This is a genomic window from uncultured Fluviicola sp., assembly GCF_902168135.1.
Lineage (GTDB): Bacteria > Bacteroidota > Bacteroidia > Flavobacteriales_D > Crocinitomicaceae > Fluviicola.
Window position 1 is genome coordinate 1 of record NZ_CABHOL010000026.1, and the last position, 57,671, is coordinate 57,671.

At 39.8% G+C, this 57,671-nt stretch carries 47 protein-coding genes and 1 pseudogene (1 of these 48 running past the window's edge); 25 read left to right on the top strand and 23 right to left on the bottom strand.

The window, feature by feature from the left end; all coding sequences use genetic code 11:
* Positions 1 to 79: 79 nt before the first annotated feature.
* The 13 genes and pseudogenes from QZT69_RS10970 (at position 80) to QZT69_RS11035 (ending at position 15,595) form a co-directional block, all read left to right on the top strand.
* Positions 80 to 832: a nitroreductase family protein gene (locus QZT69_RS10970; RefSeq protein ID WP_294674027.1), complete on the top strand. Its 753-nt coding sequence runs from the start codon at positions 80 to 82 to the stop codon at positions 830 to 832.
* A 15-nt stretch (positions 833 to 847) separates the two neighbouring features.
* Positions 848 to 1,981 carry a polysaccharide pyruvyl transferase family protein gene (locus tag QZT69_RS10975; RefSeq protein ID WP_294674030.1) on the top strand — a complete coding sequence of 378 codons (1,134 nt, stop codon included), beginning with the start codon at positions 848 to 850 and terminating at the stop codon, positions 1,979 to 1,981.
* A gap of 21 nt (positions 1,982 to 2,002) precedes the next feature.
* Positions 2,003 to 2,995 (top strand): glycosyltransferase, encoded by a 993-nt coding sequence (locus tag QZT69_RS10980; RefSeq protein WP_294674032.1) that lies wholly within the window; start codon positions 2,003 to 2,005, stop codon positions 2,993 to 2,995.
* Positions 2,996 to 4,147, top strand: a complete 1,152-nt coding sequence (locus tag QZT69_RS10985; protein ID WP_294674034.1) for an EpsG family protein — start codon at positions 2,996 to 2,998, stop codon at positions 4,145 to 4,147.
* A 26-nt stretch (positions 4,148 to 4,173) separates the two neighbouring features.
* On the top strand, positions 4,174 to 5,241 hold the full coding sequence (locus QZT69_RS10990) for a glycosyltransferase family 4 protein (RefSeq protein ID WP_294674036.1): 1,068 nt from the start codon (positions 4,174 to 4,176) through the stop codon (positions 5,239 to 5,241).
* Positions 5,238 to 6,398 carry a hypothetical protein gene (locus QZT69_RS10995; protein WP_294674038.1) on the top strand — a complete coding sequence of 387 codons (1,161 nt, stop codon included), beginning with the start codon at positions 5,238 to 5,240 and terminating at the stop codon, positions 6,396 to 6,398. Before QZT69_RS10990 ends, QZT69_RS10995 begins: the two co-directional genes overlap by 4 nt.
* Before the next feature lie 344 nt (positions 6,399 to 6,742).
* Positions 6,743 to 6,901 (top strand): annotated as a pseudogene (locus QZT69_RS11005) (DapH/DapD/GlmU-related protein); the annotation flags it as partial.
* Positions 6,902 to 6,909: 8 nt separating this feature from the next.
* The gene (asnB, locus tag QZT69_RS11010) at positions 6,910 to 8,760 is read left to right on the top strand and encodes an asparagine synthase (glutamine-hydrolyzing) (protein WP_294674040.1); all 1,851 of its coding nucleotides are present in this window, start codon (positions 6,910 to 6,912) and stop codon (positions 8,758 to 8,760) included.
* 23 nt (positions 8,761 to 8,783) lie between these two features.
* Complete coding sequence (locus tag QZT69_RS11015) at positions 8,784 to 9,482, top strand: WecB/TagA/CpsF family glycosyltransferase (protein ID WP_294674042.1); 699 nt, start codon at positions 8,784 to 8,786, stop codon at positions 9,480 to 9,482.
* A gap of 2 nt (positions 9,483 to 9,484) precedes the next feature.
* Positions 9,485 to 10,588 (top strand): non-hydrolyzing UDP-N-acetylglucosamine 2-epimerase, encoded by a 1,104-nt coding sequence (gene wecB, locus QZT69_RS11020; RefSeq protein WP_294674043.1) that lies wholly within the window; start codon positions 9,485 to 9,487, stop codon positions 10,586 to 10,588.
* Positions 10,589 to 11,187: 599 nt separating this feature from the next.
* Positions 11,188 to 12,387, top strand: a complete 1,200-nt coding sequence (locus QZT69_RS11025) for an MraY family glycosyltransferase (protein ID WP_294674045.1) — start codon at positions 11,188 to 11,190, stop codon at positions 12,385 to 12,387.
* 14 nt (positions 12,388 to 12,401) lie between these two features.
* Positions 12,402 to 13,205, top strand: coding sequence for a polysaccharide biosynthesis/export family protein (locus QZT69_RS11030; RefSeq protein ID WP_294674047.1), 804 nt, complete (start codon positions 12,402 to 12,404; stop codon positions 13,203 to 13,205).
* Entirely contained in the window at positions 13,205 to 15,595 is a 2,391-nt protein-coding gene (locus QZT69_RS11035; RefSeq protein ID WP_294674050.1) for a tyrosine-protein kinase, read from the top strand. The genes QZT69_RS11030 and QZT69_RS11035 overlap by 1 nt, the downstream gene beginning before the upstream one ends.
* Before the next feature lie 45 nt (positions 15,596 to 15,640).
* Here QZT69_RS11035 and QZT69_RS11040 read toward each other — a convergent pair whose 3' ends face one another.
* The 3 genes from QZT69_RS11040 to rsgA all read right to left on the bottom strand — a co-directional run bounded on the left by QZT69_RS11040 (position 15,641) and on the right by rsgA (position 17,509).
* The gene (locus tag QZT69_RS11040) at positions 15,641 to 15,967 is read right to left on the bottom strand and encodes a nucleotide pyrophosphohydrolase (protein ID WP_294674054.1); all 327 of its coding nucleotides are present in this window, start codon (positions 15,965 to 15,967) and stop codon (positions 15,641 to 15,643) included.
* Positions 15,967 to 16,419 carry a D-aminoacyl-tRNA deacylase gene (gene dtd, locus QZT69_RS11045; RefSeq protein WP_294674056.1) on the bottom strand — a complete coding sequence of 151 codons (453 nt, stop codon included), beginning with the start codon at positions 16,417 to 16,419 and terminating at the stop codon, positions 15,967 to 15,969. The genes QZT69_RS11040 and dtd overlap by 1 nt, the downstream gene beginning before the upstream one ends.
* 127 nt (positions 16,420 to 16,546) lie before the next feature.
* Positions 16,547 to 17,509 carry a ribosome small subunit-dependent GTPase A gene (gene rsgA, locus QZT69_RS11050; protein ID WP_294674058.1) on the bottom strand — a complete coding sequence of 321 codons (963 nt, stop codon included), beginning with the start codon at positions 17,507 to 17,509 and terminating at the stop codon, positions 16,547 to 16,549.
* Positions 17,510 to 17,761: 252 nt separating this feature from the next.
* Between rsgA and gldA the strand changes: the two genes are divergently transcribed.
* Positions 17,762 to 18,664 (top strand): gliding motility-associated ABC transporter ATP-binding subunit GldA, encoded by a 903-nt coding sequence (gene gldA / locus QZT69_RS11055; RefSeq protein WP_294674061.1) that lies wholly within the window; start codon positions 17,762 to 17,764, stop codon positions 18,662 to 18,664.
* Positions 18,665 to 18,732: 68 nt separating this feature from the next.
* Here the strand turns inward: gldA and aqpZ are convergent, their stop codons facing one another.
* A complete protein-coding gene (aqpZ, locus tag QZT69_RS11060; RefSeq protein WP_294674063.1) occupies positions 18,733 to 19,419 on the bottom strand; it encodes an aquaporin Z in 687 nt (228 codons plus the stop codon).
* A 252-nt stretch (positions 19,420 to 19,671) separates the two neighbouring features.
* A complete protein-coding gene (locus QZT69_RS11065; RefSeq protein WP_294674065.1) occupies positions 19,672 to 20,349 on the bottom strand; it encodes a queuosine precursor transporter in 678 nt (225 codons plus the stop codon).
* 116 nt (positions 20,350 to 20,465) lie between these two features.
* Here QZT69_RS11065 and tyrS point away from each other — a divergent pair, with 116 nt between their 5' ends.
* A complete protein-coding gene (gene tyrS, locus QZT69_RS11070) occupies positions 20,466 to 21,746 on the top strand; it encodes a tyrosine--tRNA ligase (protein ID WP_294674068.1) in 1,281 nt (426 codons plus the stop codon).
* A gap of 51 nt (positions 21,747 to 21,797) precedes the next feature.
* Here the strand turns inward: tyrS and QZT69_RS11075 are convergent, their stop codons facing one another.
* Both QZT69_RS11075 and truA read right to left on the bottom strand, forming a co-directional pair.
* A complete protein-coding gene (locus tag QZT69_RS11075; RefSeq protein WP_294674069.1) occupies positions 21,798 to 24,749 on the bottom strand; it encodes a histidine kinase in 2,952 nt (983 codons plus the stop codon).
* A gap of 2 nt (positions 24,750 to 24,751) precedes the next feature.
* A complete protein-coding gene (gene truA / locus QZT69_RS11080; RefSeq protein WP_294674071.1) occupies positions 24,752 to 25,516 on the bottom strand; it encodes a tRNA pseudouridine(38-40) synthase TruA in 765 nt (254 codons plus the stop codon).
* Positions 25,517 to 25,684: 168 nt separating this feature from the next.
* On the opposite strand from truA, the gene QZT69_RS11085 reads away from it, so the two are divergent.
* Together QZT69_RS11085 and QZT69_RS11090 are read left to right on the top strand one after the other, a co-directional pair.
* Complete coding sequence (locus QZT69_RS11085) at positions 25,685 to 26,374, top strand: response regulator transcription factor (RefSeq protein ID WP_294674073.1); 690 nt, start codon at positions 25,685 to 25,687, stop codon at positions 26,372 to 26,374.
* Entirely contained in the window at positions 26,371 to 27,456 is a 1,086-nt protein-coding gene (locus QZT69_RS11090; RefSeq protein ID WP_294674075.1) for an ATP-binding protein, read from the top strand. The genes QZT69_RS11085 and QZT69_RS11090 overlap by 4 nt, the downstream gene beginning before the upstream one ends.
* Positions 27,457 to 27,514: 58 nt before the next feature.
* On the opposite strand, the gene QZT69_RS11095 is transcribed toward QZT69_RS11090, so the two are convergent.
* Together QZT69_RS11095 and QZT69_RS11100 are read right to left on the bottom strand one after the other, a co-directional pair.
* The gene (locus QZT69_RS11095) at positions 27,515 to 28,450 is read right to left on the bottom strand and encodes a glycosyltransferase (RefSeq protein ID WP_294674077.1); all 936 of its coding nucleotides are present in this window, start codon (positions 28,448 to 28,450) and stop codon (positions 27,515 to 27,517) included.
* Positions 28,451 to 28,455: 5 nt separating this feature from the next.
* The gene (locus QZT69_RS11100) at positions 28,456 to 30,444 is read right to left on the bottom strand and encodes a KUP/HAK/KT family potassium transporter (protein ID WP_294674079.1); all 1,989 of its coding nucleotides are present in this window, start codon (positions 30,442 to 30,444) and stop codon (positions 28,456 to 28,458) included.
* Positions 30,445 to 30,552: 108 nt separating this feature from the next.
* On the opposite strand from QZT69_RS11100, the gene trmB reads away from it, so the two are divergent.
* Positions 30,553 to 31,233, top strand: a complete 681-nt coding sequence (gene trmB, locus QZT69_RS11105) for a tRNA (guanosine(46)-N7)-methyltransferase TrmB (protein WP_294674081.1) — start codon at positions 30,553 to 30,555, stop codon at positions 31,231 to 31,233.
* 70 nt (positions 31,234 to 31,303) lie between these two features.
* Here the strand turns inward: trmB and clpX are convergent, their stop codons facing one another.
* From clpX to topA, 13 genes are all read right to left on the bottom strand, one after another.
* On the bottom strand, positions 31,304 to 32,524 hold the full coding sequence (gene clpX, locus QZT69_RS11110; RefSeq protein WP_294674083.1) for an ATP-dependent Clp protease ATP-binding subunit ClpX: 1,221 nt from the start codon (positions 32,522 to 32,524) through the stop codon (positions 31,304 to 31,306).
* 74 nt (positions 32,525 to 32,598) lie between these two features.
* Entirely contained in the window at positions 32,599 to 33,267 is a 669-nt protein-coding gene (gene clpP / locus QZT69_RS11115; RefSeq protein ID WP_144332731.1) for an ATP-dependent Clp endopeptidase proteolytic subunit ClpP, read from the bottom strand.
* Positions 33,268 to 33,582: 315 nt separating this feature from the next.
* On the bottom strand, positions 33,583 to 34,380 hold the full coding sequence (locus tag QZT69_RS11120) for a DUF2797 domain-containing protein (RefSeq protein ID WP_294674088.1): 798 nt from the start codon (positions 34,378 to 34,380) through the stop codon (positions 33,583 to 33,585).
* Positions 34,381 to 34,464: 84 nt separating this feature from the next.
* A complete protein-coding gene (locus QZT69_RS11125; RefSeq protein WP_294674090.1) occupies positions 34,465 to 36,399 on the bottom strand; it encodes an ABC-F family ATP-binding cassette domain-containing protein in 1,935 nt (644 codons plus the stop codon).
* A 58-nt stretch (positions 36,400 to 36,457) separates the two neighbouring features.
* On the bottom strand, positions 36,458 to 38,194 hold the full coding sequence (locus tag QZT69_RS11130; RefSeq protein ID WP_294674092.1) for a GldM family protein: 1,737 nt from the start codon (positions 38,192 to 38,194) through the stop codon (positions 36,458 to 36,460).
* A gap of 107 nt (positions 38,195 to 38,301) precedes the next feature.
* Complete coding sequence (gene gldN, locus QZT69_RS11135) at positions 38,302 to 39,300, bottom strand: gliding motility protein GldN (RefSeq protein WP_294674094.1); 999 nt, start codon at positions 39,298 to 39,300, stop codon at positions 38,302 to 38,304.
* Positions 39,301 to 39,423: 123 nt separating this feature from the next.
* On the bottom strand, positions 39,424 to 40,434 hold the full coding sequence (gene gldN, locus QZT69_RS11140) for a gliding motility protein GldN (protein WP_294674096.1): 1,011 nt from the start codon (positions 40,432 to 40,434) through the stop codon (positions 39,424 to 39,426).
* 29 nt (positions 40,435 to 40,463) lie between these two features.
* Positions 40,464 to 42,203, bottom strand: coding sequence for a GldM family protein (locus QZT69_RS11145; protein WP_294674098.1), 1,740 nt, complete (start codon positions 42,201 to 42,203; stop codon positions 40,464 to 40,466).
* Between the two features lie 63 nt (positions 42,204 to 42,266).
* Positions 42,267 to 43,091 (bottom strand): gliding motility protein GldL, encoded by an 825-nt coding sequence (gene gldL / locus QZT69_RS11150; RefSeq protein ID WP_294674100.1) that lies wholly within the window; start codon positions 43,089 to 43,091, stop codon positions 42,267 to 42,269.
* Between the two features lie 58 nt (positions 43,092 to 43,149).
* Positions 43,150 to 44,694, bottom strand: coding sequence for an SUMF1/EgtB/PvdO family nonheme iron enzyme (locus QZT69_RS11155; RefSeq protein WP_294674102.1), 1,545 nt, complete (start codon positions 44,692 to 44,694; stop codon positions 43,150 to 43,152).
* Between the two features lie 114 nt (positions 44,695 to 44,808).
* The gene (locus QZT69_RS11160) at positions 44,809 to 45,780 is read right to left on the bottom strand and encodes a type IX secretion system membrane protein PorP/SprF (protein WP_294674103.1); all 972 of its coding nucleotides are present in this window, start codon (positions 45,778 to 45,780) and stop codon (positions 44,809 to 44,811) included.
* Between the two features lie 188 nt (positions 45,781 to 45,968).
* Positions 45,969 to 47,126 (bottom strand): formimidoylglutamase, encoded by a 1,158-nt coding sequence (locus QZT69_RS11165; RefSeq protein WP_294674105.1) that lies wholly within the window; start codon positions 47,124 to 47,126, stop codon positions 45,969 to 45,971.
* A gap of 246 nt (positions 47,127 to 47,372) precedes the next feature.
* Positions 47,373 to 49,877, bottom strand: coding sequence for a type I DNA topoisomerase (gene topA / locus QZT69_RS11170; protein WP_294674106.1), 2,505 nt, complete (start codon positions 49,875 to 49,877; stop codon positions 47,373 to 47,375).
* 304 nt (positions 49,878 to 50,181) lie between these two features.
* On the opposite strand from topA, the gene miaB reads away from it, so the two are divergent.
* The 7 genes from miaB to groL all read left to right on the top strand — a co-directional run bounded on the left by miaB (position 50,182) and on the right by groL (position 57,194).
* Positions 50,182 to 51,621, top strand: coding sequence for a tRNA (N6-isopentenyl adenosine(37)-C2)-methylthiotransferase MiaB (gene miaB / locus QZT69_RS11175; RefSeq protein ID WP_294674107.1), 1,440 nt, complete (start codon positions 50,182 to 50,184; stop codon positions 51,619 to 51,621).
* Between the two features lie 6 nt (positions 51,622 to 51,627).
* Positions 51,628 to 52,890 (top strand): sigma-54-dependent Fis family transcriptional regulator, encoded by a 1,263-nt coding sequence (locus QZT69_RS11180; RefSeq protein ID WP_294674108.1) that lies wholly within the window; start codon positions 51,628 to 51,630, stop codon positions 52,888 to 52,890.
* Entirely contained in the window at positions 52,887 to 53,399 is a 513-nt protein-coding gene (gene lptE, locus QZT69_RS11185; RefSeq protein WP_294674109.1) for an LPS assembly lipoprotein LptE, read from the top strand. The genes QZT69_RS11180 and lptE overlap by 4 nt, the downstream gene beginning before the upstream one ends.
* Positions 53,399 to 54,592, top strand: coding sequence for a hypothetical protein (locus tag QZT69_RS11190; protein WP_294674110.1), 1,194 nt, complete (start codon positions 53,399 to 53,401; stop codon positions 54,590 to 54,592). Before lptE ends, QZT69_RS11190 begins: the two co-directional genes overlap by 1 nt.
* Position 54,593: 1 nt before the next feature.
* Positions 54,594 to 54,917 carry a preprotein translocase subunit SecG gene (gene secG / locus QZT69_RS11195; protein ID WP_294674111.1) on the top strand — a complete coding sequence of 108 codons (324 nt, stop codon included), beginning with the start codon at positions 54,594 to 54,596 and terminating at the stop codon, positions 54,915 to 54,917.
* A 159-nt stretch (positions 54,918 to 55,076) separates the two neighbouring features.
* Complete coding sequence (gene groES, locus QZT69_RS11200) at positions 55,077 to 55,355, top strand: co-chaperone GroES (RefSeq protein WP_294674112.1); 279 nt, start codon at positions 55,077 to 55,079, stop codon at positions 55,353 to 55,355.
* Positions 55,356 to 55,562: 207 nt separating this feature from the next.
* A complete protein-coding gene (gene groL, locus QZT69_RS11205; protein WP_294674113.1) occupies positions 55,563 to 57,194 on the top strand; it encodes a chaperonin GroEL in 1,632 nt (543 codons plus the stop codon).
* A 303-nt stretch (positions 57,195 to 57,497) separates the two neighbouring features.
* Here groL and QZT69_RS11210 read toward each other — a convergent pair whose 3' ends face one another.
* Positions 57,498 to 57,671, bottom strand: partial view of a hypothetical protein gene (locus QZT69_RS11210; RefSeq protein ID WP_294674114.1) — the 3' portion only. Its footprint extends 1,221 nt past the window's final position; the window shows 174 of its 1,395 coding nt (coding positions 1,222-1,395); the start codon falls outside the window, past its right edge — the gene reads right to left on this strand; its stop codon occupies positions 57,498 to 57,500.

Below are 57,671 nucleotides of genomic sequence, written 5' to 3' on the forward strand. Positions count from 1 at the left end.
TTCGCCTTAGTCTCGTGGGCTCGGAGATGTGTATAAGAGACAGTTGCGGTATCGTTTTGCTGAACATCGGGTTAAGCGAATGATACGTAATCTTGAGAAGATTAACTATGACTCATCAAAGAGCAGTCAGGTATCTATTTCTCTTAAAGTGCTTTCAGATTATTTCAAACTTCATTTGAATAACAATGTAAATATTGAAGATTTTTTTTCCGAAAAAATTTACAGTAGAATTCAAGAAAACCTGATAGAAGAAGAAGAAATATACAAAGTTGTCAGCAAATCTGAATATTATAAAAACGTTAATGATAATTTTTTAGATTTTTCCAATTCGAGGAAAAGTATAAGGAGTTTCTCTAAGGAATTAATTAAGATCGATATCATAAAATCAGTCGTTGATATTGCCAAAAACGCACCATCTGTATGCAATCGACAGCCAGTAAAGGTTCACTTTATACAAAATAAAAAAACAATAGATGAAATCCTTGATATTCAGGGTGGTTTAACAGGATTTAGAGATAATATTAATCAAATTATTGTTTTAACCTCGGATAGAAATTATTTTTTCTCGGTTGGAGAAAGAAATCAATTGTACATTGATGGAGGGATTTTTCTTATGAACCTATTGTATTCGCTTCATTATCACGAAATTGCTTCATGCTGCGCAAATTGGGGAAAAGAATATCAAGAAGATTTAAAAGCAGAAAAAATATTAGGTCTTAAGCCTTCTGAAAAAATAATTTGTGTAATCGCTTTGGGATATATTGAAGACACTATAAAATATACATTATCCAAACGAAGAACAGTGGATGAAATATTAACCGTCGTTAATTAATCTAACTATTAACAAATGAAAATAGGAATACTTACACAGCCCTTAATAAACAATTATGGCGGATTGCTGCAAGCCTATGCTTTACAAAGCACTTTAAAAGAAATGGGGCATGAAGTATGGATAATCAACAGGCAACCTTCAAAACCAACAATTAAACGTATTGTAAAAAATCAGGTAAAAAGAATAATCTTAAAACATCTCCTGAAACGCACCACTTTTTCATTAGATCCAAATACAAAGGAAAAAGAGATTATAGGAACTTACACCAATTATTTTAAGAGAAAACACATTCAACCAATCACGTCGGAAATCACCGATAACAAGCAATTAAATGAGATTAAAAATTTAAACTTCGACGCTATCGTTGTTGGTAGTGATCAGGTTTGGCGGCCTAAATACTCACCCAATATATTTAATTACTTCCTGGATTTTATTGAAAAGGAGGATCAAATAAAAAAAATTTCATATGCAGCATCTTTTGGTGTAGATCAATGGGAATTTACACCGGAACAAACTAGAATTTGTTCTGAGTTAGTAAAAAAATTCAATGCTGTATCTGTTCGTGAGTCGTCAGGAGTGAAGTTATGTGAAAATTATTTGAGTATTTCAGCAAGTCATGTCCTGGATCCAACATTGCTTCTAAATGCAAGTAAATACATACAAGTAACCCAAGAAGAAAATGAACCAACAAGTGAAGGGAAATTAATGACTTACATTCTTGATGAGAATACTGAAAAAGACAAATTAATCATAGATGTATCAAACTGGTTGAAAATTAAACCTTTCACTGTTATGCAAAAAGAAAAACTTACGGGGAGAAATACGATTGAAAATTCAATATTTCCTCCGGTGTCTAAATGGTTAAAAGGATTTATGGATGCAGATTTCGTAATTACTGATTCCTTTCATGGCTGTGTATTTTCAATCATTTTTAATAAACCCTTTTTAGCTGTTGGTAATAAAAACAGGGGAATTGCTCGTTTTACTTCACTATTAAAAACCTTTAATTTAGAAGACAGATTAATATTAGACAATTTTTCTTTTGATGAGAAAATGATTGATGCAAGCATAAATTGGGAGAATGTAAATAAAATTCTTGAAGAGGAGCAACAGAAATCATTTTCATTTCTAGAAAACGCATTAAAATAAAAATGAATTTTCCTTAAATGAATGGTAAGTATTATTGTAATTGGGTATAACGAGGGATCGAGATTAACAAAATGTTTAAATAGTATTTCTAATATTATTAATTCATACTCCGACCTTGATTTTGAAGTAATTTATGTCGATTCCAAATCAGAAGATAATAGTATAGAAACAGCGAAATCATTTCCATTCGTTAATAAAACATTTGTTATTACAGGTAAAAAAAATGCCGCAATTGCAAGAAATATAGGTGCCAAAGAATCATCCGGAGATATTTTATTCTTTGTTGATGGGGATATGGAATTGGATGTTGATTTTTTATCTTATGCAATAAATGATAATAAAAAAATGAATTTCAAAGTTCTTACAGGGCATTTAGATGACTATTTCTATGATTATGAGGGAAATTTTATTGGAAAATCACCAAGAACCTATTCAAAAGATATACCAAATGAAATCGAAAAATTAGATACAAATGGTGGAATATTTTTCATTGAAAGAAAAGTTTGGGATGAATTGAATGGAATGAATACAAAATTCAAAATTAATGAAGATATAGATTTTTCTATACGTCTTAAAACACTGGGCATTTGTGTACATAGATTGCCCCATTTGATTACAAAACATCATACAATTGATTATCGTAATGAAAAAAGAATGTGGAAAAACCTGATACAAGGTTATGGTTTTTACCCTGGAATATTATTTCGAAAACATTTTTTTGAATTTTATTTCATTATCCAAACAATACGCGCTCAATACACTGCTATTCTGCTTTTTTTAGCTCTTATTTTCTTTTTTATAAACTATAAGTTTTTTACCATTTTCGTTGTTCTTTATTGCTCATTTTTATTTTTGCGTGCTCTTGTTCATACGATCAAAACGAACATAAACAAATACAAATTTCAGTACTTTTTGGAACGTTCTTTTCTACAATTTTTTTTAGATCTTTCCTTTTGGATAGGTTTCTTGTTTTTTTTTCCAAATGAAAAAACTGAAAAATATATAGAAGTTTAAATGGTTCAGAGTTTCTTTGTATATGGGCTTTTGGGGTTAATGTTGTTTTTATTGGGACGTATCTCCTATTTACGTGAAAAGCAATCTATTCAACTTCATAGAAAAACCTCCTTTTGGTCTTGGGAAATATTTATTGCCCTATTCTTATTCGCTTTTGTTTCAGGAGTAAGATGGAATGTAGGCGTTGATCACTTAACTTATTTAAGTCACTATTTACGAATACAAAATGGCTTAAATCCATATTTGGATAAAGAAATTGGTTTTGAATTTATTACTAATTTATTTGCTCAATCAGGACTTCATTTTTCTTTTTACTTTGGTTTTTTCGCTTTTCTTCAGTTGTTCTTTATCTACTATGCATTTAAAGACCACCGATATTTATACCCGTTTTTAGGGATTATTATCTTATTTGGTCCCGAATATCTTAATTGGATGAATGGTATGCGACAAATGTTGTCAGCAACAATTTTTGTATTCTCTATACAATTCATTCAAAATAGACAATTCGTAAAATATGTACTTACAATTTTATTCGCTAGTTTGTTTCATACCTCAGCATTGGGACTAATTATTTTCTATTTTATTCCACAACGAGATTATTTTAAGAGTAGAATCCTGACACTTTTTTTAGTTGTTTTTTCATTAATCCTTGGAAGTATGGATTTTTGGATTGATAGTTTAAACCAATTTAGCCAATTATTCAATCTTCTTGGTTACGATTGGTATTCAGAAAACATAAATGTTTTAATTGAGAATAATCAAGTTAGTAATATAGGCCCTAGAAGATTAAGCTTAATGCTAATACCTCTATTAATTATTTGGTTTTCGCCTAAATTGAAAGTTACGTATCAAAACACTTTCTTTCTCACATATTACAATTTAGCGTTATTTGGTTTTTTACTTTATAATATAGTTGCTAATCTCAATCATGGATTAATTCGTCCAACAACTTATTTAACAATTTTCATTATTCCAGCAACCGCATATTTATTAGATTATTTAAGAACGAATATTAATAAAATGTATCCCATTTATCTTATAACTTTCTTAATAGTATTAAGCTATCTGCCATTATCCATTTTTGCAGACGAAGGAAAGGGTAAAGCAGATTATTCCAATTATAAGTTTTATTGGGATAATTATGATAAGTAGTAAGTAAAAACACAATTATTTAAGTTTTGAAAATTCTAATAAATACCCCTGATATTTCACTTCTCGGCGGAGTTGCGAATCATTACGAGGGATTACGTCCTTATTGGAAATTGAAAGTGCATTATAATTTCATTGGAGGAAGAAAAAAAATACCTGGACCTTTAATTTTACCTTTTGATTTGATTAAGTTTTTCTTCCTATGTCGTTTTGGAAATTATGACCTGGTCGTTTTAAATCCATCACTTGGAAGTACAGCCATAAAACGCGACGCACTATTTTTAAAAATTGCCTCTATTACGAAAAAAGAGACGCTTGTATTTTGGCACGGTTGGTCGCCAGAGTTGGTTGAACGAATCAACAACGACTCAAGTTGGTTTAAACGAAAATACGATTTGGCTTCCATGCACTTAGTTTTATCAGGGGCGTTCAAAAAGGATTTAATCAACTGGGGAATTAAAAGTCCCATTAAATTAACAACCACTAAAGTTGATGACAGACTAATTGCAAACTTTGAAATTCAGAAAAAGCAAGTTCCAGATTTTACCATTCTATTTTTAACACGCGTTGAAGTTTATAAGGGAATCTTCATCGTTTTGGAAGCTTGTGAGGATTTTTTAAAGCAAGGTGGTAGCTTTCGGTTAGTAATCGCAGGGGAAGGGTCACAACTAGAAGCAGCAAAGGACTATGTGAAGAAAAAGAAATTGCAAAATGTCCATTTTTTAGGTAATGTTAGTGGAGAACAATTAATTCAAGCTTTTGAAGACGCGAGTATTTATATTCTACCATCGTACAGTGAAGGAATGCCAACTTCCGTTTTGGAAGCCATGGCTTTTGGTTTACCGGTAATTACACGGCCTGTGGGGGGAATAAATGATTTTTTTGAAGAAGGTAAAATGGGGTACCTGGTTAAAAGTCTTAATTCTACTGATTTTGCTGAGAAAATTTCTTATATGTTAGAACACCCAACAATAATTAAAGAAATAGGGGAATTTAATCATTTTTATGCTAAAAAACATTTTATGGCTTCGGAGGTAGCTCTAAAAATGGAGGGATTTTTCAAAATGGTTTTACAAAAAGATTTTAAGGAGAAATGAATATAGCAAGTAACATATCTATCATCGAACATTTTTGTTTGAGAGAAGATTTATCCACTTATGATCCTTACGATATATGGAAAACTAGGATTGGAGTTAAGATTAAAATGCTTTATTTTAAAAACAAACTATTGGGACTTCTTCCTGCCGGGTGTTTTTCAGTTGCTGATTTTTATCTGCTAAATAAATCCCGTATTTTTTTTAAATCGCAAGAATACCCGATAGTTAGAGCTCAGGCAGGCATTGTTCTACTCAATTTATATCAGGTTAATTTCGACAAGAATTACTTAGACTTTGCGAAAATTCATATTGACTGGTTACTTCAAAATCATTCAAAAAACTACAGTGGACTTTGTTGGGGAACAGGTTTTAAGATTGTTATAGATGCCACCACAGTCTATAACGAAAATACACCGTTTACTACCAATACTCCTTATGTTCTTGAATTACTTGACTCCTACTACAAAATTACTCATGATGAAAAAATTTTAAATGCGATTCTTAGCATTTATGATTTTTATGAAAAAGACATTGTAGTATTGGAAGATAGTGAAAATTTTATGATTACTTCATATGGACCTTTTAAAGACAGAGTTGTGACAAATGCCGTTTCATATACCATGTTTGCATACTCTATTTTTTACCAGTATGTTGATAATAAAAAATACATTGAAACCAAAATAAAGAAATTATACAAATTCATTCAATCAGTCCAACAAGTAGATGGTAGTTGGGTGTACGCTCCGTATGATACAAATTCATTTATTGATTGTTTTCATTCTTGTTTCATTATTAAGAACATCATTAAAACGTCAAATTCTATTGATCTACAAGAATCTCAAGATGTTGTAAATAAAGGATATAATCTGATTAAGGAATCGTTTTACGATTCAAAATCAGGTTTATTCAAAAGGTTCATTGCTCAAAATAAACCTACTATGGTCAAATATGATCTTTATGATAATTCTGAAGTTTTAAATCTCGCAATATTGATGAAGGATGTAGAAATCATCAACAAATTAGAACAGACAATCCGCTTAAAATTTGTAAGAAAAAACAACGTTTTTTCAATAATTGATCTTTTTGGTAGAAGGAAAAACAAAAATACACTAAGATGGGCTGTTATGCCTTATTTAATGTCAATCAGTAGATTATGAGAAAGTTAAAATTAGTGATTTATTACATGTTGATAAGCAAATTGCCTCATTCACGATTTTTAAAGGCTGCAAATAAAATCAGGTGCTGGTATTTGTCTAACGTTCTTAAAATAACTGAAAAAGGTAGTTTAAATTTCTTTGAATATAACGTGTATATCGGAGATGCAAGCAGTTTAAAGATTGGCGCTAATTGTCAAATCAATGAAAATGTCTTTATCCAAGGAGCTAAAATAGGTTCTTTTGTTATGATTGCACCAAATGTTTCTATTTTAACTAAAGGTCATTCTTTTTTGGACACTGAAATCCCAATGGTTCAACAAGGAGATACAGAAGAATTGATTCCCGAGATTGAGAATGATGTTTGGATTGGGCGTAATGTGGTTATCATGCCAGGTGTTAAAATAGGAAAAGGATCGATTATTGGAGCAGGTGCTGTGGTAACAAAAGACGTTGAACCATATAGCATTGTCGGTGGCATTCCCGCTAAACTTTTAAGAAAACGAAAATAAATATGTGTGGAATTCTAGGTACTATAAATGTACAGATTGAGGAAACTGTTCTCTCTTTAATTAAACACCGGGGGCCGGATGATTTTGGGATTAACTCCTTTTCAGTTAATAATCATACGATCCATTTTGGACAAAGACGTTTGTCGATTATTGATCTATCACCTGCAGGACATCAGCCTATGGTTTCCGATTGTGGAAACTATGTAATCATTTTCAATGGAGAAATATATAATCATTTAGAATTGCGTGATAAGCTTCCTAAAGACATCGTTTACAAAGGCCACTCTGATACCGAAACGATTCTTTATTACCTCATCCATTTTGGAATTGATCGAATTTCGGATTTTAACGGAATTTTTGCTTTTTCATTTCTCGACAAGAAAAATGAAATAATCCATATCGGAAGGGATCCATTTGGTGTAAAGCCCCTATATTATTTTGTTGATAGAAAACAACTTGTTTTTTCGTCTGAAATCAGACCTATCAAAGTTTTATTAGAACAGAAAACTTTAAATCGACCTGCTTTAGCTAGTTTATTGAGATTGAGATACAATGCATCCCCCGACACTCTGTATACTGAAATTCAAAAGCTCAAACCTGGACATTCTATGTCTTTTGACTTGACGAAGCAAGTATTGACACCCATTGAAAAATATTTTGCACAAAAAACTCCTCCAAAGAAAATACATGACTCAAGAAACAACTTAATTCATCGGTATGGAGTCGAATTGGAAAAAGCAGTTCAGCGACAATTATTATCTGATGTGGAAGTAGGGGTCCTATTGAGTGGCGGAATTGATTCAGCTTTAGTTGCTGCATTAGCTCAAAAACATTACAAAGGAAAACTGAAAGCATTTACAATCGGTTTTGATGGAGATTTTGAAGAAGATGAAATTGTAGATGCTACAAATACAGCTAAATTATTAGGCTTGGAACACCATGTTAAAAAAATTACGTTTACTGATTTTTTACGCTTAATTCAAGAATGTTCTCGTATTGTAGAGGAGCCTTTGGCAACGACCTCCATGATTCCTATGTATTACTTGGCTCAAATGGCTTCTGAAAATGTAAAAGTCGTTTTAACTGGGCAAGGAGCTGATGAACCTTTGGGTGGGTATACCCGCTATCGTTCTGAAATCATTCGAGAAAAAATTCCGACTGTTTTTCGCGGAATAATTAAACCTGCCATAAAACTTTTAAAAGTCAAAAACGAACAACTCATTCGCGGAGCTGCAGCGATTGGGATCAATGATGAAATTCAACGATTTTTATCTGTATACGAGATTTTTTCAACTGACGAAATCCAGCAATTGATTGCAGCAAAAGATACTTTAAGCGAAAAACACATTACAGTTTTTTACAATTTGTTATCGTGTAAAGAAATAAAACATCCCGTAGAAAAAATGATGGCAATTGATACCAGAATGAATCTTGCTGATGATTTATTAAATTACACAGATAAAATTACCATGAATTTTTCCATGGAATGCCGGGTTCCGATGCTTGATATTGAACTTATCCATTTTATTGAATCTTTACCTGTTGATTTGAAACTGAATGAAAAAGGGGGGAAAATTGTTCATAAAGAATTCGCAAAAACAATTTTACCCAGCGAAATCATTAATCGTCCTAAAAAAGGTTTTCAATCACCAACTCGAAAATGGTTTCATGAAGAAATGGAAACATTAGAAAATATCTTACTTTCTGCCAACTCTGTGTTTTCAAAAGTTTTCAGTTCGAAGGCTGTAGCAGAAATACTCAAACAGCATGCCAATGGATATAATAAAGAAAAGCAAATTTTCTTGTTGTTAAGTATCTATTATTGGATGGAATCAAATCACGATTTATTTTAATTGGAAATAACTCATTATCCATTATGGAACATAAAATATTAAATGGAATACAAACTTTCGCACCCCAATCCCGAAAGGAACTTATGCAATATGCTTTTGACCAGCAAGCTATTTTAGTGGCAGTGAACGCAGAAAAAATCCTGCATGCCACAGATGAGTCCCGTACTATTATCAATCGAAATGTTGGTTATCCGGATGGTATTGGAGCTGTTTGGGCCTTAAAGAAGAAGGGATGTACGCATGTGGTAAAAATACCAGGTTGTGAATTGTGGTTGAATGTAATCAAAGAATATGAAACCAGTAAAACATTTTATTTAGTAGGAGGCTCTGAGGAAGTCATTCAGGCTACCGTTAAAAAGCTAAAAAAGGAGTTTCCAAATCTCACCATTGTCAATTTCAGAAATGGGTATTTGAAATCAGAAGAAGAACGAGAAAAATTGATTCAAGATGTTACGAAACGTAAGCCTGATGTCATTTTTGTAGCCATGGGATCACCCAAACAAGAATTACTGATGGAGGAAATGTATCGTTTTCATCCCGCTGTCTATCAAGGTTTGGGAGGAAGTTTTGATGTATATACGGGCAAAGTTAACCGCGCACCGCAATGGTGGGTAAAAAACAACCTTGAATGGGCATATCGCCTGGTTAAGCAACCTTCCCGAATCAAGAGACAAATCCACCTCATTCGCTTTTTCATTCTACTTCAATTTAATCGACTTTGAATATGCACATTACACTTATCGCCGGAGCACGGCCTAACTTTATGAAAATTGCGCCGATTATTCACGCATTACAAAAAGTACAATTGGCAGGAAGCCCACTCCAATACAGTTTAGTACATACGGGTCAGCATTATGACAAGAAAATGTCCGGACAATTTTTTGACGAATTGGGAATTCCGCAGCCAAATGCAAATCTGGAGGCAGGAGGAGGAACACAAGCCGAACAAACTGCTGCCATCATGGTCCGCTTTGAAAAACACCTTGAGACCAACCCCACAGATCTTGTTTTAGTAGTAGGAGATGTGACTTCAACTATGGCATGTGCAATAGTAGCACAAAAGTTAAAAATTAAAGTTGCTCATGTGGAGGGTGGAATCCGTTCCAATGACTGGAGTATGCCGGAAGAGATTAATCGATTGGTAACTGATGCCATTACCGATTATTTTTTCACAACCTCAGAAGTTGCAAACGAGAACCTTCGAAAATCGGGAGTTCAGGACGAAAAGATCTATTTTGTGGGGAACACAATGATCGATACATTACTCAAACAAATGCCGCGTTTCAGGAAACCCGAACTATGGAACCAGCTTAAGTTGATGGCTAAGGAATATATTGTGCTAACACTTCATCGTCCAAGTAACGTGGATGAGGAAACCAAACTGAAAGCTCTGATGAACCAAATCATTGCCAGTTCGGAAAACTGTCCGATTGTGTTCCCGGTGCATCCCAGAACTGCAAAAATGATCGAACTATTGGAAATTTCCCATCCAAGGTTACACCTGGTTGAACCAATGGGATACCTGGAATTCAATTACCTCGTGCAACATGCAAAACTTGTGATTACAGATTCCGGCGGAATTACGGAAGAAACAACAGTCATGAAAATTCCATGCATGACCTTAAGGGATACCACCGAACGACCGGAAACAGTAACTGAAGGAACCAACGAACTTGTTGGAACCGACCCGAAAGAAGTTGAAAAAATGCTGAAAAAATGTTTTTCAGGAAATTGGAAGACCGGATCAATCCCTCCCCTTTGGGATGGAAAAACAGCAGAACGAATCGTTGAAATACTAATGCAATTAAACGCCCGGTATTCGGTGTAATAGCAACTCGAATAAAGGAACAAATCATGCAAAGTGTAAAGTTGCAGGCAAAATACCTATCACATTATTAATTGAAATTAAATGTGTAAATTTGCACTGATGAATTTGGTGAAGACTCCGGGGAATTTTTCAAACCGGAAATTCGGAAACCAAATTCAAACCTGAAAATAACAAATCGGTTAAACAAACGAAGACTTGCCATTTTGGCCCCTTCGAATAAACACCTAAATATCAGTTCAATAGAAGTTTTCACCTATTGAAAACTACAACTTCCACTATAAAATGCGTAAAAGTGGCATAACAATTGTTAGCTCTGCATGCGAAGGAATATCCTTTTCAAGTGATATGCTGTACAAAGATTTTTACTGCATCATAGCAGATGCTAATATTAATACACATGATTGAAAAATACTTTGAATGAAAAATGTTTTAACCAGAAATTGAGTCGCATTGATATGTTTGGTACGAAAATCAGCGATGCAATTGTTAAAATATTAAAAAATATCACTTCACAAACAACCATAACCTGTAAAAGAATGTTTTAACCAACAGAGTGTTAAAAAATTGAATATGCATTTAAAATGAATTACCTTTCGCACATGAGTTACCCATTTATTCACGGAATAATTGCGTTTGTATTATCAGTATTGGTAACGGCATATCTGGTCCCCAAGATTATTAAAATTGTCCGTTTCAAAAAATTGATGGACTCCCCCAATGAACGCAGCTCACATTCGGTGGCTACTCCAAGTCTCGGAGGAATGGCTTTCTTCATTGTGCTCATGCTTTCCTTGTATTTCAACCATACCTATGATACCTATGGTGTCTCAACCAGTATTTATCCGGCTTTAACAATCCTTTTCTTTCTGGGACTAAAAGATGATTTGGTCATACTTTCACCATTGACAAAGCTTATCGGGCAATCTGCCGCATCTCTTTTTATACTCATGAACCCCAAATTTGCCATTCATTCGCTTCATGGTTTTTTGAATATTGATCATTTAAATCATTGGGCCGGGATCGGCGTAGGTTTTCTGATTATGCTGGCAGTTATTAACGCCTTCAATTTGATTGATGGGATTGACGGACTTGCCGCTTCCATTGGAATCATTGCGTTTTCAGGTTTTTCAGTGGTATTCTTCTTTGCAGAAAGGTATTTCTTCGGACTTACATCACTGGTAATGGTTGGCATACTGACCGGTTTTTTATTTTTTAATCTTTCAACCAGGAACAGGATATTTATGGGAGACACCGGTTCGATGCTGATCGGTTTCATGGTTGGCCTCATGTCAGTCCGTTTTCTGGCACTTGACACCGAATCATTGAACAAACTTCCTTTTAATGCCGTAGATATACCTATTGTTCTCATTTCGTTTATCATTATTCCGTTATTTGATACTGCGCGTGTCTTTACAATTAGGCTGCTGAACGGAAGGAGTCCGTTTTCAGCAGACAGGAACCATGTGCATCACATATTGATTGATGCCTTTAAAATATCCCATCGTAAAGCGAGTTTCCTTATTGCTTCGGTAAATATCTGTTGTGTTCTGATATTCTCTCTGCTATTGAAACTCACCAATACCTACTTAGCCTCTACAGTCATATTAATGTTTGCAGGACTGGCGGTTCTTTTCCTCTACAAGATTAAGCCGGTTGTTATCAAGGGACGAGTGATCTCCAGAGCTACATTAAAAAAAAAACGCAGAAAATTAAAACCTTACAGGAAATTGAAATATCAAAAAAATTCTCACAGTCAAATTAAACGTATTTACTCTTCGAAAGAGCATTTACTGAAGTAATTTGTATATTTGCTATGAATTTCTTTAATCTTACAAGGATGCCTAAAATTAGGATTCCCCTAATAATTCCCACCCTTTTTCTTATCATGCTGAGTTTTTCATGCAGGACCGTCAAAAAAGTGGTATACTTCCAGAATTTAGAAAACGACAGCTTGGTTGTTTCTATGCCCAGTTTCACCCCGGTCTTTAAACAGGATGACTTTTTATCAATCATTGTAACCGGTGAAGATCTGGAAACGGCTAAAATATATAACCTTCCTGCAACCGTTGCAACAAACCAGGGATATACAATCGGAAACCCCGCTTTATATGGGTATTTGGTAAATTCCAAAGGAGAAATTTCCTTACCTGTTTTGGGGAAAATTAAGGCCGAAGGTAAAAGCAGAGTTGAGCTGGAAGAAGAAATTGTAGCTCTGTTAGAAGGCCATCTGAAAAATCCTACCGTACAGATCCAAATTTTGAACTTTAAAGTAACGGTCCTTGGTGATGTAAAATCACCTGGAACATTCAAAATTCCTAATGAAAGAATCACAGTTCTTGAGGCTATTGGACTTGCCGGTGACTTAAGAATGTCCGGAGAAAGAGAAAATATTAAAGTCATTCGTGATTCCAGCGGTGTTAAAAAAGAATACATGATCAATCTCACCACAAAAGATGTTTTCCGATCACCGGCGTATTACCTTCAACAGAATGATGTCGTTTATGTTCAGCCGAATGTTGCAGCCAGGTCAGAGGGTACATTTTGGAAAACAACAGGACCAATCTTTATTTCAATTACTTCTCTAGTAATAACCACAATTTCAATTATTGCCAGATAATGAACCAGGAAGAATCCGTTTATAAAGTTCGTGGAAACGAAGAAAATTCTGTATCCTTGAGAGAATTACTGGATAAATACTTCATTTATTGGAGGTGGCTGGTTTGCTCTGTGATAGTTTTCCTGTTTTTGGGCTGGATATATGCCCGTTACCAAACACCGAGTTACGAAAGTATTGCAACTGTTTTAATTGAACAGGAAAAAAATTCCGGAATGGCTTCCGAAGAAATCGGCATGCTAAAAGATCTTGGCTTAACAAGTGGTGGTGGTGTGTTGGAGGATGAAATTGAACTCTACAAATCACGTTCGTTGATGGAACGCGTAGTCCGCGATCTTCACCTGCACTGGAAATACCAGATCGTAGGTACTAAAACGGGCTTGGTGCGCTCTGAGTTGTATGAAACCAATCCTATCAGGATTCGCTCGGTTGAAGCCGACAGCCTATACTATGATAAGCATTATGAATTTGAAATCACACTGACTTCGAGGAGTGAATATACCATTACTGAAGGAAACGCATTGGTTGGCCAGAGTTATAAATATGGGGCCGTTCTTCAATTACCAACTGGAAATATAATATTGGAAAAAACCAATGATTTTAAATCCTTTTGGGTTGGACGTAGAATCCTCATCAATGTTTCTCCTGTTTCTGAGGTTGCAACAGAAATCCGTAAGAACCTGTTGGTAGAAGCTGCAAGTAAGGATGCCAATATTCTTGTCCTTAAAGTAAAAGGACATAACGTTGAAAAGAACAATGCTATTTTAAATAAGATCATTGCAGTCCACCAGGAAAATGCTATTAACAACAAGAACGAGGTCGTAAAGAATACCACAGCATTCATCAATGATCGCATGAAATTCATTGCAGCTGAACTTACGGATGTTGAAAAGAAAGGGGAAGATTATAAATCCGAGCACCATTTAGTAGATGTAACAACCGATGCCGCTACCTATCTTACGAAAGAGAGTGAAATAGAGAAAAAAGTGGTTGAGGCAAGTATCGAAATGAGCCTTGCAGATTTCATGAATGAAGTCATTTCCAGGCAAAATGGGTATGAACAACTCTTGCCGGCTAACCTGGGGTTCAAGGACCCGGCGGTAGTTGAAATGACCAATCAATACAATACCTTGGTTTTAGAGCGAAATCGTTTACGTGAAACCAGCGGAAATAAACATCCGGGGGTTGCCCGTATTGAGTCACAATTGTCGAGTTTACGTTCATCCTTGGAAAACAGTTTAAGGAACATGCGGAATTCTTCACAAATGGAACTCAAGAAACTGAAAAGTGAAGAGCAGATCTATCAATCTAAAATTTCGTCTATTCCTCAGTTTGAAAGGGAGTATCGGGATATATTTCGCCAACAGCAGATAAAGGAGAGTTTGTACCTGTTCCTTTTGCAGAAAAGAGAACAAAATGAGATTTCGTTGGCGGCAACCGTAGCGAATTCACGTGTCATTGATACGGCTTACAGCACCGGTATTCCCGTTGCCCCTAAAAAACCTTTGATCTACCTGATCTCCTTACTGCTTGGCCTCCTCATTCCTATCGGGATCATCTATTTGCGAACGTTATTGAATAACAAAATTGTTTCTCGTACCGACCTGGAAAATTCGGGATTGACCGTTGTAGGTGTAATTCCTGAAGAAAAGGATAAGGATAAGTTAATGGTCCTGAGCCATCCACAGTCCAGCATCTCGGAAGCTTTCAGAGTATTGAGGACCAATCTTTCTTTTGTAAGTTCCTCCGAAAATAAAGGATGCAAAGTTATCGGTATTACATCAAGTGTAAGTGGTGAAGGAAAATCTTTAACTTCAGTAAACATGGCATTTATGTTTGCCGCCGCCGGTAAAAAAGTGCTCTTAATGGGACTGGACTTAAGAAAGCCGCGGATCCATGAAATTCTGGAACTGAAAAAAATACCCGGCTTGTCAAATTATCTGGCGAATCAGGAGTTGAGAGCAGAAGAAATTGTCCTTACTCATGAATTTCAGGGTCAAACTATCAGTATTGTGCAGGCTGGAGATATTCCACCGAATCCAAGTGAGTTATTGATGAGCCACCGATTGGATGAACTCATTGAGAATTTACGTAAAGAATTTGATTATATTATTTTGGATAACGCTCCGGTTGGTCTGGTGATCGATGCAGTTAATACTAATCGTCTTACGGATGTGACACTTTATATCATTCGTTCGGGGATGATAGATAAGCGTTATCAGAGCCATATCGTAGAACTCAAAACCCAGGGAAAACTAAAGAATCTTTATGTCATGATGAATGCCGTGAAGAACAATTTAGGCGGAGGCTATTCCTATTCTTATTCTTATGGTTACGGAGAAAATACGGGCAAAAAAGTCTGGTGGAAACGCTTGTTTGGTATCGGTAAATAAGAGAGCACTGAAGATCGATCAATAATCCCCTAGTGCCAAAGGGGATTATTTTAATTTTTCATTATTCTTGTGCCGTAAAGCATCTCTGCCTGTTTTCTTTGCCAGGTTCTTTTCTAAAGCTTCTTCCAAATCCACCCCGGTTTGATTTGCCAGGCAAATCAATACAAAAAGCACGTCGGCTAATTCGTCTCCCAAATCCTTGCCTTTGTCACTCTCCTTTTCGCTTTGTTCACCATACCTTCGGGCAATGATACGGGCAACCTCCCCCACTTCCTCGGTAAGCATAGCCATATTTGTTAATTCGTTGAAATAACGAACTCCGACTTCTTTGATCCATTGATCTACTTTTCGCTGTGCTTCTGAAATTTCCATTATTCCCTGTTCTTTGAATCAATTAGTATAGTAACCGGTCCGTCATTTAACAATTCTACCTTCATATCTGCCCCGAAAGATCCGCATTGTACTGTTTTGCCCAGGGCGATTTCTGATTTCCGGATAAACATCTCATACAATGGAATTGCCTCTTCGGGCCGGGCTGCTGCAATAAAACCGGGTCTATTTCCTTTTTTTGTCGATGCATGCAAAGTAAATTGGCTAACCACAAGCAGATCGCCCTGAATATCCTGCAGAGAACAATTCATTTTCCCTTCTTCGTCGGAAAATATACGCATTTGCAATGTTTTCGGTACCAACCAATCCACATCTTCTTCCGAATCCGATTGTTCAATCCCCAGAAGAACCAATAAACCCTTTCCTATTCGGCCGATGATTTGATTTTCTACCGTAACACTTGCATTTGAAACCCGTTGAATGACTAGTCGCATGATCAAATATAGGGATTGTCGGATAATTTGTATTTAGCATATGAGGAAAGTTTTAACAACCCTATTTTTCAATATCTGAACATCGCTATATAGCGATATTCAAATTTTTCTATTTCCGGATGTTTTCCTATTCCAATCCCCGCTTATTCCTACGATGCACATCTTCGTCATCACCATTCATCAACTGCAGATAGGTAAAATAACGGCTTTCATAGATTTCACCGTTTTTAACAGCTTCCTTAACAGCACAAGCCGGTTCATTCAAATGCTGACAGTTGTGGAACTTACATTGGCCTATCAATTCACGCATTTCGGGAAAGTAATGTGAAATAACCTCTTTATCCAAATCTACAATTCCAAAAGCACGGATTCCGGGTGTATCAATAATAAACCCACCTGATTGCAGCGGGTGCATTTCTGCGAAGGTGGTGGTATGCTGCCCTTGATGATGAGCGGATGAAATCTCTCCTACCCGAAGATCCAGGTTAGGATCCAGTGCATTTACCAAAGTACTTTTCCCGGTTCCCGAATGTCCGGCGATCATGACCTGGTGGTCCTTAATCTCTTCTCTCAGGAAGTCGATGTCTTTTTCATTGGTTGCTGAGATTGCATGACAGGGATAACCGACCGATTCGTACATAAACATAATCGCTTTCAGATCAAGTAAACCTTCATCATCCAGCAAATCCACTTTATTAAATATCAGGGTTGTTGGTATACGGAAAGATTCAGCGGCAACCAGGAAGCGGTCAATAAACACAAAATGCGTTTCAGGATATTTCAATGTAACCATCAGGTAAGCACGGTCAATGTTGGCTGCCAGGATGTGCATCTGCTTACTCAAATTCGTGCTCTTACGAACAATATAGTTTTCACGAAGTTCGTAATCCACAATTACCCGCTTTCCTTCCTCATCGCTTTTCGGATCTAAAATCACGATATCTCCGACTGCAATCGGGTTGGTTGTTTTTAATCCTTCCAGTTTCAGCCTTCCGCGGACTCTGCATTCCACAACTTCACCGGCAGGCATTAATACCTGGTACCACTTTCCTGTTGACTTTAAAACCCTTCCACGAAGATTATCACTCATACCACAAAATTACCGAAAGGTATTGTAACCGCAAAGAGTGACAAAGAGTGAAAAGGTTCTGCAAAATGAAACATTCCCTCTTTCATTACCTCAAAGAGAAGGAGAACGTATAATTAACGATTCAAAAATCTTTGCGCTCTTGCATTCTTTGCGGTGAAATTTTATACTATAACCCTTCTCTTTATACTTTGCGTTACTCAAAACCAACGTTATTCCATTCCCATTCGTTATCTTCGCAGCAAAGTTTTTAGTATGTCGATTGAAGTAAAAAACCTTTCCAAATATTACGGGGAACAAGCAGCGGTGAATGATATTACTTTTTCAGTTGGGAAAGGTGAGATCATTGGTTTCTTAGGGCCTAACGGAGCAGGTAAATCAACGACCATGAAAATGATTACCGGTTTCATTCCTGCAACCCAGGGAGAAATCAGTGTTTGCGGTATTCCCGTTTCTGTAGATTCTATTGAAACCAGAAAGCGCATCGGTTATCTTCCGGAAAACAACCCTTTGTACCTGGATATGTATGTAAAGGAATACCTTGAATTTGTCGGGAAGATTTACAAAGTGAAAAACCTGAAAGAACGGGTAAAGGAAATGATCAAATTGGTAGGTTTGGAAGTAGAGCAGAACAAAAAGATCGGCATGCTTTCCAAAGGTTACCGTCAGCGTGTGGGACTTGCACAGGCAATCATCCACAATCCGGATGTATTGATCCTGGATGAACCTACTTCCGGTTTGGACCCGAACCAATTGGTGGAGATCCGTGAGTTGATCAGACGTATCGGGAAGGAAAAAACCGTTATGCTTTCTACCCACATTTTGCAGGAAGTAGAAGCGATTTGTGACCGCGTTGTCATTATTCGTCAGGGTAAACTGGTTGCTGACAACTTAGCTTCAAACTTACAAGTTGAAACTGATACACAAGTTGTTTACGCAGAATTCGACGGCACAGTTTCAAAGAACCTGCTTCAAAAAATCCCGGGGGTTTCCAAAATCGAACGCATCTCCGATTCCAGGTACCTCATCGAGAGCCAGTCTGTGGATGATCTGCGAAAAACGGTTGCTCAATTCGCTCAGAAAAACAACCTGCTTGTTCTGACATTGAGAACCGAAGAGAAATCACTCGAAGAAGTCTTCAAGTCATTGACGAAATAAAGTTTATTCAATCTTTTAATAGCTAAAGAGCCTCAATTGAAGCCCTTTTCCATTTCCTATATTCTAATCTACTCGTTATCCGGAGCCAAAAACCTATAAAGAAGTCCGGCCATAATTGCCCCGGCTATCGGAGCAACCCAAAACAACCACAGCTGTTCAAAAGCCCAGCCTTGTACAAATAGTGCCTGACTAGTGCTTCTTGCAGGATTTACGGAAGTATTTGTAACCGGAATACTGATCAAATGGATTAATGTTAATCCCAAACCAATTGCAATTCCGGCAAAACCGGCTGATGCTCTTTTGTGTGTTGCTCCTAAAATAATAATCAAAAAAATGAAGGTCATTACCACTTCGGTAATCAATGCCGATTGCATGTTATAACCGTCAGGAGAATGTTCACCATAGCCATTTGCTGCAAATCCCCCCAATTCAAACCCCGATTTTCCGCTTGCAATCAGATACAGGATTCCCGCTCCGGCAATTCCTCCCAGCACTTGTGAAGCAATGTATGGAAATACATCTTTGGTCTCAAACCTTCCACCGACCCACAATCCAATTGTAACCGCCGGATTCAGATGACAGCCAGAAATATGACCAATTGCATAAGCCATTGTCAATACAGTTAAACCAAAAGCAATGGAAACTCCTACAAATCCAATTCCAAGTTCAGGATACCCGGCTGCTAAAACAGCACTTCCGCAACCTCCCAGCACCAACCAAAAGGTTCCGATAAATTCAGCAATTAATTTTTTCATAAATAGCGTTTATAGTTAAAAACCTTATCTCACCATAAGATAAATCAAACTAAATATAACCTTATTATCCAGAAAAACAACTAATTCAGATGATTACCGGTTTCTCTCCGCGTATCTTACAAACAGCAATGACCTGTTCATAGTGTCAAAAGAAATATTACTCGTGTTCTTTGTGCTAAAGTGGTTATTTTCACCACGAAGCACATAGATTATAGAGTTCATTCATCCAATTAATTGAAAAGAGTTGTTCTCTTAGTCCGTATCAGGAATAACATGCTCCTGTTTTTCGCCCAAAATGCGTTTTGCCAGGTAATGCATCACATAGATCAATGGTGTAAGGCAAACTGCTATCAGTAATTTGGTCAGATAACCGGTGATCGCTAAAACCAAGACCATTTTCAACGGGTAAGCTCCGGAAAGATATAAACCGATGATTGCAACGATAAATGAATCGACCAATTGAGAAACAACCGTTGAACCCGTACTGCGCAGCCAGATCATTTTTCCTTTGGTAAGTTTATTGAAAAAATGGAAGAGCTGAACATCCAGCAATTGCGAAACAATAAATGCCGTTATACTTCCAACCATGATCCATAATGAACCACCGAATGCTTTAGCAAATTCCTTGTCTGAAAGCCAGGAACCTTCGGCGGTAGGAAGTTGAACCGCACAATAAACGACAATGAAACAAAAAGCAATTAATGCAGTTGTAATCCAGCTCAACCTGCGAACGGCTTGTTTACCGAAATATTCGTTCATGACATCGGTCAACAAGAAAACTACCGGCCACGGAACAATCCCGGCAATCATTGGAGCCAGGTAAGGCCCCATGTAAACCAGCTTTGCAGAAATCAATTCAGCAACGATGGCACTGGTGATGAAAACTCCGGCCATCACCATAAATGCTATTTCTTTTCGTGTTTGAAGCATGGTCGAAGATACTATATTTTAGGGCTTTCACGATCCCAATCATGGAAACTTCGATCGAAAAGAGGAATAATCCCTATTTTTGCGCCAATAAATAACAACCCCGAAAAAAAAGACGCATGAAAAAGAATGTCATTGAAGAGTTAAGATGGAGAGGGATGATCCAGGATATCATGCCCGGTTTGGAAGAACAACTGCTTAAAGAAATGACATCCGGGTATGTGGGCTTTGATCCTACTTCAGATTCTTTGCACGTTGGGAACCTGCTTCCTATCATGTTATTGAAACACTTCCAATTGGCCGGTCACAAACCATACGCATTAGTGGGTGGGGCCACTGGAATGGTAGGAGATCCATCGGGGAAATCTGCAGAGCGCAATTTGCTGGACGAAAAAACGCTGAATCACAATGTTGCTTCTGTTCAAAATCAATTACGTAAATTCCTCGATTTTGAAGAAGGGGAAAACAAAGCAGAACTGGTCAATAATTACGATTGGATGAGGCATTTCTCCTTCCTGGAATTTATCCGGGACGTTGGAAAACACATTACCGTAAATTATATGAGCGCGAAGGATTCGGTAAAAAAACGCATCGAAACAGGGATTTCATTTACGGAATTCTCATACCAGTTGATCCAGGGTTATGACTTTCTGCATTTGTACCGGACAAACAACGTAAAAGTACAGTTCGGGGGATCGGACCAGTGGGGAAATATCACAACAGGAACAGAATTAGTACGGAGAATTGCAGGCGGGGAAGCTTATGCATTTACTTGTCCGCTATTGACAAAGGCTGATGGTGGAAAATTCGGGAAAACAGAATCCGGAACAGTTTGGCTGGACCCGGAAAAAACAAGTCCTTATGCGTTCTATCAGTTCTGGCTGAATGCAACAGACGCTGATGCTGTTAAACTGATCCGCTTCTACACTCTGAAGTCAAAGGAGGAAATAGAAGCTATTGAAAAAGAACACAACGAAGCACCTCACCTGCGTGCGTTACAAAAAGCAATTGCAGAAGAAGTGACTATTCGCGTCCATGGAAAAGAAGCTCTGGAAATGGCGATCGCTGCTTCCAATATATTATTCGGTAAATCAACTTCGGAAGATTTAAAAAAATTATCTAACGATACGTTCCTAAGCATTTTTGATGGTGTTCCAATGGCAACAATTAAACGCTCAGAATTGAATGAAGGAATTAGTATTGTTGACCTATTATCAGCAAAAACGGGATTCCTGGCATCCAACGGCGAAGCAAAACGCGAATTAAAAGCCAATGCTATTTCTTTGAACAAGGACAAGGTTAGCGAAGGAACACTGGTTGGCCCAAGTGATCTGATTAACGAAAAATTCATCCTTTTAGGAAAAGGAAAGAAGAATAATTACATCGTAATTGTAGAATAAAGAACCGATTTGAAAAATGGGCACGTAAGTAAGGGCGTGCCCATAAAAATGTTATTCCTTATTGAAAATCGGAATCGAAATAACCACTTTGGTCCCTTTGGGATTTCCGGCCTCATCTGTAAGATGTTCAACTACAAAATCAAACTCGGTATTGTATTTTTCTTTGAATAGACTTAAACGTTCCGACGTAATCTGCATACCATACGATTTATGCTCTGAATGGAGTCTGCCTGGTTCATTAGAATCGTAGCCTGTTCCATTATCCGTCACCTCAACTACCAGTCTATTCTCTGCCAGCTCTTTAAAATTCACTTCCAGTTTTCCGGCAATCTCCAAGCCTTTAAATCCATGAATAATTGCGTTTTCCACAAATGGCTGTATCAACATCGGAGGAATAAATTTTTGGAGCTCGGTATGCGTCAGTGAAACGATAATCTCAAAATCAAAGCGGTCTTTGAAACGCATTTTTTCAAGTGCTATATACTTGGTTAAAACATCTATTTCCTGGCGGATTGTTACCTCGCTTTCGCGTGAGTTATTCAAAGTCATACGAATCAACTGTGAAAGCATCTGCAGGTATTTCTCAGCCAGGTCATTTTCATTGTAAACCAAAAAACTTTGAATCGAATTCAGGGAATTAAATATAAAATGCGGATTCATTTGTGCCAAAAGGGCTTTTTGTTCCAGTTTTTCAATTTGACGCTTATACTTTCGCTGGCGGTTAATCTGAACTGCCCTGATTCTGAAAAGTACAAACGCCAGTAAAAAACTGCTCAATACCAGGAACAGGTAAAACCAGAATGTCTCGACAAATTTGGGCTGCTTATTCAGCGTTAAAATTCCATATGGTTTTTGCCAAATACCATTATCACTCAAGTATGACAATTCCAAATGATACTCTCCGGAGGTCAAATCATAAAAATCAATGCTTCCGGAATTACCGTATGTCCATTTATCCGCTTCAGAAAGCCTATACTTGTATTTTTGGCTTCCCAAACTCTTATAATTCGTTGAACGCAATTCGATATGGATCATTTTAGAGCCACTGGAAACTTCTACGTAAGTCGTTTTCGGATAAAAAATATTTCCATCTATATTCAACTCCTTTACGGAAACCTGTTTTCTCAAAGGATTCAACAGAAAACCCAAATCTTCCGGAAACTTTGAAATCCCTTTTTTTGTGGCCAGGTAAACGACTTCTCCATCCAGGCAAATGTAATTCACTTCATTGGTTGCCAAACCATTAACACTTAATATATTGTGGATTCTGACGTATTTATTTCCCAGAAAAAACAGCTTCGACACACCGCTGTTTGTGGCAACCCAGCATGTATTCCCGTTTTTATCGATCTGTATCTTGTTGATCTGATCACTCAACAAACCATTTGCGACGGTAATATGATGAATAATTTTTCCATTTTTAAAAACGTATATCCCTTCACCTCTCGTACCAATGACCAAACCAAGCTCTTTGGAATACCTGACACAGGAAACGCGGTTACCTCTAATTTCCATTGGAAACATGGAATTATCGACAATGTTATTTTTTTTCAAACAAAACAACCCTTTGGCATTGCCCACAAAGATTTCCCCTTTATCGGAAGAACAAACCGTTTCAAAAAAATGATGCAGGTTCTTGTTGTATTTTATGGAGGCAAAATAATCATAGAGTGTATCAAGTCGGCGTGTTCTTTTATTAATACGCACTACAAACGATGAACAAATAAGCACACTAGTATCATTCTCATTGAAACTGTCGTAATAATTCGGAACAAACCAATACTTTTCACCGCTCAAATCAACCGGGACATTTTTTTTGATTTTTGACACCAATAACACTTTACCAAGGCGCGAAATAACATTCCTTGAAATATGGTTAGACCTTAAAAGCGGATAATGATCTCTCAAACGGAAAACTCCCATATGGTTCGAGTAAAAAATATCCTTATCAGCATCCACTTCAATATGGGTAACATCCACTTCTCTGGAATTCTCAAAAACAGACAGGTTCTTCACAATGGAGTTCGGCATATAAACAATTCCCTTGTCAAGTGTTGAAAACCACATCCCTTTTTCCCTGTCCTTTAGTACCGCTGAAACCCTGAAGCCCTGAAGAAGATGCTTCCTGGGCGCACGTGCAAGTCCGTATTTCGGTACGTTCTTCAATTTGTATGTTCCGTTTACCGTCGTAATCCACAAATCGTTTTTTACAGGAAAAAAACCGGTAGTTCCCGGAAAGTGAAGCGTTGTTCCCGGATGGTCCACATCGTAAAAACAGTCTTGTACGCGCATAACCCTTACCCCGTTTACGGTTTTTAGCTCCGTGAGGTAATTCTGCATGGTAGTAGTATAGGCTTTTTTGTTCTGCGTCCGAAGATCCAATTTCCCATTTTTCCGGATGGTCGCTTTAAATATATCTCCCCGAAGTTTGGTCATTAGAATATCGAAAGTAGAGAGATAAGTTCCATTAATGAGATTAAATGTTAAAGGTTCTCCTCTATAAGTTGAGGAATGTGCTCTTCCCTTCGAATCGATCTTTAAAATGCCGTTATTCCCGGAACTGAAATACACATTGTCTTTTTCATCGACACAAAACGTTTTATGCGGGTATAAATTATTGCCAATGTAGTCAGCTATTAAATGATTGTATTTGTACTTGATTACTTTATGTCGTTCGATATCATAATAACTCAGTAAACCGTTATAACTAACAAACCAGATTCTTCCTTTATAGTCTTCGTAAATCCAGAAAATAACATTGTCAGGAAGTCCGTTCCTGGTGGTCAACACTTCCATGTGAAAGCCGTCATATTTTACCACCCCGCGGTCCGTACAGAACCAAATATATCCCTCACGACTTTGATGTACAAAATAGGTTTCCGAACTGGGTAACCCTTCTTTAATGGAAAATAATCTGTAAGCTGGTTCCCAGTTTGTTTGAGCACCTAAAACACTTACACTAAAGAATGTCAGCAAGATTGTGATATATCGCTTCAATCTCATGCTTATCCCCCTATTTTTACAAACAATTCCTCCGGATATCGGATATCAACCAAAAACAACCCTTTTGCCGGAACAGATAACTTTGCTTCTCCTCTGTCCTTAGAAGCAATGATTTGCGAGAGGCCCGCTTTATCCAGGTTACCATAACCGACTTCCAGCAAGGTCCCGACCACAGCTCGAACCATGTTTCTTAGAAAACGATCTGCACTTATTTCCAGATACCAGGAAGTTTCCGATACCTGGTTCCATTTCACCTGTGAAACTGTGCAAATATTCGTTTTTACATCCGTATGCAATTTAGAAAATGAGGTAAAGTCCTGCTTGCCCAACAGCAGTTGGGCAGCCTGGTTCATGGCATCAAAATCAATAGTTGGTCCCAGGTGATAACTATCCTGCAGAAAGGCATTTTTTTGCTGATGAATAAAGTAATGATAGGTTCGCAAAGAAGCCGAAAAACGAGCGTGAAATTCATCGGAAACCTTTTGAGCTGAAAAAATTGCTATATCATCCGGAAGCATCTTGTTTAGCTTATAGACTAATTGATTCGTATCCAGTTCCCTGTCTGCATCAAAATGCAAGACATAATAAGATGCATGAACCCCGGTATCGGTTCTCCCGCAGCCAACTACAGAAACGGGCTTATTTCCCATTAATTGGGATAAGCGCCTTTCAATTTCTTCCTGAACAGAAGAGGCATTTGGCTGGACCTGCCAGCCGTGATAGTTCGTTCCGCGATAAGCGAGTTCCAGAGCATATCGAAATGTCATCCGACAAAGTTAATCAATTCGTTTGCTTCACAGTGAGTCTGCCCTACCTACACAATTCTTAACATTAAAATAATCCGGCTGGTATTAATTAATTATTTCGTAACACAGCAGTAATTATAAAGGAAAGTTACAAGGATACTTTTGCCTCGAACATTAACAACGAGCACAATGCAAGCGAGTAAGGGACAAACCATACTTTTAGTGGATGACGAAAAAGATATCCTGGAATTTTTGCAGTATAATCTGGAGCGGGAGGGGTATAAAGTATTTGTTGCCAACGATGGGCTCGAAGGAGTCGAAATGGCTCAAAAAGTTTCTCCGGACCTGATCCTGATGGATGTCATGATGCCGAGAATGGATGGAATTGAAGCCTGCCAGACAATTCGCCAGGATCTTCAGCTAAATTCACCTTTAATTGCCTTCCTGACTTCAAGAGCAGAAGACTATTCACAAGTTGCGGGGTTTGAAGCCGGAGCGGATGATTATATCACCAAACCGATCAGACCGCGTTTATTGGTTTCCAAAGTAGAAGCTTTACTCAGAAGAGCCGGACGAATCACCGGAACTGAAGCTGAAATCAAAACTTCCTCAATAACGGTTAATCGCGAGAAATTCCTGGTATTCATGAATGATGAAGAAATTCAGCTTCCGAAAAAGGAGTTTGAACTGATCGAATTATTGGCTTCAAGACCGGGAAAAGTATTTACACGTGAACAAATCCTGACAACTGTTTGGGGTGACGAAACAATCGTCGGTGAAAGGACCATCGATGTTCATATCAGAAAATTGAGAGAGAAACTAGGAGAATCGTATATTCGTACCATTAAAGGTGTTGGTTATACATTTTCTGAAAAGTGAAAAAATTAAATCCGTTTACCATTGTTCTTTTAGGAAGCAGTATTGTAGCAGCAGCTTTAGTACTCATACTTCTGATTGTCCATTTCTTTCATCCAATTCCGGCAATAGCCTTTATTTCCATCGTTCTTTTTGGTTCACTGGCAACATTTGCCGCGTTTTATTACCTGTTCAGGGAATTCATCTATAATCGGCTGCGTATTCTGTACCGCTCTATCCGCAAAGGAAAACTGGTTCCCGACGAAAAGCTTTACATAAACATGTCCAAAGATATTATCGGTAAAGCAGAAACGGATTCTAAGCAATGGAGTGACCAGCGAAAATCAGAAATCACTCAACTGCAGGAACAGGACAAATTCAGGCGTGAATTTATCGGGAACCTGGCACACGAATTAAAAACTCCCGTATTTTCCATTCAGGGTTACGTATTAACCTTGCTGGAAGGTGGATTGGAAGACGAGAAAGTGAACCGGATGTTTTTGGAACGCGCTTCGAAAGCTATCGACCGGATGACGAATATCCTGAATGACCTGGACGAATTGACCAAATTGGAAGTAAACGATCTTAAAATGGACCTTCGTCCCTTTGATCTGAAAGAATTGGCCAAAGAAGTGATGGACGGTCTCGAACTACGCTCGCAGGAAAAACACATCAAACTACGCTTCGCAAAAGAGTACAACAAAGAGATCATGGTACGCGCTGACCGCGGAAAAATTGCCCAGGTTTTGACAAATCTGATCAGCAACTCTATTTCTTACGGAAATGAGAACGGGGAAACACAAATCCGTTTTTACGAAGTCGACGATTTGGTTTCAGTAGAAATCTCGGATAACGGTCCGGGAATCGAACCGCATGAATTGCCGCGCTTATTCGAACGATTTTACCGTGTTGAAAAAAGCCGTAACCGAAATGAAGGCGGATCCGGACTAGGTCTTTCCATCGTAAAGCATATCCTTGACTCACACAACCAAACGATTTCTGTACGAAGCACCATTGGTGTTGGGAGTACTTTTACTTTCTCTCTGGATAAATTTGAAGGGACTTCTTCTACGCTGGTAACTTCGCGGGGGATTACGATCAAATAATTGACGCTTCGGCATTTCTACTCCGCTCAATGACCAAAGTGAAATATATCTTATTATCTTATAAATTGACTTGAAAAGGCGACTGAGTAGAGTCGAAGTCCATCTTCAATTCAGCAAGGTATTCCTGCTCCAGCTGCCCCGGGGTAGGTATCAGTACCGCTTTCTTTTTCAAAACCTGTAAATCCATGAGGGTCGAATAACCATTCCGGGAAATAAGCGTTTCTGCTGAAGCTATTTCCGCATCAGCGCGCGTCCAATCGGTAATGACAGTTACATGCTGAGGAATCTCAGAATAGATTCTCGGGGTAATCAGCGTTAAATGCTCTTCTCCATACTGTTCCAGTATCCAATGAAAGAACTGCTCCGAATAAGGCTCCGGACCGCTGACAATTCCCACCATTTTTCCGGGAACAAGGGAAATCTCCCGGTTCTGAAAGCGCGAATAAAATCCGATATAACTTGATTTTGGAACAGTCTCACTCAATACTCCCGCAAGGCGTTTGTGTTCCTCATCCATGATCCAGATCTCCGAAAACCGCTTCATCCACTTGCGGTGAATCCATTGCGCTATCCAGCCGGCTTTCGGCGGTAAAAAAACCTGGTGTGTAATGAAAACAGATTTAATCGTTGTAGCACGGAAACCGTAACAATGGTCCGACAGAACCAATGAAATATGAAACTCATCGACCAGTTTATCTACTTGTTTTTGTTCTTGTTTGACTGCACGGGAAAAACGCCATGCATTGCGCCGCATTTCCGAAGTAAAATTGCCATTCCCTTTAAAGCGGAACTGAAATCCCTCAATCACGATATATGTTGCAGTAATTCCGTAGTTGGAAAAAATTGCTTTTTGAGCTGAATTACAACAAATAAACAATTCGTTTTCCTGACCGGACAACTGCTTTAATAAAGAAATCGATCTGGCCGTATGTCCGTATCCCCAATTGAGGCAGGCAAATAATATGCGCTCTTGTGACAATCTGACCGGATGCATACTCTCTATTGACTTCGTTTCAGATTGATCGGAGCAGCTTTAGAAAGCACGTAAGGGAAATTTTCCTCCACGTAGGAACTCGGATCCAATCCGAATTCGTTCTTTTCTGATAAAGCACGTCCTTTGATGAAGAAATACATATTCATAATCAGCTTATGGAACCAAGGCAATTCATTGTCATTCGATAAAAACTTACGAATTACGATAAATTTAAAATCCCCGATATGATCACTATGATGATACTCACAAGCATACCGCGACTTGATTTCAATCTCTCCGTTCTGCACCAATTCTTCCACAACCTGCTTGAACATCATGTCCAGTTTCGGCTGAATGCGGAATCCTAATTTGAAATCGATACGGATCAAATCATTTTCATCATGCTTCGTTACTTTGTATTCCTTCGTGTATGGTTCATCCGATGTAATCACATGCACAAACCAATAACGCTCCGCACGCTTGGGCTGCTGCTCAAGGATCGAATAAAACACTTTTGACTCCACTTCATCAACACGTTCTGCACTCGTCAGGTAAACCAGGTGCGTTGCGTATGTCGGGATCTGGTCATCCACAGATAATTTTCGAAGAATGGGCAGATAGCTTTTGATCTTTACAAAATCAATGATGCTGTTACGAATGATCTTACTTTTGAAAATAACATACATCACGGCAATCAACAAAGATGCAATCATCAAAGTAATGTAACCTCCTTCCGGAAATTTCTCGATTTGTGCAACAGCAAATCCTCCTTCAATAACCAGGAAAACAGCAATCATTGAATACCTAAAAATCGGGTTCCAGTGCTTTCTGGCCATATAGAAGATCAGCAACACAGAGGTACTGATCATCGCCAGCACAATGGACAATCCATAAGCGGCCTCCATATTCTCAGATTTTCGGAAAATCCATACGACTCCCAAACATCCGAACATCAGGAACCAGTTGATTGAAGGGATGTATAATTGACCTTTGATATCTGAAGGGAAATTCACTTTTACACGCGGCCAGAGATTTAATCGAATTGCCTCATTGATCAGCGTAAATGAACCAGAGATAAGTGCTTGAGAAGCCACAATTGCAGCTGCGGTTGCAATAATAATTGCCGGCAGTTTGAATCCTTCCGGAATAATCATGTAAAAGGGGTTTTCTTCGTTGATGAACTCGTTGGAGTGCTTGCTTAGCAAGTATGCACCTTGCCCAAAATAATTCAAAATCAACATGCTTTTTACAAAAATCCAACTTACACGGATATTTTCCTTTCCACAATGTCCCAAATCGGAATACAAAGCCTCTGCTCCTGTTGTACAAAGGAATACTGCCCCCAACAACCAGAATCCATTCGGATAATGAGTCAATAAATCATACGCATAATAGGGATTCAAGGCTTTCAAAATTGAAAAATCATTGCACAATGAGTAAACACCTACGGTTCCGAGCATGAGGAACCAAATCATCATGACCGGCCCGAAAGCACGACCGATAAATTTTGTTCCGAACTGTTGGATCACAAAAATCAATACAATCACTGCCACTACAATCGGTGTAATGGGAATATCCTTCATAGAAGGAATATAAGATAGCCCTTCAATTGCAGAAGAAACGGAAATTGGCGGTGTAATGATCCCATCGGCTAATAGAGCTGCTCCCCCTATCATTGCAGGAATCACCAACCATTTACGTTGTCTTCGAACCAATGTATACAAGGAAAAAATCCCTCCTTCCCCTTTGTTGTCAGCACGAAGTGTAATGATAACGTATTTGATGGTTGTTTGTAAGGTCAGTGTCCAGAATATACAGGACAATGCTCCCAGGATCAGCTGATCAGTAATTAATTTTCCTTGCTCGATCAAGTGCCCTTGTGCGTCGCGAACCGGTTCTGCATTGGTGATTGCTTTTAATACATAAAGTGGCGAAGTTCCGATATCCCCGAAAATAATTCCCACTGTGATGATCAATCCCGCGAATGAAAGCGCGTGATGATGGCTTTTTGACATAAGGCGTAAAATTAAACCATAAAGGTACATATTGATAAAATGACTTGCTACGATTTGATGAAAAATCCGCAAAAAACTTTTAGAGATTGTGTACTTTTGCACTGATTTATGGGAAAGAATAAACTGAGACGCTTTGCGGAAATGAAATTGTGGGATAATGTGTTTGAACCGACGTTGGAACCCAATCCGCAGGACGCCTTTCCGCTGAAGGGAAAATGGCACCAAGATTACTTTAAGAACTCCAATCCTATTGTGTTGGAATTAGGCTGTGGAAAAGGAGAATATTCCGTCGGGCTGGCGAGACATTATCCAAACAAGAATTTCATCGGTGTCGACATCAAAGGTTCCCGCATGTTCGTAGGAGCTAAAGAAGCTTTGGATGAAAAGCTCGAAAATGTTGCTTTCCTTAGAACCAAAATTGATTTCATCGATTCGTATTTCGAGCCGAATGAAGTAGACGAAATTTGGTTGACCTTCTCAGATCCTCAGCCTTTGAAACCCAGAAAAAGATTGACTTCGGAACAATTCATCGCGCGCTACAGACGCATTTTGAAACCGGGCGGGATTGTTCATCTCAAAACAGATTCCACCCTCTTATTCCAATCTACAGAAGAGCAAATCCAGGAACACAATTATGACCTGATCGAGTCCACATGGGATTTGTACCAGTCCATGCCGGAAGATTTAGATCCGACCATTCGTGAAATCCTGCATATTAAAACACATTATGAACAGTTGTTTACCGCAAAAGGTTCGGTGATCAAGTATTGCTCGTTTAAAATCAATTAAAATAAACCTGATAAAATACGTAGGGGCGAAAAATTTTTCGCCCCTACGTATTTATATAATTGATAATTCTCTATGCAACTTTCAATCGTGCAACTTTGCTTTTCGAGAATTGCTCTTTTGCATATTCCAGGTCAACGCGAAACTCTTTCTCATCTTTCGATGGTAGTTCGTACATCGCATCTGTCAGGATAGCTTCACAAATAGATCTCAATCCGCGGGCACCCAGTTTAAATTCGATTGCTTTCTCTACAATGAAATCCAGTACGTTTGCATCAAAAGTCAGACGGATTCCATCGATTTCAAATAATCGTATATATTGTTTGATAATTGCGTTTTTAGGCTCTGTAATGATTCGTTTCAGGCTTTTTGCATCCAAAGGCTCCAGGTAAGTCAGTACCGGGAAACGCCCGATTAACTCCGGGATCAAACCGTAAGATTTTACATCGGTCGGAGTAATGTATTTCAGGAAATTGTCTTCGTCTACTTTTTCAGTTACCTGTGAACCAAACCCGATTGTCTGTCTGTTCACACGACTTGCAATAATTCGTTCGATTCCGTCAAAAGCACCCCCGCAGATAAACAGGATATTCTTCGTGTCGATTGCGATCATTTTCTGCTCCGGGTGTTTTCTTCCTCCCTGCGGCGGAACATTCACCGTAGATCCTTCCAGCAGTTTCAATAAAGCCTGCTGAACTCCTTCTCCGGAAACATCTCGTGTAATAGAAGGATTATCACTCTTGCGTGCAATTTTATCGATCTCATCAATGAATACGATTCCGTGCTGAGCTGCCTGTACATTGTAATCAGCAGCCTGGAGCAGCCTGGAAAGGATACTTTCGACATCTTCCCCTACATAACCTGCTTCCGTAAGCACCGTTGCATCTGCAATACAGAACGGAACGTTCAGCATTTTTGCAATGGTTTTTGCAAGTAAGGTCTTTCCTGTTCCGGTACGCCCAACCAGGATCACGTTTGATTTTTCAATCTCTACCTCTTCGATCTTTGTCTGGTGCAAACGTTTATAATGATTGTAAACGGCAACAGAAAGTGTTTTCTTAGCATCGTCCTGCCCGATTACATATTCATCCAATCGTTCCTTGATATCCTGTGGTTTCAACACATTTACCGGAGCACCCTGAGAAGCTGTTTTGGTTGACTGATCTTCGTCAACAATCATTCGTGCCTGGGCAATACAATGATCACAAATGTGACCTGATAAACCAGCTATAAGTAACCCTACTTGACTTCGTGGTCTTCCACAAAACGAGCAGGAAGTTTCCTTTTTTGACATAGTATAATTTTAATCGACAAAAAAGTCACCTCGATTAAACCGAGATGACTTAGTTAGTATTGTGCAAAGTTAGACTATTTCGGGTTGCGAAGCAAGATTTCGTCTACCATTCCGTATTCTTTTGCTTCTTCAGCCGTCATCCAGTAATCACGGTCAGAATCAGCCCATACTTTTTCGTAAGATTGCTTGGAGTGTGTAGCGATGATATCATACAACTCTTTTTTCAACTTTTGAATTTCGCGTGCTGTGATTTCGATATCGGAAGCCTGCCCCTGAGCACCCCCAAGCGGTTGGTGGATCATTACACGTGCGTGTTTCAAAGCAGAACGTTTTCCTTCAGCTCCTGCACACATCAGAACTGCTCCCATAGAAGCTGCCATTCCGGTACAGATTGTTGCAACATCCGGCTTGATATACTGCATCGTGTCATAAATTCCCAAACCTGCGTAAACAGATCCTCCCGGGGAATTCAGGTAAATTTGGATATCTTTCTTCGCATCAACTGACTCTAAGAATAACAATTGAGCATTGATGATATTTGCAACCTGGTCATTGATCCCTGTTCCCAGGAAAATAATGCGGTCCATCATTAAACGTGAGAACACGTCCATTTGTGTCATATTCAAATGACGTTCTTCGATAATATAAGGTGTTAAAGAAGATTCGATGTAGCTTTCTAAGTGCATGCTTGAAATTCCGACATGCTTTGTTGCGTACTTATTAAATTCGTTTTTGTCGAACATGTTGATAGATTTTTTTTACAAGTATTAAATTAAGTGTTATTTCCGAATTGAGCCGATTTCTTTTGGAAGAGTTTCAGGTTCAAATTCCGATAGCTATCGGAATCAAAATGTTCACTGGTTCAAACGGGATCTATTGTTTTATTCTGTCCCGGTGTTATCGGATATTATTCTTGAACACATGAATCTTTTGAACAAACGCCTACTGAGAGATCGACTGGTTTCTGACAAAATATAAAATTAATACGAATCAGAACAATTGGTTCTTTTTTTGGCAGAAATTAACTAGAATAATTACAACATCAAAAAGTTCAAAACTTATTCGTGTAAAAATTCGATTTCATAGCTCGTATGCTTGCGGATATTCAGTACGCGTTCGTCATCAAAAATCAAGTACTGACCTTTTATACCGACCAACTTCCCTCGAATAACCGGCGATTTGTCAAAGCCGACACTTTTCACTTTTACAGGGTACTTTTCCACCGGGTAATTCAGAGAAATGATATCATCATTCATACTCACAAAATCACGCATGTCGAATGGCAGTAAATCTTCCACTCTTCCTTTTTCATCCAGTAAGTCCAATTCATGATTGATCTCGTTCTTAAGCATCCGCTGCCAGTTCGTTTTATCGGTCATGTAAGATTTTAAAGCTACTTCGATAATCCCGGCTTCGTACCTGTTGCTGGTTTCAGCCAAAATAATTGCATGGGATGCTCCCTGATCGATCCAGCGTGTAAATGTTTGCTCTGCGCGTGTTACTCCCACCTTAATACTGTCGGAAGCTGCCAGGTAAACCACGTGCGGCTGGTTGTGATGCTTGTGTTCCCACTCAATGTCCCGGCCTTCTCCCAAATGGGCTTTACACAATTCCGGGTTGATTATACAGGGTGCCGCCTGGGGAGCAGATTGAAAACAGTTAAAACAGAAACCTTGTCCGAAAGAATTTTTAGTCTGCTTTCCGCAATTCGAACAAATAATCTTTCCGGTCCAGTTTAATTCGATCTCTTTTCCGATCAAAGCATTCATACCGATTTGAGGCTCGTTATTTAAAACAAGCTGGTATTGAATCGGTTCCCCGAAAGAAACACGCATTTTATCTAATAATCCTTTCATTTTCTTAGATTTTAAGACTGATAACAAAAGACTATAGACAGAATTGTCTTTAGTCCTTCATCTTTTGTCTAATGTCTCAAAATATTAATCTTGTATACTTTCCAATTCTTCCGCTGCTTCCATCCACAAATCCGAATAGTAATCCAGTTTGGACTTGACTTCTTCAAACGCTTTCAAAACCGGAGTTGTTTTTGCAGAATCCGAAAAATCCATGGTTGCCAGCTGATCTTCCAGTACTTTTACTTCCTTTTCCAGTTCCTGAACGCGTTCCTCATGTTGTTTTACCTTATTCTGAAGCTGGTTTTTTTTGCGCTTTAATTCCTTGCGCTCTTCATTCGAATGTGTTTTTGCCACAGGTTCTTCTACCGTTTTCTGTACCGGTTTAATTTCCGTTTTAGCTGAAGCCGGTTCCATGGACAATTTGCGCTGCAGGTATTCATACACTCCAAAGTGATGGATTTTCAGGGTTTGGTTCTCAATGTCCCAAATCCGGTTTGTCAGTCCATCGAGGAATTCCCGGTCGTGAGAAACGATTAAGAAGGTTCCTTCGTATTGAAGCAGTGCTTTTTTCAAGACCTGCTTACTTTGAATATCCAAATGGTTCGTCGGCTCATCCAGGATCAAAACATTTGAAGGACTTAACAGCAATTGGCATAAAGCCAAACGTGTTCTTTCACCTCCCGACAAAACTCCCACTTTTTTATCGATATCTTCTCCGGAAAACAAAAATGCTCCCAAAATAGAACGCAGATCTTTTCGAACATCACCGGATGCAACCAGATCTACCGTTTCGTAAACGCTTAAATTCTTGTTCAACCGTTCTGCCTGGTCCTGCGCGAAATAAGTAATCTTCACATTGTGCCCGTACTCTACTTTTCCTTCAAAATCAATTTCTTTTGTCAGGCATTTGAACAAGGTCGATTTACCGACTCCGTTCGGACCGAGAAGCGCAATTTTCTCTCCCCTTCCGACTGTAATTGAAATATCCTTAAACAAGGTTCTGGAACCATAGCTTTTCCCTAAATGTTCCATTTCAAGGACCCATTTTCCGGGCTGTACATTCAACGGAAAGAAAATATTCATTTTTGCGACTATATCACTTTCCAATTCAATGCGTTCGGTGCGGTCCAGTTTCTTGATCAAAGACTGCGCAAATGCAGCTTTATTCTTCTTTGCACGGAATTTATCAATTAGCTCCTGTGTATGTTTAATTTCTTTGTCCTGCTGTTTCTTAGCTTCGGCAAGGCGTTCCAATTCTTCAGAGCGTAATTCCTTGTACTTTGAATAAGCATAGGGGAAGTCCAGGATTTTCCCGAAGGAAATTTCCCAGGTCCTGTTGGTCACATTATCCAGGAATAAACGATCGTGAGAAATAACGACAACCGCTCCTTCAAACTTTGTCAGGTAATTCTCCAACCATTGGATCGAAACGATATCCAGGTGGTTGGTTGGCTCATCCAATAAAAGCAGGTTGGGTCTGTTCACCAAGATCTTCGCAAGTTCTGCACGCATTTTCCATCCTCCCGAGAAGGAATTCAGCGGTTTCTCGAAGTCATCTTTTCGGAACCCCAATCCATCCAGTACGGAAGCAATTTTCTCCTCCCATTGAAAACCATCGTGAATATTAAACAGGTCGTTGGTCGCATTCAGATCATTCAATAACTCCAAATAGGATTCTGATTCATAATCTTCACGTGTGGTTAGCTGTTTATTGATCTCATCGATATGTTTTCTCAAATGGTTCAGCTGCTCATTGGAAAAAAACAGGTAATCAAATACGCTTTGTGTGGTATCGATAACGATATCCTGGGTCAGGAAGCCGACCTCCAATCCCTTTTGACGATGGATCTGACCGTCTGTTGGCTTTTCTGTCTGGGCAATCAACCGCAATAAGGTGGATTTTCCGGCCCCGTTCTTACCAACCAAACCAATGCGGTCACCCTGGTTCACCTGGGCAGAACATTCTTCAAATAAATAACCTTGCGGGAAATGCACTCCCAATTTTTCCAAAACAAGCATGTACAAAGGTATAAAATGTAGGGGCGTAAAATTTTGCACCCCTACATTTTTTTTGAAATTAAAGCACAAACGACGCTATTTTTTTTCGCACTAACTGGTCAGGCCCCACGTAATCCATTTTAACGTTTACAATCGTTCCCGGTCTGCCCTGCCTCAATAATTTAGTTGCTTCATCAGAAATTCGATTTCCTTTTCCTTTTTCCGGTCTTGGCGCTGTGTTCAAACTCAACTCCCAATTTAAAATAGTGAATTTTGCATCCAGCGGACTATTTTTATATCGTGAGAACAAATTCTTTTCTGCCGGCGAAATTTTCCCTCCTTCTTCCACAGCTCCAAAGAAAAACTCCGGATTTGGGAGCGTCATAATTCGGAAAGGGAAAGACCCCAGTTTTACACGCTTTTTTGACACGGAATTTACACCATAAATATCAATATTTGCAGTTCTTCCGCTGGTAGTAACTTTTGCGATGTGCTGGCTTCCGGATTTAGATAATGAAACACCATTCCCGATTAAGGACGTTTGATCGTAACCGGACGCAACCCCTTCTATCAGGTTATCATATCCTTTGTACAGGACATTCATCTTTGGCAGCGAAACTGTCCCCTGCGGTCTCATGATCTTAATGGTATGTGACCAATTCTCCGTCTTCGTCTGTCCGGATTTGTTCTTGATGGAAACCGTTCCGCTCAAAGTCATTTCTGTTCCTGAGCCCACTTTGGTTTTGATCAGGCCTTTTCCCTGTGTTCCACGGAAAGAATTTCCATTATAGGTAACAGTTGGCTGATTATCGGAATCAAAGGCCGCCATCATCACGTTCAACTCAACTTCGTCTCCTGCATTGGCTATTTCAGGTCCGTAAACCAATCCAACGATGCTGTTAAATGAATATTCTCCTACGGAGACTTTCGATTTTAAATGTGATAATGCCAATGAACGGGCAGAAAGTATATCTTGCTGCATCGAAGAGAGGGAAGCTAAAGCAGCCACAAGCGGAGCATGATCAAATGTTTGCCCGATCCAGTGAACTTCTTCAATATCATTTTGAGTAACTCGTTCGGGTTTGGTCAGATTCATGTAAATGGTTGAAATAATTTCTTCATCGTCCCGCAAATTCGCTTTGGATGATCGGATCATTTGTTCCACCTGTTTTTTCAAATCCTGGTTGCTTTTATAGGAATTAATCGCTTTAGGATTGATGGAATACGCTTTTTTTCCTTCCCGGTACGTTCCGATTGTTTGGATCAATTTCGACCGGAATCCGTTGTAATCATTCCAGATCTTCTTTCCCTTTCCGGTAGGATTCCTGATGTCATCACCAATCAGAATGTACATGGGGATATCGTACTCGTCCTGGGCCTCTACGGCTTTCAGATTCATCCGGATCGGCTTACAGCCTTCGCCCTTTTCCCAAATAATCGTATTGTTATCCTGCGGTTTGATGGTTGTAACTTCCTCCCCCGATTCTCTCAACAATTCCATTTTCACCTGGTCAATTTCTTGTATCAGGTTTGCGGAGAGTTGATCAACCTGTTTCATCTGCTTCATTACTTTTTTCAATTTCCGAAGCTTTTCCGCGTTCTCCTTTCCGTCAGTCGAACTAATTTCACTGGACACATCAGCAATAAATTCCGAGCCGCGGTCTACCTGCATGCCGTTCGATTTCTGTGTATTTTCTTCAATTGCAACGAAAGCATCCAAAATTGTTTTGGATACATTCAATGCCAAAAGTGCGGTCAGTACCAGGTACATCATTCCGATCATCTTTTGTCTTGGGGTTTCTTTTCCTCCTGCCATGACTTAAATTTTAAGGTTATACCAATCGAATGTCATTTTTCCGATTAGTAACAGGGAGGCAAAAAAATCCCGATGTCGGAAGTGATCATCGGGATTGAAATCTTCATTTAGAAATTCCAGACATCCTGTTCAAAAGTCCGGATACCTTCAATGATATCTGCAGACTCCTGTAATGCATCCACTCCCGTCCGATAGCTGTCAATAGATCTGTCGAAAACATTACTTTCCTTGTAAACGGTACTTGAAAATCGCCGTTTCCAGAACAAATCATCGAAACTCATCCATTGGGCGTCGTTCTTTTCATTATACACGTAATAATTGGTCAATAGATATCTCAAATGCGGGAAGTAGACCCAGAATTTGGTTTCCAAACCGGCAATCATTTTTTGTCCGTTCGGGGCTGTTTCTTCTTTCAGTACCACCGGAGCAATTCCCATGATGCGTACATCCATCACCGAGCGTTCCTTATCGAAAAACCAATCTTCCTTGAGCAGGTATTTAACGATGTGCTCGGAATCGATCCAGAAAGTATCTCTGTCCGCGTAAACAAATTCTTCTACACCATTTACCCATCGGGTAGAATCTCTCCCATCCCAGGTAGATAAAATAACATCTGATTCAGGTCCAAGTTTACCTAAGTAATAAAACACTTCATTCCTGAATACAGAATCATTGCAGTAATTCCCTCCGGGTCCGGGGGCAATCGGGTATTTGAACTGGTCTCCGTCCACAATATCGAATTGATAGGGATTGTAAGACGAGAAGATCTTTAATTCACCGTTCATAATGTGATGCCTCATAATCGTCCATAAAGACCAGCAATTCGTGTTTCTTACATACTGCCCCGATGGAGTATGATGATCAAGCGGATAATAAAGCGGATGATTGATTTTCTGTCTCAGATCGATTTCCCTCCAGACACGTTTACTCCACACAACATCGGCTTCACGCACGTATTCATAAGGAACCGTTTTCTTGGTAAGAATGTGTTCTTTGACATAGGGATAATCCAGGGTTGGCGTCATCGAAATGAAATCCGTGGATTCACATTGGGCAGTTACATCATAAGCTGCCGCAAGAAATAAGATTAAGGTAACTCTCTTCATGGCTTTGGGTTTTTCAGATAGCGCCAAAAACAGCCATTGGTTACACTTGTAAGTCAGGTAGTTATAAACAAAAACCCCGACGATTGCTTGGCAATGTCGGGGTTTTCTATTTTTTTGATTCGATTAGAAATTCCAAACGTCGTGTTCGAAGTTTCTAATTTCTTCTGTTATCTTCTCAGATTCCATCAATGCATCTACACCTGTTTTGTAGCTGTCGATCTCGCGATCGAAAACATTACTTTCACGGTAGATGGTACTTGTAAATCGACGTTGCCAGAACAAATCGTCAAAACTTTGCCATTGAGCGTCGTTCTTTTCGTTGTACACAAAGTAATTTGCAAGAATGTAACGACAGTGAGGGAAATACAACCAGAATTTCTCATCCATTCCGGTAATTGTTTTTCCACCTGTTGGAGATTCTTCCTCTCTGTAAGTTACAGGAGCAATTCCCAAAATACGCACATCCAATACAGATCTTTCTTTGTCAAAGAACCAATCTTCTTTGATACGGTACTGTACAATGTTCTCAGAATCGATCCACATGGTATCAGCAGGAGGATATTTGAAAGTAATTGTTCCGTCAGGAAGTGTAATTTCAATCGGATCCCCGAACTCATTTGTCAATGGAACATCACTTTGAGCACCTAATTTTCCTAAATAATAGAAGACCTTATCGCGGAATAAAGAATCGGTATAATAATTCTTACCTGCTTCAGGTACTACCGGATATTTGAATTGATCTCCATCCAACATATCAAACTGATATGGGTTATACGGTGAAAACACTTTCAAATCTCCGTTGATGATATGGTGACGCATGATTGTCCACAAAGACCAACGGCTCGTATTTCTTACATACTGTCCGGATGGAGTGTGTTTATCAAACGGCAAATAAATCGGATGATTCATTTTCTCACGCATATCGATCATACGCCAAACACGATGACTCCAGACTACATCAGCTTCACGAACAAACTCATAAGGGATCATTCTTTTGGTAGGTATATGTTCTGTCATATACACCCCGTCGATTACATCCGCCTGAGGAACATTCACTGGTCCACCATTGATCTCCTGCGCGTTCGTTAATAACGAACCGGCAAACAAGGTACTTAATAGAACTAAACGTTTCATGATTGACACTCTATTATTTATTTTATTCATTAAATGGTAAATACACCACTTTTCTTACGTAGGATTCCATCCGGCCCCTTAACTTGCGTCATGAAGCTGATAGTTGATCCTGGTTTTGCTTGTTTCATTAAGCTGATACCGTCCGCGTTCAAAGTATTTCCAGATCCTTTAGCAGGACGAGGAGCACCCGCAACGTTCAGTTCCCATGTTTGAACAGAGAATTCAGCTTTCAACGGACTATCTGCATAACGTGCAAACAAGCGAGTTTCTGCTTTAGAAGCTTTACCACCATCTTCAACTGCTCCGAAGAACAATGTTGGAGGCGGAAGGTTCATTACACGGAAAGTGAATGTTCCCAAAGAAACTGTTTTATTTGTTACAGAGTTTTTACCGGAGATTGAGATTGTAGCTGTTCTTCCGGCACCACTCACACGTCCGATATACTGATTTCCGGATTTAGACAAAGTAACTCCGTTACCGTTCAAGATTGTCTGATCGTAACCAGAAGCAACTCCTTCAACAATATTGTTATATCCTTTGTATAATACATTCAATTCAGGAAGAGAAACCGTTCCTTGTGGTTTCATAATCTTGATTGTATGCGTCCAGTTACCTGGTTTCTTAACTCCTGATTTGTTCTTAATGGAAACAGTTCCACTCAATACCATTTCAGCACCTCCGGAAACTTTAGTTTTAATAGTACCCTGACCACCAGCGATCTCAATTGTACCGCTATTTGAAGTTACTTCCGGTTGGTTATCCGAGTCAAATGCTGCCATCATTACTTTCAATTCAACCTCATCACCTGTGTTAGCGATCACCGGACCGTATGCCAAAGGCATAATTTTGTTGAACGAGAATTCACCTGTAGAAACTTTAGATTTCAAGTGTGCAAGTGCATAAGCACGTGCAGCCAATACATCCTGCTGCATAGAAGTCAAAGATGCAACAGCAGCTACCAATGGAGAATGGTCAAATGTAGCACCAATCCAGTGGATACCTTCCATGTCGTGAACTTTTACTCGCTCCGGTTTTGTCAGGTTAATATACAAGTCACTTAAAGCCTGGTCATCCTCCATGTGATTCACATTGCTTTTCTTAACCATATCAGTTACCTGCTTTACCAAATCAGCATTGCTTTTGTAGGTATTGATTGCTTTCGGAGTGATAGTATACGTCTTTCCTCCTTCTTTGTAAGAACCTACTGTACTTACAAGGTCTGCACGGAACTTATTAAAATCAGCCCACAACTGCTTTCCTTTACCGGTTGGAGTTTTGATATCTTCTCCTACGATCTCATGCATTGGGATATCGTACTGATCTTTCGCCTGAACAGCCATCAAGTTCATACGGATAGGCTTACAAACAGAAGCTTTTTCCCAAAGAATGGTATTCTCATCATCCTTTTTGTATTCTTTTACAGCTTCACCGGACTTCTCTAAGATTTCCAATTTAATTGCATCGATGCTTTTAAGCAGTTTGTCAGACATCTTATTAACTTCTTCCATCTGACCTAAAATCTTCTGCAATTTTTCTCTCTTAGCAGCATTTTCGGCATTCTTAGGAGTTGTTGTCAACTCTTCATCAACATCCGATTTAAATTTATCACCTCTTTCAATTTGGGCGATATTTGCTTTTTGTATGTTTTCTTCAATTGCGACAAAAGCATCGAGAATCTGCTTTGATACGTTCAACGCAAGTAGCGCTGTCAATACCAAATACATCATACCGATCATCTTCTGTCTTGGGGTTTCTTTTCCACCTGCCATGACTTCTAAATTTTGTTATTTACTGTTAGTAATAAATATTCTAATAAAGTTCCCAGTGACAAATTAGTCTCTGGAGATTGTCATAGCTTTCAACATGTTGCCGTAAACTGCGTTCAAATCAGTTAAGTTTTTAGACAACATTGCCATATTCTCTTTGTAACGTCTTGTATCTTCAGCTGAATCAGACAAGTTTTTCATCATTTCAGTTACCTGACCCTGGAATTTCTCAGTAGCTTCCAGGTGAGCGGAAGAACCTTTCAATTGTAATTCGTATACGTTGTTCAAAGCCGCCAAGTTTTTAGAAACTTTTTGCATTTGCTCACCGAATGATTCACCTTCCTGAGTATTTGAAGTCATACCTGAAATAGATACAGATGCTCTTTCGTATGCTTCAGACAAAGAAGATACTTTATCAGATGCCGCTTGTAATGAAGAAACATAAGAGTCAGTTGCCGCTGCTGCAGATGTTACACCTTTCAATTGAGAAGCATTTTCACCTAACTGACGCATTCCGTCTCCTAAACGCTCTAACAATTGACCGTCAATTTTAGCTTCCTCCAACATTTTATCCAAGTGCTCAGTAATTCCAGTTCCCCCGGAATTTCTTCCTCCTCTTCCACCTGCTGCAGGCAATGCATCGTGATCTAAATCATCACTGTGTGCGAAAGCTAATTCAGGATAAACAAGCTCCCAGTTTGGATCTTCATGAATCGGTTCGAATGCCGAGAAGATGAAGATAATAGCTTCTGTAGACAGACCGATTACAAGCATCGGACCAGCTCCAGGCCAGTGCATAATTTTAAATAAGGCTCCAACGATTACGACTGCCGCACCGAAACCGTATAATTTCGCCATAAACTTTTTCCATCCTTTACTTCCTGGTTTCATAGTTTTCTTTGTTTTTTAGGTTTAACCAAATTTATTGTTTTGTAATTGTTTGTTATTCTTAGCGAAGTTGGATATCGCTACGAATTTCCTCGCCACCCTCTTTAGAGAATTCTCGTCCACCGCGACCTAAGTGTGTTGCCACATTTCGGAATCCGACGTACGATTTGGCAGTATCCTGATACTCGTATGTACGAGTTGATGTTTGCAAATAATAACCTACATCTTTCCAGGAACCACCGCGGATAACTTTACGTTTCATTGCAGGCGGATCCCAGTCCATTGCGTCATATCTGTACTCAGTGTTTAGGTCATGAGAGAATTCGTACATCGCTTCGTCATAAGCTGTCTCACACCATTCTGACACGTTACCTGCCATACAGTAAAGACCCCATCCGTTCGGGTTGTAAGAATATGCTTTCACTGTGTGGAAACCACCGTCTTCAAAATAACGACCTCTCATCGGTTTAAAGTTCCCAAGGAAACATCCACTCTGGTTACGGATATACGGACCTCCCCATGGATATGGTGAGTTGTTCAAATCTCCACGAGCAGCTCTTTCCCACTCAGCTTCAGTCGGCAAACGGAAATCATTCACGAACAAATCTCCCATCGCCGAAAGCCAGTTGTTCAACAACTGCGTTCTCCAGATTGAAAATGCTTTAGCCTGTACCCAAGTAATCCCGATAACCGGATAGTTATCGTAAGCCGGATGCCAGAAGTACATATTTGTCATCGGATCGTGGAACGAGTAAGTAAAGTCACGAACCCAAACCAATGTATCCGGATAAACGTTAATTTCTTCATCGATGATGAATCGCTGACGGTTCTCGTGACCACGAAGACCTGTACTTTGTCCTTTTTTGTTGAAGTAGCTCAAATCCTTATCCAAACCTTGAGGCTCTTCTGTAAAAGGATGCGGAGGCGTATTCAAATCACGGTGTTCTGGTGCGATCTCATTACCATCTTTATCAACTCCATTGTGGACAATTTCGATGCGTCCTCTTTGAGCTGCCTCTCTTAAGTCGATCCAATAGTACTTGAAGTTCAATTTTCTGGTATCAAATTCACGACGCTTGTAGAAACGCTCCGGCTGAGGATAATACATGTCCGCCAGCAAAGGCATCAAATCCGGATCATCATAAGCGAACTTACGATCCCAATTCAACGCAAATTGCGCACGATTCACATCACGGTCAGAGGGTTCGAATTCAACCATCTCCAAAGCGCCTTCATCGAAGTACATATCTTTGTAGTTGATGTAGCGGGATGCCTCTTCATCTTCTTCCAATCCGGAATAGATACGTTCACGCGCCATTGAATCTCTTACCCAATCCACGAATTGACGATACTCGTTATTCGTGATCTCAGTTTGATCAATATAAAATGCCTGAACAGACACAGTCTTTGCACGAGTTTGGTGCAAGAAAGGTACATCCTGATCGTTTTCCCCCATAATGTAGGAACCCGAAGGAACATACACCATCCCAAGAGGAATCTCAGGCTGGTAAACTCTACGACCTAATGTCCCTGTCAAGTGGCCACTACGTGAGCTACAAGAGGCAATAAAGGCCCCAATTAAACCGATAAACAACAGTTTTTTCATTCTAGTTCAATTTTACAGTTCCGGATTTATCGTTAACATTCTACAGGATCAATTTTGCGATATAACGGAATCGAATAAAAAATGGTTACAAAGATTCGTAATTTTTTTTTGATTTTACAACCATTTAGGGTGATGTGCTTTCGTAATTGGTATCACAGGGATATAACAGAACTTAAGCGCGATCTCATGTGTACCGTTGGAAATCTTTGATAATCTACCGATTGTGATATCGTAAGAATAACCAACCCACATAAACATTCTATTTTTTGGTGTTGTAATATTAAATGCTCTCCATCCTAACAATACTGAAACCGCATCGCTGTTTCTGAACCCAAGACCTCCGTAAAGGAATCCTTTAAAGATATAGCGCGCATTCAGATTCCCGGAATATTTACGCAAATCTGTTTGCAAAGTTCCCTGGATATCCAGATCACCAGGTCCTAACGCTTTGAAAGTATACCCTCCCATTGCATAGTAGTGACGAGCTAAGTCATAAGGAACAGTACCTGTACCGCTGGTAGAAGGAAGCTGGGTTGTCAGGTTCAAAGCAGAAGCCTGCAAGTGAGTAGAAGACAATCCCGCATACCAATTCTCAGCTCGGTAGTACAAACCAAAGTTTAAGTCAAAAGTAATTGCTGAACTTGCTCCCGGGAACGTAGGGTCAATCTGTGTCTGAGGACCAATCCACGTAGGGCTCATACCGAAATTCACCATTCCGACACCCAATCCAAGGCCTAGTCGACCGTTACCCAACTGGATATGATGCGAATAATTCAACATCACGTTGTTTTGTCTTTGGAAACCAATTGCATCATGCGTGAAGTTCAACCCAAAACCTCCGGTCCACTTACCAAAGCTCTCCATGTTCACTTCAGCATTAAAGACTACAGAATTCGGTGCTCCGTTTACTTTATCCCACTGGTTGCGATAAATTAAATTTCCACACAACCCTTCTTCAATACCAGTAGCGCCCGGGTTGATGGCGAACTTATTGTAAATAAAATGTGTTAATGCAATATCTTGCTGAGCAGAAGCTCCAAAAGAACACAACACAAACGCTGATAAAATACGTAACGTTTTATTCATATTAAAGGGTCCTAATTATGGTTTTAACGTGCTTGACTTTAACAAATTTTAGCCAATTGGCGACTAAAATAAGTATTTTTTAGAACAAACAAAATTTTTTAGTGCAATCAATCCATCTTTTCCACAATGAAATGTTGAAGAGATAAATATTTAACACAAACTCTTATTACGGAACAAAGGAGAAAAGGTTACCCCAGCTTTTGATATGTTTTCCACCACAAGTTAGGTATGTCGCCGTTTAAAGCGTTGTTATACTGAGATTTATCACACGGAACCATGTGATGTCTTTCGTATTTAATTCCTTCCTTCGGAGGATAAGGAACTTCCATCCACCAGCGTTCGGAGCGATTACTGCGGTAGAAAATAATGTCGTGATTTATTTCATCCAGGAAAACGGTAAACTTCGTGTAATCCTTTTTGGAACCAATCGGGAAGTCGCCGACACGTTGTGAATAACCATCTATAAAATACCAGATTATCTGTGCAATTTCCGAATGGGCACTTTCTGCGATATCACCCGGAAGCAGGTTAAACAACCCAACGGATGTCAGTTTATCGGAGATACCTGCATACTTGGCGATCTGACAGATGTCCATATTATCAAACCCATTTGGCTGTGAAAAGTATTTTCCTTTGAAATCAGAAGCTTTGATTGACTGAAGATCAATACTTAGTAAATCTGTATTTCGAAGCAAAGGTTCTGCTACCCGGAAATCTCCCTTAAATTCCCCCAAACGAATGGCATCGAAGAATAGTTTTTCAAAAAGATCGATCTCCGAAGCTTTTACCAATGGAGTCTGGTATCCGATCACCGAGAGGTTGAAAAGGTAACAAGGCCGGTGCATCAATAACTTGCTAACGTAAGCATCTTTCCCGACAGGAAGTTCAGGATCTCCCAAATCCAGCCTGGAATCCACATTCAGCACGTTGATCAATTGCTCCAATTCTTCGTAGCCCTGATACATGGCGTATGTCAAATCCTGTGAACCACCTACTACAACCGGAATGACTGATTTCTTGACCAATTCTGCAACAACCTGTCTCAAAGCAAAGTAAGTATCTTCTACCCGTTCGCCAGGCATAAGATTACCAAGGTCATAAATCTTAAAATTCCAGTTGGCGGTAGGAAAGTAAGTATGGAGATGGTTACGGAAACGATCATCCGTTTGACCGTGTAAGGACATTTCACCATTTCTGAATTCGGGAACATAGATTAAAGCAATACCCGCACGATCTATTTCAGGAAAACCGGACCCGTCGTGGCGCACAATAAACTCTCCCAACGATTCGGAAGCGGGGTTTTCAATGGTTTCAAGTGAACTGAAATAAATAGATATGTCCTTCATTCGAGATGTCTTTCGACAAAAATAAGTGAATGAAACTTCAAAGAACCGACCTTTTCAATTAAGAATAAAGAGTCGAAAGTTAATAACTCAATAGTATGGAGAATGGAGAATGGTAAAATTGAAAAGAAAAGCTGTCTTTAAAACCTTTTCAATTACCCCTTTAAATTTTTCAATTAGGGCTATCCCCAATTACTTTCGCACTGATCCGTCAGCTGACGGATCGTAATTAGGTCTTTAGTAGCTTCACTACTTCTTCTTAGGAGCTGCTTTCTTTTTTGCCGGTGCTTTCTTAGCAGGTGCTTTTTTCTCGATCATTTCTTTCACTTTGTCAAGAGTCAATGCAACCGCATCTACCGTACTCGGAAGTTCAATCTTTAATTTGCCCTTCAGGATCACAGATTTCCCCCAACGTGCTTTTTCAACACGAATACCTTCTTCTTTCCAGTCATGAACTACTTTATCAATGTCCTTCTGGATTTTTTCGGCAACCAGCGTATCTATATCATTTTGGGTAAGATTGTCGAAATCGTATTTCTTGCTGACGTTGATGAAAATCCCGTTCCATTTGATAAACGGACCGAAGCGGCCAACACCTTTTTGAACCGGTTTTCCTTCATAAGTTCCGATCGGTGCATCTGCCTGTAGTTTCGAGTCTATCAAAACAATTGCCTGATCCATCGTAAAATCCATCGGATCATCGCCTTTTGCAAGAGAAATAAACTGATCTCCGAATTTCACATACGGACCAAAACGACCTACATTCACCTCTACAGCCTGGCCTTTGTACTCTCCCAAACTTTTTGGTAATTGGAACAAGTCCAGTGCTTCCTGCAGGGTAATGGTATGGATACTTTGAGAACTTAGTAAAGAGGCAAATTTCGGTTTATCTCCGTCTTCCTTTTCGTCACCAATTTGGATCATTGGTCCGAAACGACCGATTCGTGCAATAACTTTTTTACCGGAATCCGGATCTGTTCCCAATTCACGCTCACCGGTAGCACGATCAGAATGTTCCAGCGTATCCTCCACATTTTCGTGGAAAGGCTTGTAGAACGAATTCAACATTTCCGTCCATTCCATTTTACCACGCGCAATTTCATCAAACTGCTCTTCCACTTCCGCTGTGAAATGGTAATCCATAATTCCGCCGAAATGATCGATCAGGAAATCCGTCACAACCATTCCTATGTCCGTCGGGAACAACTTATTCTTTTCCTTACCGGTGATTTCTTTCTTCGTTTGCTTATTGATCTCCGAACCTTTCAATTCCAACACCTGGTACGCGCGCTCTTCTCCTTCTCTTTCCTGCTTTTCCACGTATCCGCGTTTCTGGATGGTTGAAATGGTCGGTGCATAAGTTGATGGGCGTCCGATTCCCAATTCTTCCAGTTTCTTTACCAAAGAAGCTTCCACGTAACGTGCAGAAGGTCTTGTAAATCGCTGCGTAGCACGGATAAAATCACGATTCAACGTTTCCCCGACCTGAACTGCAGGAAGCAATCCTTCTGTTTCGCTGTCGTTCTCTTCTTCGTCCAGATTTGTCTCAAGGTATACTTTCAGGAAACCGTCAAATTTGATCACCTCTCCTTTTGCCTGGAAGACTTCCGGAAGTTTCTGATCTCCGATAGAAATCGTTGTTCTTTCCAATTCCGCATGGCTCATCTGAGAAGCTATGGCCCGTTTCCAGATCAAATCGTACAAACGCACTTCATCTCTTTCTCCATAACTCAAAGCATGCATGGCAAAGTTCGTCGGACGAATGGCTTCGTGAGCCTCCTGTGCATTGGAACTTTTATTCGTGTATTTTGTCGGATGGGAATATTGCGCCCCATAAGCCGAAAGAATTTCATTTTTTGCTCCCTGCATAGCCGTTTCCGATAAATTCACGGAATCGGTACGCATGTAAGTAATGTGTCCTGCTTCGTATAATTTTTGTGCAACCTGCATGGTTCTTGAAACGGAGAATCCCAATTTCAAAGAAGCCTCTTGCTGCAAGGTAGAAGTCGTGAACGGAGATGCCGGAGTTTTCTTTGCCGGTTTCTGCTGAACGTCCAGAACTTTAAACTCTGTTTTCGCACAGTTTTCCAGGAAGGAATTCACTTCCGTATCGGTCCCGAAATGTTTCGAAACTTCTGCCTTGATGCGCTCCTTTCCTTTTAGGAATTCGCCTGTTACACGGAAATAGCTCTCAGCATGAAAATTCTGGATTTCCTTTTCACGCTCAACAATCAAACGCACAGCAACAGATTGTACACGTCCGGCAGACAAGCTGGGCCTAACTTTTTTCCACAATACAGGGGAAAGCTCAAAACCTACCAAACGGTCTAAAACGCGTCTCGCCTGCTGTGCATCTACCAAAGGTTTATTGATTTGGCGCGGGTTTTCAATTGCTTTTAGAATCGCGCCTTTTGTAATCTCGTTGAAAGTAATCCGCTTCGTATCTTTTTTAGCAAGGCCGAGTGTTTCATACAAGTGCCAGGAAATAGCTTCTCCTTCGCGGTCCTCATCGGTAGCGAGCCATACCACATCGGATTCTTTCGCTAATTTCTTCAATTCGGCAACCAGTGCTTTCTTGTCCGAACTGACCTCATATTCGGGGGTGAAATTATTTTCCACATCGATGGCTAACCCTTTCGAAGCCAAATCACGCACGTGTCCGAAACTTGATTTTACAGTAAAGTCCTTTCCTAAATATCCTTCAATGGTTTTTGCCTTTGCAGGTGACTCAACTATTACTAAATTCTTACTCATGCTAACTAAATTTTCGGCCCGAAACGATTCGAAGCGGTGCACAAATATAAATGGATTTAAAAACAAAAAACAAACGATTGCCCCTCGAAATAAATGGCAGTCCTTATTTAAACGATAGTTTAGATTTTTTTGAAAACCAAAATTTCATTCTAAAATCAACTGGCTTTTCTAAAAAATTAACATCCATGACATTTTGACATGTCTGTCATAAAACCTATTTTTGTGCCTTCGCTGACCGCATGTCGCCAAAGCTTTAGCGGCGGCACAAGCTTCAGCATAAGCGTTGCACACTAAAAATTCAAGCATGTTAGAGAATCACGGTTTAAATAAGGTTATTGACGAAAGCAGACAAGGAGAAGCAATTATCCTGGAAGGAGGAACAGGCGCCAAAAAATTGTATGTAGAAAGTTACGGTTGCCAAATGAACTTCAGTGATAGCGAGGTTGTTGCTTCCATCATGACCAAAGAAGGATACACCACTACTCGAAACATCGATGAGGCAGATGTTGTCCTTATTAATACCTGCTCCATTCGTGAGAATGCCGAAACACGTGTTCGTAACCGCCTGACTGAATTTAAGAAACGTAAAGCCGACCAGCCGAATCTCGTTGTTGGTATTCTGGGATGTATGGCCGAGCGTCTGAAGCAATCCTTACTGGAGGAAGAACAATTGGTCGATTTGGTTGCAGGACCGGATGCTTACCGCGACCTTCCGAATTTGATCGATGAAGTAGGAACAGGCCAGCGTGCGGTGAACGTATTGCTTTCCCGTGAGGAAACGTATGCCGACATTTCTCCGGTGAGAATGGACCAGGGCGGCGTGAGTGCTTTCGTAACAATCACCCGTGGATGCGACAACATGTGTTCTTTCTGCGTGGTTCCTTTCACTCGCGGAAGAGAACGTTCCAGGGATCCGCAAACCATTGTACAGGAATGTAAAGATTTATTCGCTAACGGCTACCGTGAAGTAACCCTTTTGGGACAGAACGTAGATAGTTACCGTTGGAATATGAGCAGCAAAGGTGTTATTAAGGATGAATCCATCCCGACAACCAACTTTGCGCAGTTGATGGAAATGGTGGCTTTGATCAACCCGGACCTAAGAATCCGTTTCTCAACTTCCCACCCGAAAGACATGACGGATGACGTGTTGGAAGTTATGGCTAAATATGAAAATATTTGTCCGTACATCCACCTACCGGTACAATCCGGAAATTCAAATGTATTGGAACGCATGAACCGTGGTTATTCGCGGGAATGGTATTTGGACCGCATTGCGGCTATCAAGCGTATCATTCCGGATTGTGCAATCTCAACAGATATTATTACCGGTTTCTGCGGAGAAACTGACGAAGAGCATAACGAAACGGTTTCTTTGATGAAAGAAGTCGGTTACGATTTTGCCTACATGTTCAAATACTCCGAAAGACCGAAAACATTGGCTGAACGTAAGTTCAAAGACGATGTTCCGGACGACGTAAAAGGAAAACGTTTGGAGGAAATCATCGCTTTGCAGTTGGAAAGTTCAGCTGCTTCCCATAAAAACCAGGTAGGAAAAATTGCCAAAGTATTGGTGGAAGGACCATCCAAGCGTTCGGAAGAACATTTCTGCGGAAGAGACGGAAGAAACTCCATGGTTGTATTCCCGAAAGGAAATGCCAAGAAAGGGGAATACGTACTGGTTAAAATCACCGATTGCACTTCTGCAACATTGATCGGAGAATTAGTAAACCACGCTAACTAATACAAGATGAGCAGCCTATCACTTCAACAAATCAAGCAGCGGTTCGGGATCATCGGAAATGCTCCGCAACTGAATCGTGCCCTAGAAGTTGCAATGCAAGTGGCGCCAACAGATATTTCGGTTTTGGTGACCGGGGAAAGCGGAACCGGTAAAGAAATCATTCCGCAAGTCATTCACCAGTTGAGTGCGCGCAAACACAACGAATACATTGCTGTGAACTGCGGGGCAATCCCGGAAGGAACCATCGATTCGGAATTATTCGGGCACGAAAAGGGATCTTTTACCGGAGCAACAGGAAGCCGCCAGGGTTATTTTGAAGTAGCAGACGGCGGGACTATTTTCCTGGATGAAGTTGCCGAATTGCCGATGCAGACTCAAGTTCGTTTGCTTCGTGTATTGGAAACCGGTGAATTTATCCGCGTAGGCTCCTCCAAAGTCATCAAAACAAATGTCCGTGTAGTTGCGGCTACCAATGAAAATATGCAGCGGGCCATTCAATCCGGCAAGTTCCGTGAAGACTTATTATACCGATTGAGTACCGTTCCTATCCCGCTTCCGCCTTTGCGCCAGCGCCAGGAAGATATTTACCTGCTTTTCCGAAAATTTGCCAGTGATTTTGCAGAAAAGTACCGCATGCCTGCGGTGAAATTGACAGGAGATGCCGTTGAATTACTAAACGCTTACCATTGGCCGGGAAATATCCGCCAGTTGAAAAACCTGGTAGAACAAATCTCGGTTATTGAACAGGAGCGTGATATCGATGGGCCTCGCTTGCAATCTTACTTGCCGCAGGCCGAAGAGTTTTTCCCCGCTGTTGTCGGAGCACCCGAAACCAAGATCGATGAGCGCGAACTGATGTACAAGTTCCTCTTCGACATGAAAAACGATTTGAACGAATTGAAAAAACTGGTAGTTGAATTGTTGAACCACCAGGGAGATTTCAGTTTGTCGAATGACCAGGCAGCAGTTGTGAACCGCCTGTACCACGATCTCAATCACGGAGAACAACGCATTTTACCTTCGGCTCCTATCAAGACCGAAACAGCCAAACCGGTTGTTTACGATGCCGACAACTACCGGGATGAAACCGAAGATATTGAGATCCATGAGGAAGTGCAGGAATCCCTTTCACTGGAAGATCGTGAAAAGGAATTGATCCAAAAAGCACTGGACAAACACCGCGGACGAAGAAAATACGCAGCCGAAGAACTGGGAATTTCGGAACGAACTTTGTACCGTAAGATCAAAGAATACGATATCCAGGGATGAAAAGACTAGCAATTGCACTTGTTTTATTAGCAGGCTTAACAAGCTGCTGGCCGAAATCATTTATGAGTCCGATCGATACTTCTATGCCGGAAAACTGGAGGAAATTCTACATTACTCCATTGGAACTAAGTGCAGCAACTGCTCCGTCGAATTACCCGGCAAATTTATCTGAGGCACTTCGAAGCGGGATCCAGAACAATACACGTTTAAAATTAGCTTCCACCATAGATGAAGCAGAAGTAAAGATCAGCGGAACTATCTCAGGTTATAATACTTCTCCCATTGCCATCCAGCAGGGAGATCTTGCAGCAAAGAACCGTTTAACGGTTTCAGTTAATTTCACTATTATTACACCTAATAAAGGTTTGGAAAAAATGGAATTTACAAGCTCGCGTTTCGCCGACTACGAATCAAACGAACAATTGGTAGACGTTGAGACCCGCTTATTGGAATCCATTAACCAGCAGGTGGTACAAGACGTAGTAAATAAACTGTTATCCAATTGGTAATGCTGAATACAGAACAAATAGCCGAATTCATCCTGCGACCGGAGCTCATGCGTTCCGAGGACGTAGATGTGTTGCGTGAATTGTCTGAAAAACATCCCTATTCTTCAGTCTATTCTTTATTGTATTTGCAGGGAGTTTCCCGTTTCCAATCCATTCATTTGGACGAAGCACTGCCAAAACAGGCTTACAAGTTATCCGATCGTGCACGTTTATTCCATTTGCTTCATTCCGCTTTTGAAGGTGAAGCTTTGATTCAGCATGAGAATGAGAGGGAGAATGAGGAACAGAAGCAAAATGAGAATGAACCGGTAGTAAACTTAGACTTATCAGTCACTGCAGATCAGGACGAAGAAATCACTCCGGTTTTGGAGGTTGTTCCGGAACCCGCGATTGAAGAAGTGGAAGAACAGGAAGAGCCCATCATAGAATTATCAGTTGATTTGGATCTGAAAGAAGAAATTATTTCCGAGACAGCTACTGAACCAGAGATCAAAGACATTTTTGATTTTGAAATGGTCGCGTCTACTCTTTCGCAAGACTACCTGACCCAAAGTGAGAAGGAGAAGCAGAATGAGAATGAGGAGCAGTATGAGGGAGAGAAACAGAATGAGAATGAGCCTGCAGCAGATTCATTGATCGCTTCAGTACAGGAGGAAGCAACGGAAGAGCCTTATATCGAACCATACTTACAGAACCCGAATGAGAGCGATAAGGAAGAATCTGAGACAAAAACAGCATCTGTTTCTCCATCAAATTCGTCAGAATCCAGGCGATCATTCACAAGCTGGCTGAAAGCCGGGGATCATTCAGAAGAAGAGAAAGCTCCGCTTCCGAAAGATTCCAGGATTGTTCCACCAGTGGTTGATCGCATGTCGCCGACAGCTTCAGCGATGGCACAAGCTCCAAAAACAGAGGCGAAAAATACCCAACAGGAAATTATTGATAAATTCATCGAGACTAATCCGACTATGCCGAAACCAAAGGCTGAATTTTATTCTCCTTCGAAAAAAGCAAAAGAAAGTTTGGATGATGAGCGTATCCCGGTTTCGGAAACTTTGGCAAAAATATATGCGGCGCAGGGGAATTTTCCAAAAGCAATTCATGTTTATCATCAATTAAGTTTGGCATTTCCAGAAAAAAAGAGTTTATTTGCACTCCAAATTGAAGAATTAAAGAAAAAAATTACCTCATAAAATGATAGCATTAATTTCAATTTTACTAGTATTAGCAAGTGTTTTATTAATCGTAGTGGTGTTTGTACAGAACCCAAAAGGAGGAGGTTTATCTTCTGATTTCGGTGCTGCTCAACAGCTTGGTGGTGTGCAACGTACGAATGATTTTATCGAAAAAGCAACATGGACACTTGCAGCTGTAATTTTAGTAGCAAGTATCGGTTTGACAAGTTTGATGAAACCTGCAAAAGTAAAACAACCTGAGAAGCAAGAGCAAACTGGTGGACAACAAGGTCCTGCCGGAGGTCAGCAAGGTGGAGCTCAGGGTGGTCAGCAGCAGCAATAATCAATCGATTATAAACGTTTTTGAAATGTCAGTATGTCACAACATACTGACATTTTTTATTTATAAACTTGTGTAAAATGAAAAATTGACATAATTCGTACATTGGCACAATCTTAGTCAAAATAAATCCGTCAAATTTTATCTAAAACGAATAACAATATGTCAACAACATTCAAACCTTTAGCAGACAGAGTGCTAATTGAGCCTGCAGCGGCAGAGCAAGTAACAGCAAGTGGTATTATTATTCCTGACACTGCAAAAGAGAAACCGTTGAAAGGAACGGTAATCGCGGTTGGACCTGGTAAAAAAGACGAACCGATGGAAGTAAAAGTGGACAACGTCGTTATTTACGGTCAATATTCCGGTACTGAGATTAAGATCGACGGGAAAGATTACCTGATCATGAAACAAGGAGATATCTACGGAATCATAGGATAGTTCAAAACAAGGTTTAAAAAGTTCAAATCTTCTTTCACTGACGACCTTCGGTGTCAGGATTTGAAAACGCTCTTAGAGCTCCGAAGGTTCAAAAGAGTTTAATCGGTTCAATTTGAACATTTGAACATTTGAACATTTGAACATTTGAACATTTGAACATTTGAACATTCAAGTAACAATTAATTAAACACATTCAGACATAAAAAAATGGCAAAGCAAATTTATTTTGATGTTGAAGCTCGTGAGAAGCTTAAAAAAGGAGTTGATTCATTGGCAAATGCAGTGAAAGTAACTTTAGGTCCGAAAGGAAGAAACGTAGTAATCGGGAAGAAGTTCGGAGCACCACAGGTAACCAAGGATGGAGTTTCCGTTGCTAAAGAAATCGAACTGGCTGATCCTATTGAAAATATGGGAGCTCAGATGGTGAAAGAAGTCGCTTCCAAAACAGCAGACATTGCCGGTGACGGAACTACTACTGCAACGGTATTGGCTCAGGCTATCATCACGGCAGGATTGAAAAACGTTGCTGCCGGAGCAAATCCAATGGACTTGAAGCGTGGAATCGACAAAGCAGTTCTTTCTGTGGTTTCAGATTTGAAAAAAATCTCCAAAGAAGTAGGTTCAGACAACGACAAGATCAAGCAGATTGCTACGATCTCTGCAAACAACGACGAAACGATCGGTTCATTGATCGCTGAGGCCATGAAAGTGGTTGGTAACGACGGTGTAATCACTGTTGAAGAAGCAAAAGGAACAGAAACTGACGTTAAGACTGTGGAAGGAATGCAATTCGACCGCGGATATTTGTCTCCTTACTTCGTTACAAACACGGACAAAATGATTGCTGAAATGGAGCATCCGTTGATTTTGATCTACGATAAGAAGATCAGCAACATGAAGGAATTGCTTCCTATTTTGGAACCGGTTGTTCAGAACGGGAAATCATTGATCATCATCGCTGAAGATGTAGACGGTGAAGCATTGACCACATTGGTTGTAAACCGTTTACGCGGATCTTTGAAAATTGCTGCTGTGAAAGCTCCGGGATTCGGTGACCGCAGAAAAGCAATGCTGGAAGATATCGCTATCCTGACAGGCGGACAAGTGATTACAGAAGAGCGCGGACTTACTTTAGAGAACGCAACTTTGGATATGCTGGGAACTGCTGAAAAAGTAGAGATCGACAAAGACAACACAACGATCATCAACGGATCCGGCCAGAAAGATGCTATCCAGGCTCGTATCGGTCAGATCAAAGCACAAATGGAATCCACTACTTCCGATTACGATCGTGAGAAGTTACAGGAACGTTTGGCGAAATTGGCCGGTGGTGTTGCTGTTCTTTACATTGGAGCTCCTACGGAAGTTGAAATGAAAGAGAAAAAGGACCGTGTGGATGATGCATTGGCTGCAACAAGAGCTGCTGTAGAAGAAGGAATCGTACCTGGTGGAGGTGTTGCTTTGATCCGTGCAATGGATGCATTGGATACACTGACAGGGGTAAACGACGACGAAACAACAGGAATTGCTATTGTGAAACGTGCTATTGAAGAGCCTTTGCGCCAAATCATCGCAAACGCAGGTGGTGAAGGTGCTGTTGTTGTTCAGAAAGTACGCGAAGGAAAAGGGGATTTCGGATACAATGCACGCACAGACCAGTATCAAAACCTGTACGAAGCAGGTGTTATCGATCCTACCAAAGTAACACGTATTGCAATCGAGAACGCTGCATCTATCGCATCGATGTTATTGACAACAGAATGTGTGATTGCAGATGAGCCGGAAGTTGAAGCTCCGCATTCTCACGGAATGCCGGGTGGAATGCCGGGAATGATGTAATATTTCATTCATAACCAAAATATTGTAGGGGTGCGATTAATCGCACCCCTACTTGTTTTATATTTGCAGCAATTACAGTTCTCTCCGCCACGGTGGAGAGGGCTTTCCGATCCTCCTTCCCTCGGCTTAGCCGAGGATAGACAGGAACGACTATATATACAGGGAACGTGGTTCACTACAAGATGGATCACGTTCCCGCTTATAATTGGATTTGTAAGGTTTTTAGGAACAACTTTTCAATTTTATCCGGGTTTCTTGCTTCCAGATTTTAGCTTTCCCTTCTATTTATAAGAAAAAAATTCGTTATAGCGGTAATCTAATAATTTCAAAAATACAATCAGGTTTCGCAAGCGTTGCCCTCCAATCACAATGCACAATTATTAATTCATCATTTACACCACGAAGTGTATAATAATTCCCCTTATATAAATAATTCATAGCAGATTTCTTCAATAAAGGGGCTTCTAACGAAGCAAT

Bases quoted from the DNA above. Each gene is read 5' to 3' on its own strand.
- QZT69_RS11160 (WP_294674103.1), bottom strand. From the start codon at position 45,780: ATGAATAAAACGTTACGTATTTTATCAGCGTTTGTGTTGTGTTCTTTT.
- QZT69_RS11065 (WP_294674065.1), bottom strand. From the start codon at position 20,349: ATGCTTCAAACACGAAAAGAAATAGCATTTATGGTGATGGCCGGAGTT.
- QZT69_RS11030 (WP_294674047.1), top strand. From the start codon at position 12,402: ATGAATTTCTTTAATCTTACAAGGATGCCTAAAATTAGGATTCCCCTA.
- trmB (WP_294674081.1), top strand. From the start codon at position 30,553: ATGGGAAAGAATAAACTGAGACGCTTTGCGGAAATGAAATTGTGGGAT.
- clpP (WP_144332731.1), bottom strand. From the start codon at position 33,267: ATGTTCGACAAAAACGAATTTAATAAGTACGCAACAAAGCATGTCGGA.
- topA (WP_294674106.1), bottom strand. From the start codon at position 49,877: ATGAGTAAGAATTTAGTAATAGTTGAGTCACCTGCAAAGGCAAAAACC.
- QZT69_RS11035 (WP_294674050.1), top strand. From the start codon at position 13,205: ATGAACCAGGAAGAATCCGTTTATAAAGTTCGTGGAAACGAAGAAAAT.
- QZT69_RS11075 (WP_294674069.1), bottom strand. From the start codon at position 24,749: ATGAGATTGAAGCGATATATCACAATCTTGCTGACATTCTTTAGTGTA.
- QZT69_RS11015 (WP_294674042.1), top strand. From the start codon at position 8,784: ATGGAACATAAAATATTAAATGGAATACAAACTTTCGCACCCCAATCC.
- QZT69_RS11100 (WP_294674079.1), bottom strand. From the start codon at position 30,444: ATGTCAAAAAGCCATCATCACGCGCTTTCATTCGCGGGATTGATCATC.
- QZT69_RS11125 (WP_294674090.1), bottom strand. From the start codon at position 36,399: ATGCTTGTTTTGGAAAAATTGGGAGTGCATTTCCCGCAAGGTTATTTA.
- gldL (WP_294674100.1), bottom strand. From the start codon at position 43,091: ATGAAACCAGGAAGTAAAGGATGGAAAAAGTTTATGGCGAAATTATAC.
- groES (WP_294674112.1), top strand. From the start codon at position 55,077: ATGTCAACAACATTCAAACCTTTAGCAGACAGAGTGCTAATTGAGCCT.
- QZT69_RS11040 (WP_294674054.1), bottom strand. From the start codon at position 15,967: ATGGAAATTTCAGAAGCACAGCGAAAAGTAGATCAATGGATCAAAGAA.
- QZT69_RS11130 (WP_294674092.1), bottom strand. From the start codon at position 38,194: ATGGCAGGAGGAAAAGAAACCCCAAGACAAAAGATGATCGGAATGATG.
- miaB (WP_294674107.1), top strand. From the start codon at position 50,182: ATGTTAGAGAATCACGGTTTAAATAAGGTTATTGACGAAAGCAGACAA.
- QZT69_RS11190 (WP_294674110.1), top strand. From the start codon at position 53,399: ATGCTGAATACAGAACAAATAGCCGAATTCATCCTGCGACCGGAGCTC.
- QZT69_RS10995 (WP_294674038.1), top strand. From the start codon at position 5,238: ATGAATATAGCAAGTAACATATCTATCATCGAACATTTTTGTTTGAGA.
- truA (WP_294674071.1), bottom strand. From the start codon at position 25,516: ATGACATTTCGATATGCTCTGGAACTCGCTTATCGCGGAACGAACTAT.
- QZT69_RS11180 (WP_294674108.1), top strand. From the start codon at position 51,628: ATGAGCAGCCTATCACTTCAACAAATCAAGCAGCGGTTCGGGATCATC.
- asnB (WP_294674040.1), top strand. From the start codon at position 6,910: ATGTGTGGAATTCTAGGTACTATAAATGTACAGATTGAGGAAACTGTT.
- QZT69_RS11095 (WP_294674077.1), bottom strand. From the start codon at position 28,450: ATGCATCCGGTCAGATTGTCACAAGAGCGCATATTATTTGCCTGCCTC.
- QZT69_RS10975 (WP_294674030.1), top strand. From the start codon at position 848: ATGAAAATAGGAATACTTACACAGCCCTTAATAAACAATTATGGCGGA.
- aqpZ (WP_294674063.1), bottom strand. From the start codon at position 19,419: ATGAAAAAATTAATTGCTGAATTTATCGGAACCTTTTGGTTGGTGCTG.
- dtd (WP_294674056.1), bottom strand. From the start codon at position 16,419: ATGCGACTAGTCATTCAACGGGTTTCAAATGCAAGTGTTACGGTAGAA.
- tyrS (WP_294674068.1), top strand. From the start codon at position 20,466: ATGAAAAAGAATGTCATTGAAGAGTTAAGATGGAGAGGGATGATCCAG.
- rsgA (WP_294674058.1), bottom strand. From the start codon at position 17,509: ATGAGTGATAATCTTCGTGGAAGGGTTTTAAAGTCAACAGGAAAGTGG.
- groL (WP_294674113.1), top strand. From the start codon at position 55,563: ATGGCAAAGCAAATTTATTTTGATGTTGAAGCTCGTGAGAAGCTTAAA.
- gldA (WP_294674061.1), top strand. From the start codon at position 17,762: ATGTCGATTGAAGTAAAAAACCTTTCCAAATATTACGGGGAACAAGCA.
- QZT69_RS10980 (WP_294674032.1), top strand. From the start codon at position 2,003: ATGGTAAGTATTATTGTAATTGGGTATAACGAGGGATCGAGATTAACA.
- QZT69_RS11155 (WP_294674102.1), bottom strand. From the start codon at position 44,694: ATGAAAAAACTGTTGTTTATCGGTTTAATTGGGGCCTTTATTGCCTCT.
- secG (WP_294674111.1), top strand. From the start codon at position 54,594: ATGATAGCATTAATTTCAATTTTACTAGTATTAGCAAGTGTTTTATTA.
- gldN (WP_294674096.1), bottom strand. From the start codon at position 40,434: ATGAAACGTTTAGTTCTATTAAGTACCTTGTTTGCCGGTTCGTTATTA.
- wecB (WP_294674043.1), top strand. From the start codon at position 9,485: ATGCACATTACACTTATCGCCGGAGCACGGCCTAACTTTATGAAAATT.
- clpX (WP_294674083.1), bottom strand. From the start codon at position 32,524: ATGTCAAAAAAGGAAACTTCCTGCTCGTTTTGTGGAAGACCACGAAGT.
- QZT69_RS11120 (WP_294674088.1), bottom strand. From the start codon at position 34,380: ATGAAAGGATTATTAGATAAAATGCGTGTTTCTTTCGGGGAACCGATT.
- QZT69_RS11085 (WP_294674073.1), top strand. From the start codon at position 25,685: ATGCAAGCGAGTAAGGGACAAACCATACTTTTAGTGGATGACGAAAAA.
- QZT69_RS11145 (WP_294674098.1), bottom strand. From the start codon at position 42,203: ATGGCAGGTGGAAAAGAAACCCCAAGACAGAAGATGATCGGTATGATG.
- lptE (WP_294674109.1), top strand. From the start codon at position 52,887: ATGAAAAGACTAGCAATTGCACTTGTTTTATTAGCAGGCTTAACAAGC.
- QZT69_RS11025 (WP_294674045.1), top strand. From the start codon at position 11,188: ATGAGTTACCCATTTATTCACGGAATAATTGCGTTTGTATTATCAGTA.
- QZT69_RS10985 (WP_294674034.1), top strand. From the start codon at position 2,996: ATGGTTCAGAGTTTCTTTGTATATGGGCTTTTGGGGTTAATGTTGTTT.
- QZT69_RS11165 (WP_294674105.1), bottom strand. From the start codon at position 47,126: ATGAAGGACATATCTATTTATTTCAGTTCACTTGAAACCATTGAAAAC.
- gldN (WP_294674094.1), bottom strand. From the start codon at position 39,300: ATGAAGAGAGTTACCTTAATCTTATTTCTTGCGGCAGCTTATGATGTA.
- QZT69_RS10970 (WP_294674027.1), top strand. From the start codon at position 80: ATGATACGTAATCTTGAGAAGATTAACTATGACTCATCAAAGAGCAGT.